Annotated in this window: 59 protein-coding genes and 1 tRNA gene (2 of these 60 only partly in view); 27 read left to right on the top strand and 33 right to left on the bottom strand. The window is 67.8% G+C overall.

Annotated elements, in window-relative coordinates; translation table 11 throughout:
• A protein-coding gene (locus E0H73_RS31640) for a TetR/AcrR family transcriptional regulator (RefSeq protein ID WP_131362472.1) crosses the window boundary here: on the bottom strand, positions 1-317 show its 5' portion. The gene continues 256 nt to the left of window position 1, outside the view; the window shows 317 of its 573 coding nt (coding positions 1-317); the start codon lies at positions 315-317; its stop codon lies off the left edge, out of view.
• Positions 318-392: 75 nt separating this feature from the next.
• Between E0H73_RS31640 and E0H73_RS31645 the strand changes: the two genes are divergently transcribed.
• Positions 393-809 carry a VOC family protein gene (locus tag E0H73_RS31645; protein ID WP_131362474.1) on the top strand — a complete coding sequence of 139 codons (417 nt, stop codon included), beginning with the start codon at positions 393-395 and terminating at the stop codon, positions 807-809.
• 492 nt (positions 810-1,301) lie between these two features.
• Here E0H73_RS31645 and E0H73_RS31650 read toward each other — a convergent pair whose 3' ends face one another.
• From E0H73_RS31650 to E0H73_RS31665, 4 genes are all read right to left on the bottom strand, one after another.
• The gene (locus tag E0H73_RS31650) at positions 1,302-2,279 is read right to left on the bottom strand and encodes an NAD(P)H-quinone oxidoreductase (RefSeq protein WP_131362476.1); all 978 of its coding nucleotides are present in this window, start codon (positions 2,277-2,279) and stop codon (positions 1,302-1,304) included.
• Between the two features lie 94 nt (positions 2,280-2,373).
• Positions 2,374-3,264, bottom strand: a complete 891-nt coding sequence (locus tag E0H73_RS31655; protein ID WP_238164399.1) for a phosphotransferase family protein — start codon at positions 3,262-3,264, stop codon at positions 2,374-2,376.
• 32 nt (positions 3,265-3,296) lie between these two features.
• Positions 3,297-3,836 carry a molybdenum cofactor guanylyltransferase gene (gene mobA, locus E0H73_RS31660; protein ID WP_131362478.1) on the bottom strand — a complete coding sequence of 180 codons (540 nt, stop codon included), beginning with the start codon at positions 3,834-3,836 and terminating at the stop codon, positions 3,297-3,299.
• Between the two features lie 18 nt (positions 3,837-3,854).
• Positions 3,855-4,442, bottom strand: coding sequence for a MerR family transcriptional regulator (locus E0H73_RS31665; protein ID WP_131362480.1), 588 nt, complete (start codon positions 4,440-4,442; stop codon positions 3,855-3,857).
• A 67-nt stretch (positions 4,443-4,509) separates the two neighbouring features.
• On the opposite strand from E0H73_RS31665, the gene E0H73_RS31670 reads away from it, so the two are divergent.
• The 5 genes from E0H73_RS31670 (at position 4,510) to E0H73_RS31690 (ending at position 9,262) form a co-directional block, all read left to right on the top strand.
• Positions 4,510-5,301: a carbon-nitrogen hydrolase family protein gene (locus E0H73_RS31670; protein WP_131362482.1), complete on the top strand. Its 792-nt coding sequence runs from the start codon at positions 4,510-4,512 to the stop codon at positions 5,299-5,301.
• Positions 5,302-5,357: 56 nt separating this feature from the next.
• Positions 5,358-6,377, top strand: coding sequence for an Rv2231c family histidinol phosphate aminotransferase CobC (cobC, locus tag E0H73_RS31675; RefSeq protein WP_131362484.1), 1,020 nt, complete (start codon positions 5,358-5,360; stop codon positions 6,375-6,377).
• Between the two features lie 394 nt (positions 6,378-6,771).
• The gene (locus tag E0H73_RS46095) at positions 6,772-6,939 is read left to right on the top strand and encodes a hypothetical protein (protein WP_165555896.1); all 168 of its coding nucleotides are present in this window, start codon (positions 6,772-6,774) and stop codon (positions 6,937-6,939) included.
• A 118-nt stretch (positions 6,940-7,057) separates the two neighbouring features.
• Positions 7,058-8,302 (top strand): cupin domain-containing protein, encoded by a 1,245-nt coding sequence (locus E0H73_RS31685; RefSeq protein ID WP_131362488.1) that lies wholly within the window; start codon positions 7,058-7,060, stop codon positions 8,300-8,302.
• 54 nt (positions 8,303-8,356) lie between these two features.
• Entirely contained in the window at positions 8,357-9,262 is a 906-nt protein-coding gene (locus E0H73_RS31690) for a sucrase ferredoxin (RefSeq protein WP_165555897.1), read from the top strand.
• Here E0H73_RS31690 and E0H73_RS31695 read toward each other — a convergent pair.
• On the bottom strand, positions 9,249-10,160 hold the full coding sequence (locus E0H73_RS31695; RefSeq protein ID WP_131362492.1) for a LysR family transcriptional regulator: 912 nt from the start codon (positions 10,158-10,160) through the stop codon (positions 9,249-9,251). The two genes, E0H73_RS31690 and E0H73_RS31695, sit on opposite strands and share 14 nt — an antisense overlap.
• A gap of 85 nt (positions 10,161-10,245) precedes the next feature.
• On the opposite strand from E0H73_RS31695, the gene E0H73_RS31700 reads away from it, so the two are divergent.
• Positions 10,246-11,238, top strand: coding sequence for an EamA family transporter (locus tag E0H73_RS31700; protein WP_202867648.1), 993 nt, complete (start codon positions 10,246-10,248; stop codon positions 11,236-11,238).
• Here the strand turns inward: E0H73_RS31700 and E0H73_RS31705 are convergent.
• The gene (locus tag E0H73_RS31705) at positions 11,225-11,827 is read right to left on the bottom strand and encodes a gamma carbonic anhydrase family protein (RefSeq protein WP_131362494.1); all 603 of its coding nucleotides are present in this window, start codon (positions 11,825-11,827) and stop codon (positions 11,225-11,227) included. The genes E0H73_RS31700 and E0H73_RS31705 overlap by 14 nt on opposite strands.
• Before the next feature lie 361 nt (positions 11,828-12,188).
• Between E0H73_RS31705 and E0H73_RS31710 the strand changes: the two genes are divergently transcribed.
• From E0H73_RS31710 to E0H73_RS31720, 3 genes are all read left to right on the top strand, one after another.
• Positions 12,189-12,857, top strand: coding sequence for a Type 1 glutamine amidotransferase-like domain-containing protein (locus E0H73_RS31710; RefSeq protein ID WP_131362496.1), 669 nt, complete (start codon positions 12,189-12,191; stop codon positions 12,855-12,857).
• Positions 12,858-13,208: 351 nt separating this feature from the next.
• Entirely contained in the window at positions 13,209-13,763 is a 555-nt protein-coding gene (locus E0H73_RS31715) for a dihydrofolate reductase family protein (RefSeq protein ID WP_131362498.1), read from the top strand.
• Positions 13,764-13,860: 97 nt separating this feature from the next.
• Entirely contained in the window at positions 13,861-14,469 is a 609-nt protein-coding gene (locus E0H73_RS31720) for an aspartate racemase/maleate isomerase family protein (protein ID WP_131362500.1), read from the top strand.
• On the opposite strand, the gene E0H73_RS31725 is transcribed toward E0H73_RS31720, so the two are convergent.
• From E0H73_RS31725 to E0H73_RS31735, 3 genes are all read right to left on the bottom strand, one after another.
• Complete coding sequence (locus E0H73_RS31725; RefSeq protein ID WP_131362502.1) at positions 14,436-14,984, bottom strand: pyridoxamine 5'-phosphate oxidase family protein; 549 nt, start codon at positions 14,982-14,984, stop codon at positions 14,436-14,438. The two genes, E0H73_RS31720 and E0H73_RS31725, sit on opposite strands and share 34 nt — an antisense overlap.
• 66 nt (positions 14,985-15,050) lie before the next feature.
• Entirely contained in the window at positions 15,051-16,268 is a 1,218-nt protein-coding gene (locus E0H73_RS31730) for an MFS transporter (RefSeq protein WP_131362504.1), read from the bottom strand.
• A 152-nt stretch (positions 16,269-16,420) separates the two neighbouring features.
• Complete coding sequence (locus E0H73_RS31735; RefSeq protein ID WP_131362506.1) at positions 16,421-17,656, bottom strand: MFS transporter; 1,236 nt, start codon at positions 17,654-17,656, stop codon at positions 16,421-16,423.
• Positions 17,657-17,906: 250 nt separating this feature from the next.
• On the opposite strand from E0H73_RS31735, the gene E0H73_RS31740 reads away from it, so the two are divergent.
• Positions 17,907-17,998 (top strand) — tRNA-Ser (locus E0H73_RS31740).
• Between the two features lie 94 nt (positions 17,999-18,092).
• Here E0H73_RS31740 and E0H73_RS31745 read toward each other — a convergent pair.
• Together E0H73_RS31745 and E0H73_RS31750 are read right to left on the bottom strand one after the other, a co-directional pair.
• Entirely contained in the window at positions 18,093-19,076 is a 984-nt protein-coding gene (locus E0H73_RS31745) for an aldo/keto reductase (RefSeq protein ID WP_131362508.1), read from the bottom strand.
• A gap of 73 nt (positions 19,077-19,149) precedes the next feature.
• Positions 19,150-19,593 carry an SRPBCC domain-containing protein gene (locus tag E0H73_RS31750; protein WP_131362510.1) on the bottom strand — a complete coding sequence of 148 codons (444 nt, stop codon included), beginning with the start codon at positions 19,591-19,593 and terminating at the stop codon, positions 19,150-19,152.
• A 141-nt stretch (positions 19,594-19,734) separates the two neighbouring features.
• Here E0H73_RS31750 and E0H73_RS31755 point away from each other — a divergent pair, with 141 nt between their 5' ends.
• The 3 genes from E0H73_RS31755 to E0H73_RS31765 all read left to right on the top strand — a co-directional run bounded on the left by E0H73_RS31755 (position 19,735) and on the right by E0H73_RS31765 (position 23,853).
• Positions 19,735-20,523, top strand: coding sequence for a phosphotransferase (locus tag E0H73_RS31755; protein ID WP_165555898.1), 789 nt, complete (start codon positions 19,735-19,737; stop codon positions 20,521-20,523).
• A 723-nt stretch (positions 20,524-21,246) separates the two neighbouring features.
• Positions 21,247-23,463 carry an RNA polymerase recycling motor ATPase HelR gene (gene helR / locus E0H73_RS31760; RefSeq protein WP_238164400.1) on the top strand — a complete coding sequence of 739 codons (2,217 nt, stop codon included), beginning with the start codon at positions 21,247-21,249 and terminating at the stop codon, positions 23,461-23,463.
• Positions 23,464-23,505: 42 nt separating this feature from the next.
• Positions 23,506-23,853, top strand: coding sequence for a VOC family protein (locus E0H73_RS31765; RefSeq protein ID WP_238164409.1), 348 nt, complete (start codon positions 23,506-23,508; stop codon positions 23,851-23,853).
• Between the two features lie 4 nt (positions 23,854-23,857).
• On the opposite strand, the gene E0H73_RS31770 is transcribed toward E0H73_RS31765, so the two are convergent.
• Positions 23,858-24,436, bottom strand: coding sequence for an NADPH-dependent FMN reductase (locus E0H73_RS31770; RefSeq protein WP_238164401.1), 579 nt, complete (start codon positions 24,434-24,436; stop codon positions 23,858-23,860).
• A 100-nt stretch (positions 24,437-24,536) separates the two neighbouring features.
• On the opposite strand from E0H73_RS31770, the gene E0H73_RS31775 reads away from it, so the two are divergent.
• Positions 24,537-25,460, top strand: coding sequence for an AraC family transcriptional regulator (locus tag E0H73_RS31775; protein WP_131362517.1), 924 nt, complete (start codon positions 24,537-24,539; stop codon positions 25,458-25,460).
• A gap of 71 nt (positions 25,461-25,531) precedes the next feature.
• On the top strand, positions 25,532-26,569 hold the full coding sequence (locus E0H73_RS31780; protein ID WP_131362519.1) for an acyltransferase domain-containing protein: 1,038 nt from the start codon (positions 25,532-25,534) through the stop codon (positions 26,567-26,569).
• Positions 26,570-26,572: 3 nt separating this feature from the next.
• On the opposite strand, the gene E0H73_RS31785 is transcribed toward E0H73_RS31780, so the two are convergent.
• Positions 26,573-26,785, bottom strand: a complete 213-nt coding sequence (locus E0H73_RS31785) for a hypothetical protein (RefSeq protein WP_131362521.1) — start codon at positions 26,783-26,785, stop codon at positions 26,573-26,575.
• A 511-nt stretch (positions 26,786-27,296) separates the two neighbouring features.
• Here E0H73_RS31785 and E0H73_RS31790 point away from each other — a divergent pair.
• The 3 genes from E0H73_RS31790 (at position 27,297) to E0H73_RS31800 (ending at position 30,278) form a co-directional block, all read left to right on the top strand.
• The gene (locus E0H73_RS31790; protein ID WP_202867649.1) at positions 27,297-28,346 is read left to right on the top strand and encodes a hypothetical protein; all 1,050 of its coding nucleotides are present in this window, start codon (positions 27,297-27,299) and stop codon (positions 28,344-28,346) included.
• Positions 28,347-28,700: 354 nt separating this feature from the next.
• A complete protein-coding gene (locus E0H73_RS31795) occupies positions 28,701-29,501 on the top strand; it encodes a DUF3626 domain-containing protein (protein WP_131362528.1) in 801 nt (266 codons plus the stop codon).
• 12 nt (positions 29,502-29,513) lie between these two features.
• Positions 29,514-30,278: an alpha/beta fold hydrolase gene (locus tag E0H73_RS31800; protein ID WP_131362530.1), complete on the top strand. Its 765-nt coding sequence runs from the start codon at positions 29,514-29,516 to the stop codon at positions 30,276-30,278.
• Here the strand turns inward: E0H73_RS31800 and E0H73_RS31805 are convergent.
• The 5 genes from E0H73_RS31805 to E0H73_RS31825 form a co-directional block, all read right to left on the bottom strand.
• A complete protein-coding gene (locus E0H73_RS31805) occupies positions 30,259-30,786 on the bottom strand; it encodes a GNAT family N-acetyltransferase (protein WP_131362532.1) in 528 nt (175 codons plus the stop codon). The two genes, E0H73_RS31800 and E0H73_RS31805, sit on opposite strands and share 20 nt — an antisense overlap.
• A gap of 9 nt (positions 30,787-30,795) precedes the next feature.
• Positions 30,796-31,569 (bottom strand): YybH family protein, encoded by a 774-nt coding sequence (locus E0H73_RS31810; RefSeq protein ID WP_131362534.1) that lies wholly within the window; start codon positions 31,567-31,569, stop codon positions 30,796-30,798.
• Positions 31,570-31,628: 59 nt separating this feature from the next.
• A complete protein-coding gene (locus E0H73_RS31815; protein ID WP_131362536.1) occupies positions 31,629-32,555 on the bottom strand; it encodes a sigma-70 family RNA polymerase sigma factor in 927 nt (308 codons plus the stop codon).
• Entirely contained in the window at positions 32,555-33,592 is a 1,038-nt protein-coding gene (trpD, locus tag E0H73_RS31820; RefSeq protein ID WP_131362538.1) for an anthranilate phosphoribosyltransferase, read from the bottom strand. The genes E0H73_RS31815 and trpD overlap by 1 nt, the downstream gene beginning before the upstream one ends.
• Positions 33,593-33,738: 146 nt before the next feature.
• Positions 33,739-34,614, bottom strand: a complete 876-nt coding sequence (locus E0H73_RS31825; protein ID WP_238164402.1) for an SDR family NAD(P)-dependent oxidoreductase — start codon at positions 34,612-34,614, stop codon at positions 33,739-33,741.
• 101 nt (positions 34,615-34,715) lie between these two features.
• Here E0H73_RS31825 and E0H73_RS31830 point away from each other — a divergent pair, with 101 nt between their 5' ends.
• On the top strand, positions 34,716-35,522 hold the full coding sequence (locus tag E0H73_RS31830) for a helix-turn-helix domain-containing protein (RefSeq protein ID WP_131362542.1): 807 nt from the start codon (positions 34,716-34,718) through the stop codon (positions 35,520-35,522).
• Here the strand turns inward: E0H73_RS31830 and E0H73_RS31835 are convergent.
• Positions 35,519-36,313 (bottom strand): glycoside hydrolase family 16 protein, encoded by a 795-nt coding sequence (locus E0H73_RS31835; RefSeq protein ID WP_131362544.1) that lies wholly within the window; start codon positions 36,311-36,313, stop codon positions 35,519-35,521. The genes E0H73_RS31830 and E0H73_RS31835 overlap by 4 nt on opposite strands.
• 86 nt (positions 36,314-36,399) lie before the next feature.
• Here E0H73_RS31835 and E0H73_RS31840 point away from each other — a divergent pair, with 86 nt between their 5' ends.
• On the top strand, positions 36,400-37,290 hold the full coding sequence (locus E0H73_RS31840; RefSeq protein WP_131362545.1) for a sigma-70 family RNA polymerase sigma factor: 891 nt from the start codon (positions 36,400-36,402) through the stop codon (positions 37,288-37,290).
• On the opposite strand, the gene E0H73_RS31845 is transcribed toward E0H73_RS31840, so the two are convergent.
• The gene (locus E0H73_RS31845; RefSeq protein WP_165555899.1) at positions 37,274-38,032 is read right to left on the bottom strand and encodes a phosphotransferase family protein; all 759 of its coding nucleotides are present in this window, start codon (positions 38,030-38,032) and stop codon (positions 37,274-37,276) included. The two genes, E0H73_RS31840 and E0H73_RS31845, sit on opposite strands and share 17 nt — an antisense overlap.
• Positions 38,033-38,117: 85 nt before the next feature.
• Here E0H73_RS31845 and E0H73_RS31850 point away from each other — a divergent pair, with 85 nt between their 5' ends.
• Positions 38,118-39,392 (top strand): FAD-binding oxidoreductase, encoded by a 1,275-nt coding sequence (locus E0H73_RS31850; RefSeq protein ID WP_131362549.1) that lies wholly within the window; start codon positions 38,118-38,120, stop codon positions 39,390-39,392.
• Between the two features lie 56 nt (positions 39,393-39,448).
• Here the strand turns inward: E0H73_RS31850 and E0H73_RS31855 are convergent, their stop codons facing one another.
• Positions 39,449-40,399, bottom strand: coding sequence for a VldE C-terminal domain-containing protein (locus E0H73_RS31855; protein WP_238164403.1), 951 nt, complete (start codon positions 40,397-40,399; stop codon positions 39,449-39,451).
• A 162-nt stretch (positions 40,400-40,561) separates the two neighbouring features.
• Positions 40,562-41,209: a TetR/AcrR family transcriptional regulator gene (locus E0H73_RS31860; protein ID WP_131362551.1), complete on the bottom strand. Its 648-nt coding sequence runs from the start codon at positions 41,207-41,209 to the stop codon at positions 40,562-40,564.
• Positions 41,210-41,265: 56 nt separating this feature from the next.
• On the opposite strand from E0H73_RS31860, the gene E0H73_RS31865 reads away from it, so the two are divergent.
• Positions 41,266-41,787 carry an ester cyclase gene (locus E0H73_RS31865; RefSeq protein ID WP_131362554.1) on the top strand — a complete coding sequence of 174 codons (522 nt, stop codon included), beginning with the start codon at positions 41,266-41,268 and terminating at the stop codon, positions 41,785-41,787.
• 190 nt (positions 41,788-41,977) lie between these two features.
• Here the strand turns inward: E0H73_RS31865 and E0H73_RS31870 are convergent, their stop codons facing one another.
• The 3 genes from E0H73_RS31870 to E0H73_RS31875 form a co-directional block, all read right to left on the bottom strand.
• Positions 41,978-42,319 (bottom strand): YciI family protein, encoded by a 342-nt coding sequence (locus E0H73_RS31870; protein ID WP_131362556.1) that lies wholly within the window; start codon positions 42,317-42,319, stop codon positions 41,978-41,980.
• Positions 42,320-42,398: 79 nt separating this feature from the next.
• Entirely contained in the window at positions 42,399-42,554 is a 156-nt protein-coding gene (locus E0H73_RS46100) for a DUF6131 family protein (protein ID WP_165555900.1), read from the bottom strand.
• Positions 42,555-42,649: 95 nt separating this feature from the next.
• Positions 42,650-44,050, bottom strand: coding sequence for an MFS transporter (locus E0H73_RS31875; protein WP_131362558.1), 1,401 nt, complete (start codon positions 44,048-44,050; stop codon positions 42,650-42,652).
• 179 nt (positions 44,051-44,229) lie between these two features.
• Here E0H73_RS31875 and E0H73_RS31880 point away from each other — a divergent pair, with 179 nt between their 5' ends.
• The 3 genes from E0H73_RS31880 to E0H73_RS31890 are packed head-to-tail and all read left to right on the top strand — an operon-like array spanning position 44,230 to position 46,521.
• Positions 44,230-44,583 carry a YciI family protein gene (locus E0H73_RS31880; RefSeq protein ID WP_238162925.1) on the top strand — a complete coding sequence of 118 codons (354 nt, stop codon included), beginning with the start codon at positions 44,230-44,232 and terminating at the stop codon, positions 44,581-44,583.
• On the top strand, positions 44,580-45,812 hold the full coding sequence (locus E0H73_RS31885) for an RNA polymerase sigma factor (protein ID WP_131362562.1): 1,233 nt from the start codon (positions 44,580-44,582) through the stop codon (positions 45,810-45,812). The genes E0H73_RS31880 and E0H73_RS31885 overlap by 4 nt, the downstream gene beginning before the upstream one ends.
• A gap of 37 nt (positions 45,813-45,849) precedes the next feature.
• Complete coding sequence (locus E0H73_RS31890; protein WP_131362564.1) at positions 45,850-46,521, top strand: hypothetical protein; 672 nt, start codon at positions 45,850-45,852, stop codon at positions 46,519-46,521.
• On the opposite strand, the gene E0H73_RS31895 is transcribed toward E0H73_RS31890, so the two are convergent.
• The 4 genes from E0H73_RS31895 to E0H73_RS31910 form a co-directional block, all read right to left on the bottom strand.
• Entirely contained in the window at positions 46,518-47,069 is a 552-nt protein-coding gene (locus E0H73_RS31895; protein WP_131362566.1) for a DUF4240 domain-containing protein, read from the bottom strand. The two genes, E0H73_RS31890 and E0H73_RS31895, sit on opposite strands and share 4 nt — an antisense overlap.
• 58 nt (positions 47,070-47,127) lie before the next feature.
• Positions 47,128-48,603, bottom strand: a complete 1,476-nt coding sequence (locus tag E0H73_RS31900) for a hypothetical protein (protein ID WP_202867651.1) — start codon at positions 48,601-48,603, stop codon at positions 47,128-47,130.
• A gap of 125 nt (positions 48,604-48,728) precedes the next feature.
• Positions 48,729-49,460 (bottom strand): aldo/keto reductase, encoded by a 732-nt coding sequence (locus E0H73_RS31905; RefSeq protein WP_131362568.1) that lies wholly within the window; start codon positions 49,458-49,460, stop codon positions 48,729-48,731.
• A gap of 43 nt (positions 49,461-49,503) precedes the next feature.
• Positions 49,504-51,264, bottom strand: coding sequence for a glycoside hydrolase family 36 protein (locus E0H73_RS31910; RefSeq protein WP_165555901.1), 1,761 nt, complete (start codon positions 51,262-51,264; stop codon positions 49,504-49,506).
• Between the two features lie 28 nt (positions 51,265-51,292).
• Between E0H73_RS31910 and E0H73_RS31915 the strand changes: the two genes are divergently transcribed.
• On the top strand, positions 51,293-52,051 hold the full coding sequence (locus tag E0H73_RS31915; protein ID WP_165555902.1) for an SDR family NAD(P)-dependent oxidoreductase: 759 nt from the start codon (positions 51,293-51,295) through the stop codon (positions 52,049-52,051).
• Positions 52,052-52,056: 5 nt separating this feature from the next.
• Here the strand turns inward: E0H73_RS31915 and E0H73_RS31920 are convergent, their stop codons facing one another.
• The 3 genes in view from E0H73_RS31920 to E0H73_RS31930 are tightly spaced (at most 8 nt apart) and all read right to left on the bottom strand, a layout consistent with a single transcriptional unit that may run on beyond the window.
• The gene (locus tag E0H73_RS31920; protein WP_165555903.1) at positions 52,057-53,835 is read right to left on the bottom strand and encodes a glycoside hydrolase family 36 protein; all 1,779 of its coding nucleotides are present in this window, start codon (positions 53,833-53,835) and stop codon (positions 52,057-52,059) included.
• Between the two features lie 2 nt (positions 53,836-53,837).
• The gene (locus E0H73_RS31925) at positions 53,838-54,872 is read right to left on the bottom strand and encodes a zinc-dependent alcohol dehydrogenase (protein WP_131362576.1); all 1,035 of its coding nucleotides are present in this window, start codon (positions 54,870-54,872) and stop codon (positions 53,838-53,840) included.
• Between the two features lie 8 nt (positions 54,873-54,880).
• Positions 54,881-55,823, bottom strand: the 3' portion of a protein-coding gene (locus E0H73_RS31930) for an ABC transporter substrate-binding protein (protein WP_131362578.1). 392 nt of this gene lie beyond the right edge of the window; 943 of the gene's 1,335 nt are visible here — the last part of the coding sequence; its start codon lies off the right edge, out of view; its stop codon occupies positions 54,881-54,883.

Consider the following 55,823-nt stretch of genomic DNA (forward strand, 5'->3'; position numbering starts at 1 on the left):
AGGGCCAGTGTGAGTTCGGGTCGGCCGAGGAGACGCTCGACGATGTACCGGACGTAGTCGACAACCAGGTCGATCGTGGGCTCGCGCTTCGCCAGTGGTTCGAGTACGGCTTCGTCCGGCGCGAGTCGCTCGAAGATCCGCTCACCGAGGGCGCCGAGCAACGCATCACGGGTCCGGAAGTAGTTGGACGCCGTACCGGCGGGGAGTCCGGCCGCGGAGTCGACGGCTCGGTGGGTCAGGCCGCGGGCGCCGGCTTCCGCGAGGACGGCGAGACCTGCGTCGGCGAGCTGAGTACGGCGTTCCGGGTTCCGGGGCATGGTTGACAGGTTAGCAGGCATCCACTACAACTGTCGTACACAACAACAACATCTGTAGTAGTCAGGAGCGAGCGTATGCAACCCGCGGCATTCGGCGCGACCGTGGTCACCGACCACCCGGCGGAGGTCGCCGCCTTCTATCAGCAGTACTTCGACCTGCAGATCGCGATCGACCTCGGCTGGTTCATCACCGTGCGCCGAGGCGACGCGGACTGGGAGCTAGCCATCTGCCAGCGCGGCCACGCGACCGTCCCGGCGGCCGTGTCCGCGCTAACCGAGAGCACGAACGTCTTCGGCTTCGTCGTCGACGACGCCGACAAGGTAGCCGCCGCCCTCACGGAGTCAGGCGTTCCACTCGAGACCCAGCCAGTCACCGAGGTCTTCGGCCAACGCCACTTCTTCGTACGAGACCCCGCCGGCACCTGGCTAAACGTCATCCAACTGGTACCCCCCGACCCAGCCTGGCTAGCCGCAAACCTGCCCACGACCTAACGCCGGCTCCTCACCTTCCCCCCGCCGACCGGCGTCCCGGCGACGGCAACCCCGCCCCGGCACCACCGCCGTTCCGGGAACTCGGTGCCACCGGTGTTCCGCTCGAGACGCAGCCGGTCACCGAGGTCTTCGGTCAGCGTCACTTCTCCGTGCGAGACCCGCGGGGACGTGGCTGGACGTCATCCAGTTGGTCGCGCCTGACGCAGATTGGATGGCCGCCAAACATGCCCACAACGTGACGCGGACTCCTCCCTGCCACCGACGTTCCGGCGCCACCGGTATTCCGGCATCTCGGCGCTACCGGCGTACCGCTCGAGACGTAGCCGGCGACCGAGGTCGCCGGTCACCGTGCCTTCTTCGTGGGGGACTCCGCCGGGACGTGGCTGGATGTCATCCGGCTACCGCGCGACGGCTTCCCGTGACGGAAGGTCGGTGCCACCGGCGTCCTGGAGACCTGGGGACCCTGAGACCCGGTGCCACCGCTCATTTGCGTTAGATGGTTAGCAGGACTTTGCCTAGTTGGGTGGAGGATTCGAGGGTTTGGTGGGCGCTGGCGACCTCGGCTAGGGGGAAGGTGGTGTGGATGATCGGGCGGACCTTCTTCTCGGCGATCAGGGGCCAGACGTGGCCTACGACGTCCGCGATGATGCGGCCCTTGTCGGCGACCGAGCGGGGGCGGAGGCCGGCGGCCATGATCTGGCCTCGGCGGCTCATCAGGCGGCCCAGGTCGAGCTCGCCCTTCGCGCCGCCCTGCATGCCGATCACCACCAGGCGGCCGTCGTACGCGAGGGACTTCACGTTGTCGGTCAGGTACTTCGCGCCGATGATGTCGAGGATGACGTCCGCGCCGGCGCCCGCCGTCGCTTCCTTCACCACGGACGCCCACTCGGCTTCCTTGTAGTTGATCGCGACGTCCGCGCCGAGCCGGGTGCAGAACTCCATCTTGTCCGCGCTACCAACCGTGGTCAGGACCCGCGCGCCATGCGCGACCCCGAGTTGGATCGCCATCGTGCCGATGCCGGACGCACCGCCGTGGACGAGCAGCGTCTCGCCGTCCTTCAGATGCGCGCTCATGAACACGTTGGACCACACCGTCGCGACCACCTCGGGCAGTGCGGCCGCGCTGACCAGATCGAGTCCGTCGGGAATGGGCATCACCTGCGGCGCCGGTACGACGACCTTCTCGGCGTACCCGCCACCCGCGAGCAACGCACAGCACTCGTCGCCGACGGACCAGCCTTCGACCTCGGATCCGACCTCGGCGATCGTCCCGGATACCTCGAGCCCGATCGTCCCCGGTGCACCCGGCGGCGGTGGATAGAACCCCTGCCGCTGCAGCAGATCGGCCCGGTTCACACCCGCGGCGACGACGTCGATGACGACCTCGTCGACAGCCGGAGTCGGATCCGGAATCTCGCCAACCGTCAGAACCTCGATCCCACCGGCACCTTCACACACGACAGCTCGCATGCCCCACACCGTACCCGCGCAGCCATCCCAACCCCCGCCCCCGTCCGCCGCCAGCCACCGACCACGCCCGCCGTCCGGTGCCGACTAGGTCGCGCTAGCTACCGACCAACTCCGCGAGTTCGGTGGCGATGCTGTTCAGGTGAGTGGTTTCGCCTATTGAGGCGAACCAGTCCCATAGTTCGAGGGAGTGGTAGACGCGGTACAGCAGGACGCGTTGCTGCCAGTCGGCAGGTAGCGGGCCGTAGCCGTCGACCAGGCCGGCGAGCTTGTCTGCGTTGTCGTGGATCGAATACGAGACGGTCTTCGCGAGATCGATCAACGGGTCAGCAGCGATCGCGTTCTCCACGTCGATGAAGCCCGTCACGCGCCAAGTCACCGGATCCACGAGGACGTTGCCCTCGTGGAAATCGTTGTGGCACAAGGTTGCCGCCTGATTCGCAGCGAACAGCCCGGACCGCTCGTCGACGTACCCGCGGATCTTCTCCCGCAACACCGCATCCCCGCCAAGCTGCTCGAACTCTCCGAGCTTCTTGGCGAACTGGCGTCGCATGTATTGATCGTTGTCCGGCAGCGGATCAAGGATCTGGTCGGTCAAATACCCGTACGCCGGCTGCGGAATGCGATGCACCCGCGCGACCAACTGCCCGAGCTGCTCGTACGTCGCCCGCCAGTCCGGTGGCTTCAGCTCCGACAGCGGTACGCCGTCCAGCTTGGTCAGCACCGTGAACGCGTCCAAGTCCCCAGCCGGCTTGGCGTCCACGACACGCGGGATCGACCCGTCGAGCTCCGCGGCGAGCAGGCCGTACACATGCACTTCCTTGGCCTGCTTCCACGCCCACTCGGGTGCGTAGACCTTGACGATCACCGGATCGTCGTCGGTCCGGCGTACCTCGAAGACCGTGCTCAGTTGCCCACCAGTTCGCTGGACAACCTCGTCGATCTGACTGCCCGGGCAAGCTCTCGCGACCATCGCAGCAACATCCACAGCCTCACGATAGAAGCGCTGTCGAACGCTTTTCAGTCGTCGAAGTCAGCCCAGGTGTCGACGTCATCCCCGGCCCGAGTCGGGTCGGACCACACCAGGTCCAGGTCGGCCACCAGCCGCCGTACCGACTTGTCCCGCGGATCGCCGATCCGCCGGATCGCTTCGGCCAACGCGGTACGCCGGTACGCCGTCGCGAGCTGCTGCCCACGCCCGTCGGTGTCCCGGAGACCGTGACCGTCATGGTCCCCGAGACCGTCGACGAGACGCGCAACGTCGGGCTTCGTCAGCCACGGCAGGTCACAGCTCAGCACCACGACAACCGCAGCGGACCCGTGGGCGAGCCCGGCCGCGATCCCTGCCACCGGGCCGCCGGACGGCGGATCCTCGACCGTCCAGCCAACCTCTCGGCAGGTCGTGCGGACCGGGCCGACCACCACGGTCGACACGGCGGCATCAGTTGCCGTCAGCACCCGATCCAGCAGCGTCGCGCCGTCGAGCACCAGCATCGCCTTGTCCACTCCACCGAATCGGGTCGAACCACCCCCAGCGAGCACCAGCGCGTCGAAGTCCACGGAAGCAGTCTCGCCGGGTCAGTCCTTCGGCATCAACTCCTCCCGGTTTCTCCGCAGCACCTCGCGCTCCTCGGGCGTCAGCGCGGCCATCGCCGTCTTCCGCTCCTCGGCCAGTGCTTCCAACTCGGCCGCGGTCAGGTCGGCAACGGCTCGGAGCCGGCTCTGCGCCAGCTCCTGGAATTCCTCGCGTGTCAGTGCACGGGACATCGCAGTCATCACCTCGATCAGCTCCAGAAGTGCCTGGGCCGACGGCTCGTCGGCCCGGTCCAATCCACCGAGGACACCGAGCAGCTTGCGTTTCACGTCGGCCGCGGCGGCGAGCTGCTCCTCGACGACCTCGAGCTGTTTGCGGATCAGCTCCCGGGGATCCGTCAGCTCCCCGTCGAGGATCTGCCCCACCTCGGAGAGCGTCAGGCCGAACCCGCGCAGCGCAACCACCCGGTGCAGGCGGCGGACGTCGTCGGCGTCGTACCGACGGTGTCCGGACGCGCTCCGATCGCTCGGGCACAGCAGACCGATCTCGTCGTAGTGATGCAGAGTGCGGACGCTGAGGCCGGTGGCTTCCGCCAGTTCGCCGACCCGCCAGGTCCTCTCGTCGGTGTCCATGTCGTCGACCGTAGGTCCTCACGTGGCGTGAGGTTCAAGCCCGGATTTTCTGCGGCACCATGGAGGGGTGAAGATCGCCGTGGTGCAGACCGCCAGCAGCTACGACAAGGCCGCCAACCGCGACCTGGTGACGCGTGTTGTCGCCGACGCGGCGCGGGACCAACCGGACCTGGTCGTGCTTCCGGAGGCGATCATGGCCGACTTCGCCGTCGAGGGCGGATCGGTCGCGGAGGCCGCCGAGGCGCTCGACGGCGAGTTCGTGGACACGCTGCGCAAGTGCGCGCTGGAGCATGGCGTGGCGGTCGTGGCAGGAATGTTCGAGCGCAGCTGCGACCAGCACCGGCCCTACAACACGCTCCTGGCGGTAGGAGCCGACGGCTCACTGCTGGGCGCCTACCGGAAGATCCACCTGTACGACGCCTTCGGCTACAAGGAGTCGGACCAGCTGACCCCTGGCGATGTCGCACCGGTCGTGGTGAAGGTCGGTGGGCGTTCGCTGGGCCTGATGACCTGCTACGACCTGCGCTTCCCCGAGCTGTCCCGCGCACTGGTCGACGCCGGCGCCGAGGTCCTCGTCGTACCGGCCGCGTGGGTTCGCGGACCGCTCAAGGAACACCACTGGACCACTCTGCTCACGGCCAGGGCTGTGGAGAACACCTGCTACGTGGCAGCCGCAGCGCAGAACGGCAAGAAGTACTGCGGCCTCAGCCAGGTCATCGACCCGCAGGGCATCGCACTCACCGCAGTGGGCGAGGCGGACGGGTACGCGGTGGCTGAGGTGTCCGCCGACCGCTTGACCGACGTACGGCGGCGTAACCCGTCGCTGCTGAACCGCCGCTACACTGTCAGCCCCCGCTGACGCTCGGTGCGCGGACTGCCCGGCGGGAATCGCTGCAAGCGGGTTAGCCTCCTGGGGTGGCGGATGGGTTCGATCTGGATCATCACGGGGACCTCGAGGTCGGGGACGGGCTGGTGGACCTCGCAGTCAACGTGCGGGCAGGCACTCCGCCCGGTTGGCTGATCGAGGAGATCACGGCCAGCCTCACCGACTTGGCGGCGTACCCGAGGCAGGACGCTGCGGTGGCAGCAGTTGCTGCACGGCACTGTGTCTCGCCTGACCGGGTGCTGTTGACCGGAGGGGCGGCAGAGGCGTTCGTGCTGATCGCTCGGGCGTTCCGGCCGCGGCATGCGGTCGTCGTTCATCCGCAGTTCACCGAGCCAGAGGCCGCGCTGCGGTCGGCCGGGCACGTGGTCGATCGCGTCATCCTGCGGCCCGAGGACGGGTTCGTCCTGGATCCGCGAGCGGTCCCTGCCGACGCCGACCTCGTCGTCATCGGCAATCCCACCAACCCGACGTCCGTACTGCACCGCGCCGACGACCTGCGCGAGCTGGCTCGGCCGGACCGGATCCTGGTGGTTGACGAGGCGTTCATGGACGCCGTACCGGGCGAACCGGAGTCGCTGGCCGGTGCCTCGATCCCGGGTCTGGTCGTGATCCGCAGCCTGACCAAGACGTGGGGACTCGCGGGCCTGCGGGTCGGGTACGTGCTGGCCGGAGCCGGGTTGATCGAACAACTGGCCGCCGTGCAGCCGCACTGGCCGGTGTCCACTCCTGCTCTCGCCGCGGCTATTGCCTGCAGCAACGAGCGTGCCGTCGCCGAGGCGGCTCAGGCCGCGCTGGACATCGACCGGCAGCGTGTTCATCTGCTTGACAGCCTCGGCCCGGTGCCGACGTACGGCGTGCCGCGTGGACCGTTCGTCCTGGTGCAGAAAGAGGGCGGCGCCGTACTGCGGGAATCCTTGCGAGAGCGTGGATTCGCGGTCCGTCGGGGCGACACGTTCCCGGGCCTCGGACCGGACTGGCTGCGGATCGCGGTCCGGCCGGAGGACGTGACCGACGCCTTCGCGAAGGTGTGGCGCGACCTGACGACCTGACCCCGTTCGGGGCCGTGCGGCGTTCGCTGTCGAACCGATTGGTCGCTGTAACCCGCGAGGGGTTTAGTCCACCTGCACTTTGCGCACAGGATGGTCGCAGAGTGCCCTGCTCGCCCCTCCGGCACTCATCTGGCCATTCGCGAAGGGAGCAGCACAATGGGTCTGAACGACGACGACATGACGACCTCGTCCGAAGGTGGCGAAGGTCTGGCGGACGGTGGCGCGACCGTAGGTGGGACGGATGGTGGCGCCGACGGCGGTGCGGATGGTGGTGCCGGAGGCGCTGAAGGGCCGGCGGACGGCGGTGCGACGGCTGGCATGAGTGACGGCGGTGCAGATGGTGGTGCGGGCGGTGCTGAAGGGCCGGCGGACGGTGGAGCATCGTCTGGCGTGAGTGACGGTGGCGCCGACGGCGGTGCGGATGGTGGCGCCGGTGGTGGCGAGGGACCGGCTGATGGCGGTGCGACGCCAGGTGGCACTGACGGTGGCGCCGACGGTGGTGCGGATGGCGGTGCGGGAGGCGGCGAAGGACCCGCGGACGGCGGAGCCTCTCCGGGCATGAGTGATGGTGGAGCGGATGGTGGCGCCGGAGGCGGCGAGGGGCCGGCTGACGGCGGTGCCGATGCGAACGCGACCGACGGTGGCGCCGACGGCGGGGCCAGTGGAGGTTCTGGGAGTTGGTGACGACGGTGCCGGGAGCCGGTTCGCAGCCTGACGAGCGTCCGGCTCTCCGGCGCTGTGTCGCAGGTGATCTGGACGAGTTCGCGAACTCCTACTGGGGTTCGCGGGCTCTGCTGTCCCACGGCCCGGACCTGCCCGCGCCGTACGACGACCTGTTCAGCCTGGAGGCTGCGGACGAGCTGCTGTCGCGCCGCGGCCTCCGTACGCCGTTCCTGCGGATCGCAAAGAACGGTGCGGTCGTCGGCGACGGGCAGTTCACCGGGTCGGGCGGTGTCGGAGCGGAGATCGCCGATCAGGTCCGCGACGACAAGGTCGCTGCGCTGTTCGCGAGCGGCCACACCGTCGTACTGCAGGCCCTGCACCGCACCTGGCCGGCTCTGGTCGACTTCTCGACCCAGCTGTCGGTCGACGCGGGTCACCCGGTGCAGATCAACGCGTACATCACCCCTGCCGAGTCACAGGGGTTCTCCGCGCACTACGACGTTCACGACGTGTTCGTGCTGCAGGTCGCGGGCGAGAAGCACTGGACTGTCCATGAGCCGGTGCATGTTGATCCACTCCGCAACCAGCCGTGGACGGACCACTCGCAGGCGGTCTCGGCCGCGGCCCGTGACAAGGCGCCGGTGATCGATGAGGTGCTGAGGCCCGGTGACGCGCTGTACGTGCCGCGTGGGTTCCTGCACTCGGCCAAGGCTCTGGGCGGGGTCAGTGCGCATCTGACCGTCGGACTGCACACCATGACTCGCTACCTCCTCGTGCAGGAGCTTGCTGCGGCCGCCGCGAACGACGCATCGCTGCGCGGTGCTCTGCCGCTTGGATTCGATCCGGGCGACCCGGACCAGCTCAGAGCAGTACTGCCCGAGGTGGCGGACCTCTTCGCCCAGCAGATCCAGTCGACAACGCCGGAGGACCTGGCTGCCCGGCTCCGGCGCCGTACCTGGTCTGCCAACCGCCCTGCGCCACTCGGACCCTTGGCACACGCCGCCTCCATCGCCTCTCTGGCGGTGGGTACGACGGTCCGCCTCCGGACTGGTCTGCGGTGCCGGGTCGTGGTCGGGGATCCGGTCGTGCTGCAACTGCCAGACCGGACAATCACGCTACCCGCAGTCACCGGCGACGCGGTTGTGCAACTGTGCTCAGGGAGCGATCACAAGGTCGGCGATCTCCCCGGTCTCGACGAGGCCGACCAGCTCGTCCTCGTCCGCCGCCTCCTCACCGAAGCCGTCCTGACAGCCGACGCGTAAACTACAGCCGGTAGTTGCGGAGGGCAACGGTGACGTGGGGTGAGCATGGCTGGCGTGGTGACTGACGGACGCTACCGGGCCGACACGGGCTGTGCCGCACTGGCGGACCGCCGTGGCGACTCGATGGTCGCGACCGCACCACCGGCCGAGCGCTGGCTGCTGATCGAATCCCGCGTCGCATGGCCGCGGGACGCTCTGGCCGCACTCCGGCCCGAGGGCTTGGGCGCCGAGGTCGCGCGGCTCTGCCGACAGTTGGGGTACCGACCCGCGCTCATCAGACGCTACGGACGGCTGGACCGGACGGCTCCATGCCGGTTCGCGCTGGCTGACTGCCGGCCTGGGCGCGAGTCGGTCCGGTGGGGCGAGCTGCCGTCGGACGAGCATCTGCTGAACGTCCTGCGCGGCGATGCTGAACCAGGCCCGGTCAATCGTGAGCCGGTGTACCTCGTCTGCACGCACGGGCGGCACGACGCGTGTTGCGCCGTACGTGGTCGGCCGGTCGCGGCGGCGCTGGCTGGTGCGTATCCGGAGCGGACGTGGGAGTGCAGCCATGTCGGCGGTGACCGGTTCGCTGCGAACGTCGTCGTACTGCCGCAGGGGCTGTTCTACGGACATGTTCCGGTTGCTCGCGCGGTCGAGCTCGCCAAGCATCACGACGAAGGGCGGGTGGTGCCGGATCTGCTGCGTGGATCGGGTGCGTTCGTCCCGCCGGTGCAGGCCGCGCAGCACTTCGCACGCGCTGCAGGTCACTCACTCCTCATCGACGAGCTTCGTCCCCAAGCTGTTCGTGGACTGGCCGACCATCATTGGCAGGTGGATCTCGCTTTGCCCGACGACGCCGGTCTGGTCACCGTCGAGGTCTCCGGACATCTGGACACGATCGATGCGCGGCTGACGTGTGCGGGCGTCGCACCGGCCACGGTGCGCCGCTTCCAGTTGCACAGCATCACGTCCAGCTGACCGCGTCCGGCGCTCGCCGCTGCTGTTCGAGCAGTCCTTGGACCAACGCGAGCGGAGCCCATCCGCCTCGGCCGCGGCGGGTGAGTGTGTACGTGCGGAACGTCGGCACCGGATCGCGCAACCGGCGTACCGAGATGCCCGGGGCCTTCAGGCTGCCGATCGGAAGCAGCGCGACGCCAAGGCCCGCGACGATCATGTCCCGGACCAGCGGGAGGCTGTCGGCGCGGTGGGTGATGCGTGGCTCGAAGCCGGCCAGCGAGGCGATGGTCCGCACGACCTGCTCGTCTCCGGAGTGGCGGGAGTTCACGATCCAGTCGCTGTCCGCGAACGCAGCGGCAACCTCGGCTGTGGTTCCCGAGGTACGCCGGGAGCGGGACGGCACGCCGAGTCCCCACGTCGCGTGCCACAGCCGGGTGATCTCGAGGCCAGGGTCGACGTTCGCCGGCGCCAGGTTGTAGTCGTAGCTCACCGCGAGATCGACCTGATCGCGCTCGAGCAGCGTCAGCGCCTCGGGCGGCTCCTGCTCCTGGATCTCCAGCCGCACGTCGGGATGCGCGGAGGCGAGCCGCTGTACGACGGGCAGCACCGTGTCCCGGATCGCGGTGTGGAATGCAGCCACGCGAACCGTTCCAGCCGGTCTGGACGAGGGGTCGAGGTCAGCACGGGCCGCCTCGACCGCGGCGACGATGTCCACTGCGTGCCCGGCCAATCGCTGGCCGGCCGGGGTCAGCCGGACTCGGCGTCCGTCGGGCTCAAGCAGCGGTGTGCCGACCTCGTGGGCGAGCGCAGCGATCTGCTGGGACACGGTCGAAGTCGTCACTCCGAGGGTCTCCGCGACGGCGCGCATGGACCCGAGTCGGGACAACGCCAGCAGGAGCTCGAGACGGCGTACATCCATGATCCCCTATTGTTCATTGATCCCGAACGGTATGTCCATGATTCTCACGTGGACGCGAACGGATTCGCGAGCTTCACTGGAGGGCATGACCACCCGTGAGAGCCGCACCGGCGTGGCGTTCGCCGTCATGTCGATGAGTTGCGTCCAGCTCGGTCTCTCCGTATCGGTCAGCCTGTTCGACCGCCTCGGCCCCGAGGGTGCGGCGTGGCTGCGGTTGTCCTTCGCGGCGGTGATCGTGCTGGTCCTGTTCCGTCCCCGGCTCCGCTCGTTCGATCGCCGTTCCCTTCTCGCCGCCGTCGGCCTGGGCATCGCCACCGGCGGCGTGACGCTTCTCTTCATGGCTGCGGCAGCCCGGATCCCGCTCGGCGTGGCCAGCGCCTTGGAGTTCCTCGGACCGTTGAGCGTCGCCGTCGTGCGCAACGCGCGGCAACCCACCGCGGTCCGGGTCCCCGGGCTACGCGGCTTCGGGGGACGGCGCGCCGGGCTGGTGTGGCCTGCGTTGGCGTTCGTCGGAGTGATGCTGCTGACCCAACCTTGGCGATTCGTCGGCGGCTCGGCGTCGGGGGCGCATGAGTCGGGGGTGCCGGTCGGTGGATCGCTGGATGGGCTCGGCGTGCTGTTCGCACTGGGCGCGGCCGTGTGCTGGGCGGCGTACATCCTGCTCACCCAGCATGTGGGCGACAACGTCTCCGGCCTTCAGGGTCTGGGCGTGTCGATCCCGGTCGCGGCCGTGGTCGCGACCATCGTTGCCGGGCCGAGCACGATCCCGCTGATGACCTGGGATCTGGTCGCCATCGGCTTCGGCCTGGCGCTCCTGCTCCCGGTCATCCCGTTCACCCTGGAGTACCTGGCCCTGCGTCGCCTGGACGCAGGCGTGTTCGGCACACTCATGAGCCTGGAACCAGCGCTGGCCCTCCTCGTCGGTTGGCTTATCCTTCATCAGCTGCCAGGCCTGCTCCCCGTCTTCGGCATCGTCTTCGTCGTCCTGGCCGGCATGGGCGCAGAGCGCACCTCCGCGCCCCACCGTCCAAGCCCACCACAGTCGACCGAACAGCCCGGCGTACTCAGTCCGGGCTAGGTAGCTCCCGGTCCGACAGGTGGCTGCCGTAGAAGGTGGATTGGCGGCTCATGATGTCGCGCATCGACGTTCCGCGGGGGACGTTGTAGACGGTGCCGGGGAAGTCCAGGTCGCGCTGGATGGGCCAGAACTCTTCGTGCCGATCGGGGGCGAAGAGTTGGGCCGGGTTGCCGACGGCAATCCATCCGATCGGGAGGACCGTGCCGGGTTCCAGGCGCGAGTTCACGTGCAGCACGCTGTTGATCCGGAGTTCCGCGCCCGCGCCGGCGACAGAACCGGGGAACAACGCGGCGCCCGTGGCGATGAAGACTTCGTCCTCGACCGTGGCGCCGTTGACGTGTGCATGGGGACCTACCAGGACCGCGTCACCGAGCAGGGTGGGATGACTCGCCCGGCCGCGCACCAGGGCGTTCTCCATCACCACGCTGTTCGCACCGACATGGATCTCACCGTTCTCCGCGGTCAGTACGGCACCGTGCAGGACTCTGCTGCCTTCGCCCAGGACGACGGCGCCACAGAGGACTGCGGATGGTGCGACATAAGCGGATTCGGGCACGACCGGTCGTCGGCCGCGGTGTTCGAGCAGCATCGCGCATTGTCCCTCCGTTGAGCATCACCTGTCTTCCGTGAGCCTGTACCCGATCGTGTGCGGATCTCCACAGCCCGGGCCCTCACTACCCGGGCGGCGGTGTCCGGAGAGCCGGTCCACGTCGGAGGTGGGAGGTTCGGCCGGCCGGACGTCCGGGGTGGAGAACCGCGAACTGGGGAAACATTAGAACAGATGTTCGATTGCCTGCAACTGCTGTGCGTGAGACTTTCGGGCAGGATGTGGGTGCACGTGTTCGACGGTGGCCGGTCGAGGGCGCCACAGGTCAAACAAGGAGTCAGGCGATGACGCATCCGCGGTGCCTATGTCGCACGAATCCGTCGCACTCAACTCAGGAGGCGTTGTGAAGCTCCTTCTCACATCCGGAGGCGTTACGAACGAGAGCATCCGCGATGCGCTGGTCGATCTGCTGGGCAAGCCGATCTCCGAGTCCGGTGCGCTCTGCATCCCCACGGCGCAGTGGGGCCACCCGATACTCGGGCCCGTCTCGGTGCGAGGCTCCGTCGCCGGCGAGCCTCCGTGGCACATGATGACCAGCCTGGGCTGGGCGTCCTTGGGCGTTCTGGAGCTCACCGCGCTGCCCAGCATCGGCGAGGAGCGGTGGATGCCGTGGGTCCGAGAGGCAGACGTGCTCCTGGTGGACGGCGGCGACGCGACGTACCTGTACCACTGGATGCGGGAGTCAGGGCTGTCGGAGGTCATCTCGTCGCTACCCGAGACGGTCTGGGTAGGGCTCAGTGCCGGCAGCATGGTGATGACACCGCGGATCGGTAACGACTTCGTCAACTGGCCTTCTGCGCCGGACGACCGCACGCTCGGGGTCGTCGACTTCTCGATCTACCCGCACCTGGACCACGAGCTCATGCCGGGGAACACCATGGCCGACGCGGAAAAGTGGGCCGCCGACATCGCAGGTCCGGCGTACGCCATCGACGACCAGACCGCCATCAAAGTGACCGACGGCACCGTCGAGGTCATCTCCGAAGGACACTGGAAGGCCTTCCCCGCATAGCCGCCAACTGCTACCTGCGTGTCCCAGCGACTCCTGGGCGTCGTGCTGGGTCACGCTGCCGACCGACGGCATAGCCAGACCGCTCTGCCGCGTTGGGCCCGCGGCCAGGTGTGGGTGTGACTTGGCGACGTGTTCGACAGTGGCCAGGAAGGCGTCGCGGGCGAGGTGTTCGTACCCCGCCGCTGAGCTTGACCGCCTCGTTCAGGACGAGGCTCCCGGACAAGAGTTCTCGCGGCTCGATGTCGGCCAGCGTGAATTCACGTTGCATGGTGCGTGCCCCAAGCCGGTGTTGATACCTGCTGACCCGGCTGCGAACGTCAGGACAGGAGTAAGCACCAACGAGAGGGAGTCATGCGGAACGTCATCCTTTACATGTCGATGTCGCTGGACGGGTTCGTCGGCAGCGACCGTGAGCACCCAGGGGGCGCGATCCCAGAGGGCGCTGAGCTGAAGAAGTGGAAGCTGGACCGGATCAGCAAGGCCGGTGCGCACCTCATGGGCCGTGTCACCTACCAGGAGATGTCGTCCTTCTGGCCGCAGTCCGACGACCCCTACGCGGCGCCGATGAACACGATCCCCAAGGTCGTGTTCTCGAAGACGCTCAGCGACGACGAGGCGACCTGGCCCGAAACCCGGGTCGCGCGGGGCGACCTCGCAACCGAGGTCGCCGACATCAAGGCAGAGCCCGGCTCGGACGTGATCGTCTGGGGCGGTAGCACGCTGGCGGGCGCTCTGGCGGCGGCGGACCTGATCGACGAGTATCGCCTGCTGGTCCAGCCACTGGTTCTGGGCCGCGGAAATGCGCTGTTCGACCAGTTGCCGGAGGCGCGGCACCTTGAACTGGTCGAGAGCACATCGTTCCCCAGTGGCGTCGTTGTGCAGATCTATCGACCGCAGCGCGGCTGACGAGGCGGGCACTGTGCAGGCGACCGGACGTAGGGTGCTGAGGGTCGGCGTGCTGACGCCGCATGTATCAGCAGGACCTGAGGTTGAGCTGCCCGAGATGGCGCCGGCGAGTCTCGAGGTGGTGGTCGAGCGAACCGAGCCTGCGGCCCTGCAACCGGCGGTCGCACGGCTCTGCGAGGCATCGGTCGACGTCATCGCCTACGCCTCGACGACGACCGGGTACACGCTCGGGCGCGCCGCCGAACTCGAGCTGGTCGAACGCTTGCACCAACTGTCGAAGGTCCCGGTCGTGACCAGCGGTATCGCGACCACGCTGGCGTTAGGGGCCTTCGGCGTACGCCGAGTCGCCGTCGTCCATCCACCATGGTTCGACGACGACATGGCCGACCTCGCCGCTGCGTACTTCCGCAGGCAGGGAATCGACGTCGCGGTCTCGACCGCGACGTCGATTCCCAAGAAGCCCGAGCGGGTGCGGCCCGAGCACGTGATCGACTGGGTCAGCAGCCATGAGGGTGCATCGACCGAGGCAATCTTCATTGCAGGCAACGGCTTTCGTGCTGCCCAAGCCATCGAGACGCTGGAACACCGCACCGGCCAACTGGTCGTGGAGGCGAACCAAGTGCTGCTCTACTCGATCCTGGCCGCGACCCGGACGACACTCCAGATCAACGGCTACGGGAGACTTCTCAGGTCGAGCAGGTCCTGATAGGGCTCGGGTTCACCAACCGTGGTCGCTCCCGTCCCGCGTCGTACGAACTCGCGTCCGGCCGGCCAGCGCGTCACGAACTGGTCGCCGGTGGCTTCGACGTACCGGACGAAGGTGACGTCGGAGATGTCCACCGCGAACAGGTGAAACTTCCCGGGCTCGGGTCGCCAGCCGAGGCCGGCCGCTACCTCCTCGGCGTACTGGCGCTGCACCGACTCGTCGTCCTCGCCCCGCGCTTGTCCACGCACCTTGAACTCGCCCTCGCTGCCGTCGCGACCGGTGATGATGCTGTGCACGAGGACGCGCGGGTCGCGGCCGAGGTCCTTCGCCTTGGTCGAGCCCCACATCATCGACAACCAGAGATCTCCGGCCATGACCCACGGCTCCACCGGGCTGATGCGTGGTGTGCCGTCGCGCCGAACGGTCCCGACGAGTACGACGCCCGGCCCGAGCAGCCGGTCACGTCCCAGGTCCGCCAGCCGCGGCTGATTCGACTCCAACTCTTCCCACCGCATGACTCTCCTCTCCTCGAGGAACACCTACCTGTCTGGCCTATCACCGGCCACCGACAGGAAGGCGGGTTACTGGCGCTGCGTGGTCGAGTGGGGGAAGACCCGGTCGAGAATGAGGATCGTGGCGGCCGCGATCAGCGCCAGGAGGGAAATGCCCAGCCAGGGGAGCTCGTGCTGCATCTCGAAGAGCTGCGCGAAGAACGCCGGGACCAGGATGCTGGCGAAGGTGAAGGAGTACTGCCAGTAGGAGAGGTACTTCCCGTTCCCCACCACCGGCGCCACCGCTGCTGCCAGCGCGTTGCCGGTCGCTGCATGCAGTACGTCGCCGAACGCGAACACCGCTGTAGCCAGGATCAACCCCGGCACAACCAGTGCGGTCGGGACACGCAGCAGTGAGGCCATCAGCACGCCCCACACCGCCCACGCCAGACCGGCAACGATGATCACGTTGGTACGGCGGCGCTTCTCGGTGTGCCGCACCACCAGGGTCTGCCCGGTCGCCAGTACGACGGACACCGCGGCCAGCAACACACCGATCAACCACTTGGGTGCCGGCAACGCTTCAGCGACGTACACCGGTAGTCCGACGCCCAGCAGCATCGTGCAGAGGGCCAGCAGCGTGTTGGCACCGATCAGCACGAGGAACGCCTTGTCCTTGCGTAGCAGCGGCGCCGGACCGGTGTCCTGAACGGCGCGCTTGTGGTGAGCCGCGTTCAGGCGCAGCAGCAGGAAGCCGGCCAGGTAGAACGTCACCGCGTTGACCGCCATGGCGATCAGGAACGGCGCATCGCCGCCTATGGCCAGCAGCGCACCGGCAGTCAGTGCGCCGAGGCCGAAGCCGGCGGCCTGCATCATGCCCCCGAGTCCGAACCACCTGTCTCGGTCGCCCTCGTCGGCGACATCAGCGAGCAGGCTGAAGATCGCGGACCAGAACACTCGCTGGCCGCTGGTCGTCAGCAGTGCGCACAGGAACACCAGCCAGACCGACCGGCCGAAGAAGAATCCGGTGAACGCGAGGCCCTGGGCGAACTGTGCGATGACCACCAGGTTGCGCGGCCCGACCTTGTCGATCACCACAGCCACTGCGGCCGGTGCCGCGATGGAGAACAGCGTCGCAACGGTCAGTAGCACTCCCGCTGTCCCGAGTGGGATGTCGACGACCCGGACGAAGAACAGCAGTAGCAGTGGTCCGGCGCAGCCGCCGCCGAACGAGTCGATCGCCAGCCCGGCGAGCAGCGGTACGCGGCCGCGGACGTTCGGGAGGCCGAGGGACGTAGCTGTAGGCATGACAGAGTGCTCCGATCGCATCGACTCGGCCCACTCGCAGCGCTGGCTACGAGACCACTCCACCAGGGGCGTTCCCTGACTACAGTTGGGGCTCTCGGCCGAAAACAGTAGCAAACGGTTGCCGGGTGCCTCCAGACGTTTTCGCTGGGCTTTCAGTCCGCTGCGACCACCCGTCGTACGGACACATGCCGTAGCGGACGCCACGCGACAGCCGTCATCAGCACCATCGCCACGAAGGCAGTGGCGAACGGCGCGGCCAGTCCGAACCGCTGCGCGAGTACGCCGCCCAGCGCGGAGCCGATCGCAGCACCACCGACCGACGCCAGCAGGTACACGCTGTTGACCCGGCCCATCAGCGGCTCCGGCGTCGCCAACTGGCGCGCAGTCGTCGAGACGATGCCCCACACCACCGCGTGCACGCCGAACACCGCCATAGTCCCGCCTACCACCCACGGGCTCCGGGTGAGCGCCAGGATGAGGTGGACCGTTGTCTCGATGACCAGTCCGGCCCGCAGCAGGGTCAGTGAGCCGACCCGCGGTTCGAGCACGTGGTACACCGGCATACCGAGTACGCCGCCGATCGCGCCGACCGACACCAGCAGGCCGAACTGCGTCTCGGTGAGTCCCAGCCGCTCCCGCGCGTACAGCACCCAGGTCGCGAACGCGGCGCAGAAGGTGATGTTCATGACCAGGATCGAGCATGCCAGCGTCCGCACGCCCGCGTGCTGCCACAGCCAGCGGACTCCGACGCGCACTTCGGCCCAGAGCGCCGTACCTGCGGACTCGGCCGGCAGCGGACGTACGGCGACTCGCGCGATCAGGGCGGCCGCGGCGCCGAAGGTGACGGCGTTGAACACGAGCGGTACTCCGGCCCCGACCGCGAACAGCAACGCGCCAAGCGGCGGACCGCCGAGCTGCTGCAGCACTGTGCCACTGGCGAACAGACGCGCATTCGCCTTGCCCAGATGGTCCTTCGGTACGGCGTCCACGAGCAGCGCACCGGATGCGTTGTCGGCGAGCGTCTCCGCCGTACCGAGGAGGAAGAGGGCGACGTAGATCGCCCACAGGGGTGCATGGCCGAGCAGTACGGCGGCACCGAGAGCGCCGATGACGATCGCGCGAAAGGTGTCAGCGGCAACGATCATCAGCCGGCGGTCGAGCCGGTCGACGAGGGCGCCGCTGAACAGTGCGAACAGCAGCCAGGGCAACTGCTGGATGAACGCGGCCGCACCGACCGCGGCCGGCTCGGTGGTGATCGAGGCGACCAGCAGCGGGCCGGCGGCGAGCATGGCGCCGTCGCCGAGGTTCGAGATGATCGCGGCCGGCCAGATCTTGCGGAAGTCGGATCCGAGCTCGGACGGCAGCAGGAACGTACGGAGGGAAGGCATACGAGAGCTCCAGAGGGCATGACGGAACAACCGGAACGACCGACGTCACTCCGACGCCGGCAACCGGCCCGGTCAGCGGCAGATCAGCGCGCCGACCGGACGGTGCGTGCCATGTCCTCGATCGACCGAGACATTGCCCTCACCTCCGTCCGTACCCCAGGCGGCCCGTCCGCCTCTGCCGAGACCCTACCGGCCCACCCCCGCCTCCGCACGCGCATTGCTATCCTCACGATCGGCGACCACGTCGCCTGGAGGGTTCGCATAGTGGCCGAGTGCGCTGGTCTTGAAAACCGGTATGGCGGGTGACCGTCATCGTGGGTTCGAATCCCACACCCTCCGCCAACAGACCGATGGAATCGCCGTACGGCCATTCGGGCCCTGTACGGGCCTGCAACCTCTGTCTTCTGCTGTCAGACGAACGAGCAGTCAGCATCGGTCAGCTTGCGGGCCTCAGCAGGGTTTCGATTTCGGTCATCTGATCGGGCGTGAGCGGGCCGTGCGCCAGGGCGCCGGCGTTGTCCTCGACCTGTGCCACGGTCTTGAAGCCCGGAATGGGAATGGTGCAGTCGCTGCGCGCCCAGATCCAGGCGAGCGAGCCCTGCGCGAGCGATCGGCCGTCACTGCGCAGGATCTCGCGTACGGCATCGAGTTTCGCGAGCGAGTCGGGGTTCGGCCTGCCGTCGACGAAGTGCCGCATCCAGTCGAAGTTCCGTGAGCGCAGGTCGTCGTCGGGCAAGCGCGAGTCGGCCGTGAACTTCCCCGTTAGCAGACCTCGCGCCAGCGGGCCACGGTTGACACTTGCCAGGTCGTGCGTCTCGCAGCTTGCCACCATGTCAGGGGCATCCTGCAGCAGGTTCATGTCGTGCTGGATCGCCGCGCAATTGTCCCCGCCCGAGAAGAGCTCGGCCTGCACGACGTCGTCCGTGCTCCATCCGTACGCCCGGATCTTGCCTGCCTCGACCAGCTCCTCGAGCATGCCACGGATCGCCAGGGTCTCCGTGTCGGAGTCGGTGCCGCAATGCAGCTGGTACAGGTCGATGTAGTCGGTGTCCAGCCTCCGCAGGGACGCCTCGCACGCCCGGCGGATGTAATCAGGTGAGGTGTCGGTGCCGGCCAGCGTACGCTGCGTCTCGTTGTAAAGGTGGCCGAACTTCGTCGCGATGACCACCCGATCCCGCCGGCCGGCGACGGCGCGCCCGAGAACACGTTCACTGTGCCCGGCACCGTATGCATCCGCGGTGTCGAAGAACGTCACGCCCAACTCGAGGGCGCGATGTATGGCGCTGATCGACTCGTCGTCGTCAACCTCGCCCCACGAGACCGGTTTCCCGTCTCGTGTGATCGGCCCGCCGATGGACCAGGCTCCCAGGCCGACGGCGCTGACCTGAATTCCAGAGCGTCCAAGAGGTCTCCGCTTCATACCGGCGAACCTTAGGACTTGGAGCGCACTCTAGGTCAAGCTCCGAAGACCTTCTGACCTGGGTCACCACCGCCTAGGCCGACGCCAGGTAGCGGGCAAGGGAGCGAACAACGTTCTGCAGATGGCGCTCGAAGAGGCTGTGATCCCCGTCGTGCAGGAATGCGGCCTGCTCTGTCCACACGATCGTCGTTCCCGGTGGGGTTGGCATGAACTGGATGGTGGCTAGCGCTGCGACCGCTCGGGTGTCGTTGACTCGGACGTCGTACGCGTAGACGATGCGCTCGTCGGCTACAACGTCCAGGTACCGAGCCTCGATTGTGTGGACCTCGCCGTCGGGTGGGCCGCCACAGAAGATCTCGTGTCCGCCCACGCGAAGATCCAGCTCATAGCGCGGACTCCAGTCAGCCGGGCCCAACGACCACGCTGCCTTCGCCTTCGGATCCGCGAACGCCCTGAACACCTGAGCCGGACGTACCTCGAGTACGTGTCGAACGGTGAATGTCTGATGAGCAGTCATACGTGTAGAGACGGAAGAGGGTCCGAGAACTCATCGGGGCGGACAGGGCGGCGGAGTCGGAGCGTTTGACAGGTTCAGTGAAGATAGCCGTCGCACTTCACCTCGTGGCGGCTGCACCAACCTGTCTGTCAAGGTGGCGGTGTGGCGGAGCAGCAGCTCGATGGCGGGATTGCGAACGCGGGTCGGGTCGTCCGTGTCGGTCCGCATGTGCTTCGTCCGTCGAGTCCGCACTCGGGTTCGATTCACGCCTTCCTGCGGGCGGTGAGAAGCGCGGGATTTGAGGGTGCCCCGATACCTGTCGGCATCGACGAGGACGGACGCGAGCGTCTCGTGTTCATCGATGGCGAGGTCCCCGTGGCGCCCTATCCGGAGTGGAGCCAGTCCGACACCGCGCTGGCGTCCATCGCCAGGCTGCTACGCGGGCTGCACGACGCCGCCCGCCGGTTCGACCCTGAGGGTTTCACCTGGAACGACAGTCTGGCTGACCCTGCGGGCGGGACGCTCGTGTGCCACAACGACGTGGAGCCCTCGAACGTCGTCTTCCGTGACGGCATCGCCGTTGCGCTGATCGACTTCGAGTTTGCCGCCCCGGGCCGCGCTATCTACGACGTCGCCCAGCTCGCCCGCCTCTGCGTACCGATCGAGGACGACTTCGACCAGGACCGGATCGGCTGGCGGCCCGCCGACCGGCCGGCGCGGTTACGACTCGTCGCCGACGCCTACGGACTGGACCGGGGCGGCCGGGCAGAGCTGCTCACCGCCATGAACGATGCCCTCGCCCGCATCGAAGCAGCTGCGCGGCGCAGCATCGACGAGGGCGGCCCGAACACCGTCGCGACGCTGCACCGGACGGGAGGCATCGAGAAGTACGACCGCCGGCGCCGCTGGTGGACCGCCCACTACGACCAGTTCGCCACAGCCCTCCTCTAACGCGCACCCGCTTGACCCGCTGGCACAGCCCGCGACCCGACGAAGCCGGCCGACCAAGCACGCAAGACCAGGTGACAGGCTCATCGCCGCGATCGTCGACCGTACAGGCCCCGACCACCGCCGGAACGGCGCTCACCCGCTTCCACGTCCTCGGATGCTGGCGACACCGCCTACGCCGTTCCACCGGAGCACCATCCCGACACCCCACGATGCTGTTCAGCCGCCTGCACACGCGCGATGCCAGCAGCTGTCTCCCCGGCTATTCGACGTCCTGGCAAACGGCAACGGGCCGGCGCCACGAGCATCAGGTCCCAGTGCCGGATCGCCGACCACTCGGAGGACGACGAGGCGATGCTCGCCAAGGCGTTGCCCGCACCAAGCTGTGGTTCGAGACGGACGACGACACTTACGCGCGGCAGGGGTCACGATCGTCGAGCTCGGGCACCGGCGTGGGCGGCTAGGTCTGATCGTGAAGTTGGCAACCATGCGTACGTGCGGGCAACGACCTGCCCGTTGTTGACGCGTGGAATGCTGAGGAGACCGCGCACATGCGGGCGGTCAACGCCCTACTCGGCTTCGAGTCGATGGGCGGCTGGGTGGTCTTGCAACTGCCGGTTGAGGGCAGAAAAAAGGAAGGTGAGCAGGTGCTCCCTTCCATTTACAACTTATAACGGAGACCGGGGCTTGCCGCAAGCCCCGGGTGATGCTTCACAATCGTCGGCCGTGGCCATCAATCCTTCGGACCTTCGAGGTGAAGAAACCCTGTCCACCAGTGCGTTCGACCTTCCCGAGAACCTCACTGCCAAAGCCGAACCGGCGCTGATCGCCGGTGACGACAAGCATTTCGCGGCCATTGCCGAGTCGCTCCAGCGGTCGATCGCCGAGCTGTCCGCCCGTCTCGACGAGACCCGGAAGGAGGCCGGCGGCATCGGTCAGGGCGCGATGGACCGCGACCTCGAGGTACACCGGCTGACCAGCCGGCTGCGAACCCTGCGTCGGTTCGGGCTGGACCTGTGCCTCGGTCACATCGTCAGCGCGGACGACCCCGAGCAGCCGGTGTACATCGGCCGGCTCGGCCTGACCGACAGCGACGGCCGCCGGCTGCTGATCGACTGGCGGTCCCCGGCCGCCGAGCCGTTCTTCGGAGCGACACACGGCAACCCGATGGGCCTGCTCAGCCGCCGCCGGTACCGCTGGACCCGCGGCCGGATCACCGACTACTGGGACGAGGTGTTCACGGCCGACGAGTTCGCCCGTCATGCCGCCGCGCTCGACGACCAGTCCGCATTCGTCGCCAGCCTGGGCAGCAGCCGGTCGCCCCGGATGCGCGACGTCCTCGGCACGATCCAGGCAGATCAGGACGCGATCATCCGGGCCGGCTCCCGGGGTGCGCTGATTGTCGGCGGCGGTCCGGGCACCGGGAAGACGGTCGTCGCACTGCACCGTTCGGCGTACCTGCTCTACTCGGATCCGCGGCTGGACCAGCGGCGCGGCGGCGTACTGTTCGTCGGTCCGCATCAGCCGTACCTGGCGTACGTCGGCGATGTGCTGCCGAGTCTGGGCGAGGACGGGGTGCAGACGTGCACGCTGCGGGACCTGGTTCCCGAGGGTGCTTCGGTTCCTGCTGAGGCCGATCCCGAGGTGGCCAGGCTGAAATCGTCCGCCGGCATGGTGAAGGCGATCGAGCCGGCCGTCGCCCTGTACGAGGAGGCGCCGACCAAGCCGATGACGGTCGTGACGCACTGGTCCGAGATCTATCTGAGTACGGCGAACTGGGCCGAGGCGTTCGGAGCCGCGGACCCCGGTACGCCGCACAACCTGGCGCGCGACGAGGTCTGGGACGAACTGCTCACGATCCTGATCGACAAGCACGAGGAGGAGTACGAGGACGACGACGTTTCCGAGGAGCTACTGCGCCGATCGCTGGAGCAGAACGAGGAGTTGCGGACGGCGTTCGACAAGGCCTGGCCGTTGATCGATCCGTACGACCTGGTCGGGGATCTGTGGTCGGTGCCGGCGTACCTGCGCAGGTGTGCGCCGTGGCTCTCGCCCGAGGAGGTCAGGCTGCTGCAGCGGTCCGACGTACAGGCGTGGACGGTGTCCGACCTGCCGCTGCTGGATGCCGCGCGGCAGCGGCTCGGTGATCCGGAGGCGTCCCGGCGGCGGCGTCGGCGGCAGGCCGCGGCGGCTGCTGAGCGGGAGCGGATGGATGGGGTTGTCGACAATCTGATCGAGGCCGGCGGCGACGAGTTCGGCGAGGGGCTGGTGTCGATGCTGCGCGGTGAGGACTTTCACGAAGCGCTCGTCGACGAGGCCGGGCTGTCGGCGGCCGATCCGGATCTGCTGGCCGGTCCGTTCGCGCATGTCGTGGTGGACGAGGCGCAGGAGCTGACCGATGCGGAGTGGCAGATGTTGTTGCTGCGCTGCCCGTCGCGCAGCTTCACGATCGTCGGGGACCGAGCGCAGGCCCGGCACGGCTTCACCGAGTCCTGGCAGGAGCGGCTCGAGCGGGTCGGACTCGATCAGATCAAGCTGGCGACGTTGACGGTCAACTATCGGACTCCGGATCAGGTCATGGCCGAAGCCGAGCCGGTGATCCGGGCCGCCCTGCCGGACGCGAATGTGCCGACGTCCATCCGCCACGGCGATCACCCGGTTGTCCACGGTCCGATCGCCGACCTCGGTGGGATCCTCGAGAGTTGGCTCGCCGGCCAGCACGATGGTGTCGCGTGCGTGATCACCGCGGACGGTACGACGCCTGCCGGGGTGCCGGTCGATGCACGGATCCGTTCACTGACACCGGTCCTCGCGAAGGGCCTGGAGTTCGACCTGGTCATCCTGATCGACCCGGAAACCTTCGGCGAGGGAATCGAAGGAGCCGTCGACCGGTACGTCGCAATGACCCGAGCAACCCAACAACTCATCATCCTGACCAGCTGAATCTCTGAATTGAGGAAGCAATTGCACAGCGCGATCTTGAACGTGACCTTTGACTGCGGTGACTCTGCTGCTCAGGCCGAGTTCTGGAGCGGCGTCACTCGCTGGCCGGCGACGTACGTCGACATGCCGGGCAACCCGTTCTGGGTGGTTGCCTCGGACAACGAAGCCGTCATGCGCCTTGTCTTTGTGCAGGTCCCCGAGCCAAAGACCGTCAAGAACCGAGTCCATCTCGACCTGCTGCCCCAGGGAGGGCCGCAGGACGAGGAACTCGCCAGACTGCAGTCCTTGGGCGCCACCATTGTCGACGATCGGCGTACCGCAACACCTGGCGGATGGGTCATGATGGCGGACCCTGAAGGCAACGAGTTCTGCCTGGAACAAGGCGACTGAGTGGTTAGGCTGCGGCGCGGACTTCCCGGAGGGCGTCGGCCCAGGTGATGACCTCGTCGAGGACGGCCTTCAGGTTTGCGTCCTGGTGGGCCTGCGGCTTGAACTCGCTGTAGGCGATGAAGTCCGTGGCCAGGCTCAGTGTCACCTGAGGGCCGACGTCCGCGATCCGCAGCTGGGCCATCACCTGGCGAAGCTGTTCGACCGCCCTCGCGCCTCCATCGGCTCCGTAGCTCACGAAGCCGGCAGCCTTGTGGTTCCACTCGGCGTACAGGAAATCCAGGGCGTTCTTGAGAGCGGCCGGGATGCCGTGGTTGTACTCCGCGGTGACGAAGACGAAACCGTCGAAGCGTTCGACGATCTCGGCCCAGCGGACGGTGTGTCGTTGCTGTCCGCGCCCCATCATGGGTACGCCGGCCTCGTCGAGCAGCGGAAGCTCGAGCATCTTCAGGTCGACCAACTCGAACTCGGCCCCGCCATGCTGCCGCGCCTGTTCGTACACCCACGCGGCGACGCCTTCGCCGAGACGGCCCGGGCGCGTGCTGCCGAGGATGATCGCGATCTTCGTCACTTGTCTGCCTTTCACGGGATTGACTCTGCAGTGGACACTAGTCGCCGGACCGAACACTCTCCATGTGAGAGAAGCTTCGAAAAATACGTGAGCGTCTTCACTTATGCTGGAAAACATGGACGTGTTGAGCCAGCTCGTCGCCGCGACGCGGATGGGCCGACCGAGATCGTTCGTCGTCGAGTGCCATCCGCCATGGGCCCGGCGGTACTCAGCTGTCCCCGGCGCCGGCCTCCACCTGATCCTCGAAGGCTCCGTGTACCTCGTCAGTCCGGGAGGTGCGATCACCTCGCTCGCGGTGGGCGACGTACTCCTGCTGCCGACCGGCTCCGACCACGTCCTCGCCGACGATCCGGCGCGGGAGGTCAGAGACCTGGTCGACGATTCATCAGGGCAGTACGACGACGGCGTGGTGGTCATCGGGCCGGATGGGCCGCGGTCGCCAGGCCCGCGTTCGGTCATGCTCTGCGGCGTCTACTTCTTCGACCAGGGGCGACGCCATCCCTTGCTCGGCAGGCTTCCCGACGTACTGCATCTGCCGGCACGTCTCGGACGCCAGGATGATCTCGGTGCCACCGTTTCCCTCCTCGCCGGTGAGTTGGCGGCTCGTCGACCAGGGAGTGACGCGGCTGTCTCTTCGCTGCTCGACCTCCTGTTCATCCAGATCCTGCGCACCTGGCACGCGGAACACCCGGATGTTGCCTGGAGCGCCGCTCTCGCGGACGTCTTCGTGGGCAAGGCCCTCAGCACGATGCACGACCAACCCGACAAGTCGTGGACGGTCGCGGATCTCGCGGATCTGGTCGGGCTGTCTCGTGCGGCGTTCGCCAAACGCTTCAAGCAGTTGGTCGGACAGTCGCCCGTCACCTACCTCACGTGGTGGCGTTTGACCGTCGCCGGCCAGTTGCTCCGCAGTACCGACCTCTTGCTTGCCCAGATCGCAGCTCGGGTCGGGTACGCGACTGAGTACGCCTTCGCCGCCGCCTTCAAACGCGAGTACGGCGTGACGCCCGGCGCCTACCGGAGGAAGTCCGCCTTGTGAGGTGGCTCACACGAGTCGTGCTTTTCGACCGCGGCCCGTGTTGGGGTCGAGGTGAGTGAAGGGATGCGGACGTGGATGTGGATGGTGTGGCACAGCGGCTCGGGTTCGGGGCGGCGGATCGTGCGTGGCTGCGGGGACTGCCGGTCGGCGAGGAGGTGCAGCTACCGGATGAGGCCGAGTCGCTGATGGAGTACTGCGGGGTGGCCGAGGCTGATCGTCGGGAGATGCTTGCGGCGCGGCCGGACCCGGCGCGCGATCCGGACTGGTGGGCAGTCGTGTCAGCCATGGCTGGTCAGCTCGACCAGGAGATGGGGCAGCCAGTCCCGTCGACCGGCTTCAAAGCGTGGCCGACGGTGCCCGCGTCTGCATCGCCGGTGGGGTTGTTCGCCGCTGCGTGGGCGTTGCTGGCCCATCTGCCGCGGCTGCTCGAGCTGCATGCGCTGCGGGGTGTTCCGGAGACGGTGAGCATCGCCACGGTCTCTGCGCTGGGAGGCGTGATGGCGACTCATCGTCAGATCACCGGTCGGGCCGGCGTGGGACTGATGTATCTGTGGGGACCGCCGCTGAGGTTCCGCGGTGCGGACTACGAGATCGGCCGCCACGATTTCACTCGGGTCCAGCTGGGCCTCGGAGACGGAGTCTCCGGTCATGTGCTGATGATGCACATCCCACCGATCGGTCCGCTCGACTCGCATGCTTCCGAGCGATCGGTCGCCACAGCCGCAGAGTCGTTCGCCCGCTGGTATCCGGAGGAGCCGTTGACGGCGTTCGTCTGTACGTCGTGGCTCCTCGACCCACAACTGGCCGAGTACCTCCGACCAGACTCCAACATCATCCGCTTCCAACAGCGCTTCAACCTCCTCCCGTTGGTGCCGCCCGACGATCCCACCGAAGGCGACCGCGAACTAATGCGCCTAGGTCTCCACCTACCGGTCCCCGACGGCCCCTTGAACGACGAAGCCCTGGCCCAAGTACCGCAAACCACGACCCTCCAACGCGCCTACGTAACCCACCTACGCTCCGGCCGCCACTGGCACAACCGCACCGGCATCCTCCGCTCGGGGCTGCAGTGGGGCTCGAATCCCCTTCTGTCCGAGCTGCAAGCCTGAGAGCTACTTCCAGCCCAGCAGCAGGTACAGAAGGCCTGCACTCAAGGCGGCGATCGTGCCGGTGACGGTCACGGCTATGGATTGGGTGACGAGGTACAGCGTGCCGGTCGCGCCGAGGACGCTCACCATGAGGTTCCGCATCGCCCGTTGACTGCGCTTGTTCTTCTTGTGCTTGGGCGACTTGCCTTCGTGGGGGACCTTGATGGCTTTGCTCATCGTTGGCTCCGTCCATTTGTCCTGATGCTGTGCAGGCATCAAATGAATGGATCGGCGGTGCGCTGTCGGGCGGTGGCAGACTGACCGTCGTCACATGCGATCAAGCCGCCGATCAGGCGAGCCGTGTCGCGGATCTCGATGTATGACGACCCCTCGGTTGGGACGAGTGGCGCGGCCACGGATAAACGTGTCCATAGCCATCGTAATCCACTAACTCATTACATGGATTGATCGTACATATTCTTCGGTGTTCTTTCGGTGGTCACCGATGGTCATCCTCTTGTCTCGGGTGGTCACCTGTGGTCGGCTATGACCAGGGGAAAGATGTTCGGGGTGCTGGGGTGGGGGATTGAGGCGAACAGAGGATCCGTCGACATCGCTCGAGGACGCGCTGCGATGGCTTGCGACTCATAGCGAAGATCGGCCGCTTCATCTGCTGAGGTATGCGATCGAGAGCAGGCACAGCGAACCGGGGCACGCTCTACATTTGTTGGTGCTGCCAACGGAGGCCATGAAGGACGCGACCAGCCTGACGCGCGCGGAGGTGGTCTGGGGTCTGATCGTCAGCGAGGCCCGGCAGGTTGGATCGAGTGCGAACGCGAAGGAAAGGAACGCGCTCCTTGCGGCGTTCAGGTTGCCTCGCCGTGCCGAGATCCGCGAGCCGTGGGCGGCAACGCTGGGCGCCCGCTTCGGTCAACTCAAAGCGCTGAAGGAGGTCTTCACCCATCAGGACTCTTTGACACCGATGACCAGGGCATGGACGCGTGGTCTGAGGATTCTCGTCCCTCGGGTCGCCAACGGTTTGGCCGCTCTGTCCGACGGGAGTGCGGATTGGGGTGGGTACGTCGAGCTGGCGCGAACGGTCGAGGACGAGGTGCTCAGGCGTGAGTACCCGAATCTCGATCCGGAGGACTCGGCGATCGGATTCAAGGCTCCGACCGAAGGAGCTCAACCGGTCTTTCTCGAGCTGTTCGTCACCACCGTCTTCATGAAGCAGCGAGCCGCCTACCGTCGCATCACTGAGCGATTGATCACCGCTCAGGCCGACAATCTGGACGGCTACACCGCGGCCGCGCTGGTCGGGTGGACCGGCGACCAGGCGGCGATCCCGGTCAACGCTCTGTGGGGATGCCGGGCCGAGCGGATTGCGTCGCCACCCGGAGAGCCTGCTCTCACGAAGCTCGCGTTCCCACGCCCGCTGATGCGAGACGAGCGGCATTTCTTCTCATCCGAGGCGTTCGAGGCGGATCTGCACGAAGAGCGACGCTGGATCAACGTCGAAATCGATCACCATGGCATCGCTCCCGGCCGGCTGCTGCACGGCGAGATTCCGGTCAGCGGTCTGACCATACGAGTGCGGTTCGACCCGGGGTGCCTCCCGGTGGCTTGCTGGTGGTACGCCGAGCAAACCGAGCGGCAGCGACGTGTCCGTCCCGCCGAAGGTGATCCTCGGTTGCTGCCGATCATCGATGGAAGCGTCCAGCACACCTTCAGGCAACGCTGCCACCCCCGGGAGAACTACGGAGTATCCATCGCCTGGTTCGACGACCTCGCGCACTAGACGGCGCTGACCTCACCGCGTTGCGGTCAGCTTCGTGTCGTGGGGCCGAGGGGCATTCCCTATCAGCAGTGAAGGCATCGTCGCCTTCTCCGCGAGAAGCCACGGCGTGTTGGTCACGCGCTGTGCTCAATGGACGGGTCTAGTGTGGCCTTCATCACATTAGATAGGAGATTCGGATGTCCGGTGGAGATGGAGACGGCAGTGGCTCTGGTGGCGGAAACAGCGGCAACTAGAAGCATCTGAGTCTCAGCAAAACCGCACTGTTGACCAGTGCGGTTTTTGCATTTGCGGCGGTGATCTCGGCTTGAGGCGCAGCGGTGCGCCGACGAGCCAATGGCATGTCAATGTGGCTGCATGGCGGCGGCTGAGCGGGCGTTGGAGTACGTCGGGGGATTGTCGGTGGGCGGCGCGGTCGACCCGGGGTTGCGGGTGACTTTGAACTTTCAGTCTGGGGTTCGGGTGGTGGAAGGGCTCGTGAGGGATGGGGTTTATGGGTCGCAGTTTGTGACGGGGACTAGTAATGGTGGGTTGACTGCGCATCGGGGTGGGGATCGGTGGCGGTGGGAGAGTCGGATGTTTGGTGGGGTGTATGACGAGGCCGCGGCGTGTGAGCGGCCGGTGTATGGGGCGTTGAACTTTCGGCGGAAGGCGGTCGGGGGTGCGCCGCGGTTCGGGTCGGCGCATTTGCGGTTGCGGGCGGAGGCTGTGGCTCGGTCGACGTTCTGCTATCCCGACAGTTGCTTCGAGCCGGAGCACTTCGGGGTGGCGGAGCGGATGGGACTGATCGCACTGGCCGAGGCGGCCGACTGCGACGTATTGGACGACCACATCGAGGCGCAGGTGCATGGACCGGTGCGGCTGGACCGGGATGTTGAAGCGCTCGTGTTGGATCCGAGCTACCGCGGGACTGCGGTCGAGTCGGCGGCCAATCGGCTCGCATGTCCGGTGGAGTGGCACTCCGGCTTTCGGTTGAGCGTGGACGAGCTCAGACAACATCCGGAGTACCGCGGACCGCGGTACGTCGAGCTGGGCGCGCGGATCGCGGTGGACGGCGTGCTGACACCACGGGTGATCGGTGACGCAGCCGGTGAGTACGACGCGCAGGATCTGAAGCGGGTGTGGCACTGCGTGGCGCGGTTCGGACTGGATGGCTGACATGGTGGGGGCATGGAGCTGAGGATTCCCGTTGTGGGTGGCGAGGTTTGGGCGGAGCATTTGGCGGGGGACGGGGTGGCGGTGGTGTTGCTGCATCCTGGGATCGGGGACTCGCGGGTGTGGGATCCGGTGATGGCGGAGGTGACTGCGCGGCATCGGGTGGTGCGGTACGACGTGCGTGGGTACGGGCGATCGGACGCACCGACCAGTGGGTACTCGCGGCTCGAGGATCTGGTGGCGGTGCTGGATCAGTTGCAGCTCGAGCGGGTGGTGCTGGTCGGGTGCTCGATGGGTGGCGGTACGGCGCTGAGCCTCGCGCTGGCGGATCCCGGGCGGGTGCAGGGGCTGGTGCTGCTCTGTCCGGGGGTGCCAGGGTTCCCGATGCCTGACGAGCCCGAGGTGGACGCGGAGTACGAGGCGCTCGTCGCGGCCGACGACATCGAAGGCCTCGTGCGGTTCGGACTGAGGATCGGGGCCGCGGCCGGCCATGACGACGCGGCGGTTGCTCAGCTGCGGGCAGCCGTCCCGGGCTGGCTGTCGCAAGACAAGTACCTTCGACCGGATCCGCCGGTCTATGAGAGGTTGCACGAGGTGCGACAGCCGACCGTCGTGATGGTGGGCGACAAGGACCAACCGATCCTGGCCGCGGTTGCGGGTGCGACGGCGGCCCGGATCCAGGACGCAGAGTTCATCTGGATGCCCGGCGTCGACCACCTCCCGAGCCTCCGGGACCCTGCCCTCGTGGCCGAGACGATCCTCAGAGTGGCCGGCCGTTAGCGAGTTCCCACGACGTCCTCGTGATGGCGAACTGGCGATAGAACGACGGGGCGCCGAGGAAGGGTTCGTCGTGGCCGCGACCGGTCTCGGTCATGCCGAGGGCGGTGAGGATACGGATCGAGGGCCGGTTCGCATCCACGGCCTCGGCCCAGATCTCCTGGAGGTCCAGTGCGTTGAAGCCGTGCACGAGGCCGAGGCGGGCGACGGTGGTGCCAAGTCCCTGGCCCCAGCGGGCGGACGGGCCGACGACGTACCCCAGTTCACGCCGCTGCGGCTCCTCGCCATGGAGGTCGACGTAGCCGACCAACTCGTCGCCGGCGACTGCCGCGAGACGCAGGAGGTCGGACGGCGGTCGGGTGACCAGCTTGTGCCAGTGGGCCTCGTGGTCGGGCAGCGGGAGGTCGACGGTCCAGCCGGCGTGCTCGCAGAACCGCCGGTCCTGTCCCCAGAGTGCGTACGTCGACACATCGGACTGGACCAGCGGACGCAGAGACACGGCAGGCTCCATGCCACGAGCCTAGGCACGCGCTGGATACGACAGGTGCTGGTGGATCACCCGCCAGCCCTCGGCGGTCTTCCGGAAGACGCGGGTCGCCCGGGACGTCGTCTCGACGTGGTCGGCCGTGACGTGATCGATCGACCAGGCGACAGCCAGGTTGCCGCCCACTGCCAAGCCGAAGTCAGGCACCACAAAGCTGATCGGGTTCGGGCTGGAGTCGAGACCCGCCGAGCACACTGAGCGGACGGCAGCCTTGCCGCTGTAGTTGCCGTCGATCTCATACGACACGACGTCCTCGGCGACCGGCTCCATCAACGCGTCCAAGTCACCAGCGGCCGTGCCAACAGACCAGCCGTCCAGCACACCGCGGATCTCGTCCGAGGCGACAGCCGGCGGTACGTCGTCGTGCGGGAACGAGTGGTGCTCGTGCGTCACGACCCACCGGCCGTCCTGCTTCCGCAGACCGATCGTCAGTCGGAGCCGCAATTCGGGCTGAGCCTCCAACTCGGCCGCAGTACCGCACCGCAGCAAGGCGAAGGCGAACGCGACATCCGCCCCCGCCGTCACCTCCAGCGACTCCAGCGCGAACGACGCCCCCGCCCGTTGCCACTCGAAGAACCCGGGCCAGGTCTCGCGATACGCGTCCATCCCGCGCACCCCGTCGTACGGCGGCGGTACGTCGTACATCACGATGTCGGCAGCGTGGTCGGCCAGGACCGTGTCCAGGTCGCCGGCGTGCACCCCGGTGGCCCAGTTCTCGATCAGCGTGCGGATCTCCTGCTCGTCGGTCATCTCTCGTCCGTCCTTCCGAAGGAACTTTCACCGCCTACAACCCGGCGAACGACGGAAACTCATCGCGACAGCGACGACGGCAGCCCGAACGACGGGAAATCCGCCTCCAGGAACGAGACGACCTCGACGATCTCCGGCCCACGCAGCACGAGTACGTCGAGCCCTCCCGGCACGAAGCGCGACCCGTCCCACCGGTACGTCCCGAATGCGAGCTGCCCGTTCGCCCGCGCCGGAAGGAAGCGCCACTCCTTCCGCAGCGGCCCGTCGACCAGGAAGGAGCGGATCGCAACCCGGCCCGAGAACCACTCCGGCAGCGGCGGCATCGAGTACTTCGCGTCCTCCGCCAGCATCGCCACGATCGTGTCGACGTCGCCCGCCTCCCACGCGGCCATGTACCGGCGTACCAAGTCACGCTCCGCCTCAGCCAACGCCGACTGTTGACGAGGTACTGAGCTCACGACGGCCCGAGCCCGTTGCAGCGCACTGTTGACCGCGGCAACCGACGTCTCCAGCAGCTCGGCCACTTCACGAGCAGCAAACGCCAGTACGTCGCGCAACAGCAGTACTGCCCGTTGCAGCGCAGACAGGTGCTGCAGAGACGCCACGAACGCCAGTTCCACGGATTCCAGTGCCAGCACGCGCGCCTCCGGACTCAGCGAGGCGGTCCACGCCAGCCGGCTCTCCGGATAAGGCTCCAGCCATGGCACGTCCCCGACTGGAAGTTCCTGGCGCCCACGCCGCTCGATCAGCGTCAGACAGCGGTTCGTGGCGATCTTGTAGAGCCACGGCCGGATCGATCCGCGGTCGTCGTACCCGCTCAGACCGGTCCACGCCCGCAGCAGCGTCTCCTGGACGGCGTCCTCCGCGTCGGCGTCGGACCCGAGCATCCGGTAGCAGTGCGCATGCAGCTCCCCACGCCACGGCCCCACCAGCTGTCCGAAGGCGTCCTGATCACCGGCACGTGCCGCGTCCAAGAGCTCATGCATCACCTGCACGCTAGCGTCCAGCGCTCCAACGTGTCAGCGGTCTTCCCACTGTCCACGGCCTCGCGACACCGCTGCAGACAATCGGCCAACTGCTCCAGCAGCAGACCGGTCCCCAGCTCCAGGGTGACCAGCGCCGCAGCAGCATTCAGCAGTACGACGTCCCGCACCGGACCGGACTCACCGTCGACGAGCCCCCGCAGTACCCGGGCGTTGAACGCAGCGTCACCACCACGCAGCTCAGCCAACGACGACGGTCTCAACCCGAGCGACCGCGGATCGAACACCACCTCCGACGCCGTCCCACCGGACACCACCCACACGCGGGAGTACCCGGTAGTTGTCAGCTTGTCGAGTCCGTCATCGCCGCGAGCGACCAGCGCCGTTTTTCCTTGCTGTGCAAGGGCTTGAGCGATCACCGGCAGCATCTGCGGGTTCGCCACTCCGACCAGTGCGTGCTGCGGGTCCGCCGGGTTCAGCAGCGGTGCCAGGACGTTGAACGCCGTGGGCACTGCGAGCTCACGTCGTACCACCGCCACATGCCGCAAGGCCGGATTGAACCGAGGCGCGAAGAGATAGGTCAGTCCGGCCTCTGCCGCTATCCGAGCGGCGTCCACCGCGGACAGGTCGAGCGTGACGCCCAGATGTTCGACCAGATCGGCCGAGCCGCCCGCCGACGAGGACGCCGCCCGGCCACCGTGCTTGACCACGGTCACACCGGTCGACGCCGCGACCACAGCGGCCATTGTGGAGATGTTGACCACCCCGGTCCGGTCGCCACCGGTACCTACGATGTCCACGAAGGGTCCGCCGATCCGCACCGGCGTGGCGTGCGAGCGCAGTACCGTGGCCAGCCCCGTGATCTCGGCGGCGGTCTCGCCCTTGGCCCGCAGTGCGATCAGGAAGCCGGAGATCTGCGCCGGCGACGCGTCGCCCAGCACCAACTGGTCAATCGCCCAGCCGGTGTCCGCCGCGGTCAGGTCGGAGCCGGCCAGGAGGGCGGAGATGAGTCCGGACCAGGTCCGGAGCGTTGTTGTCATCGGCAATCCTCAGGGGTGCTGGGCCGCCCACGAGGACATGACAACGGCCGCCTCGCAGGAGACGGCCGGTGGGTTACGCGCGGAAGCAGCCGTCTAGTCGACGGCCCACCACATACCCGCGCGCAGGAACATGCCAGTGACGATAGTCAAGCAGTCATCCGGAGCGCAATCTCCCAGAGCCGCGCAGCGTTGTCCGGGTCCAGCGCGTACGGCGCGACACCACCGCCGAACCGCGGCGGAGCCTCCGAGACGACGACCGCCTCCTGACAGTCCTCGAAGTACCGCCCACCGACGCCCTGCAGCGTTGCGGCCAGCACAGAGGTCGCGGCACCCTGCTCCACGGTCTTCCGGCGTTCAGCAGGCGTCTGTAGGCCGCCGGTGTGCTGCTGCAGACCGGTGGCGATCGCGCCCGGATGGACCGCGTTGGCAGAGATACCTTCACCGGACCAGCGCCGCGTCGCCTCCACTGCGAGCAGGGCAGTCGCCGTCTTGGACTCGCCGTACGCGCCGATCGGTTGGTACGGCCGGAAGCGGTAGTCGAGGTCGTCGAACACCAGCGGTGCGAACAGATGCGCGTTCGAGCTCAGCGACACGATCCGCGCGCCGTCCGCGGCGGCCAGGGCACCGTGCAGTCCGACGGTGAGCGCGAAATGGCCGAGGAAATTGACCGCGAACTGCAGTTCGCGGCCTTCCGGCGTACGGGTCAGCGTGGGGACGGCCATGATGCCCGCGTTGTTGACGAGTATGTGCAACGGCCCTTCCCAGCCGGCCGCGAAGGCGCGGACCGAGTCGAGGTCGGCCAGGTCCAGTTGCGCGACCGAGCCGCCGATCGCCGCGGCGATCTCCTTGCCCTTGCTGACGTCCCGGACGCCGAGGACGACGTCGGCACCTGCAGCGCCGAGTGCCCGGGCGGTCTCGATGCCGAGACCGGAGGTGGCACCGGTGACGAGGGCGCGCCGGCCGGAGAGATCGACCCCGGCCAGTACGTCGGCCGCGGTGGAGTGAAATCCAAAAGCTGTCATGCCACCGACCATCACGCCTGCGCTGCAACGGATGAAGACCCCACCGACACTGGTAGTGGCAGGGACAGGATGAGCCCGCGAGCCACACGTACGCTGGCCAGGTGAGCAATCTCGGCGAGTTCCTCAAGGTACGCCGGGAAGGGCTGCGACCCGATGAGGTCGGACTGCCCGCCGGAAGCCGGCGCCGCGTGCCAGGTCTGCGGCGCGAGGAGGTCGCGTTGCTCGGCGGCATCAGCGTGGAGTACTACCTCCGCCTGGAGCAGGGCCGCGATCGGCATCCGTCGGACCAGGTGCTGGACAGCCTCGCGCGGGCGCTGCGACTCGACGAGGACGCGGAGCGCTACCTGAAGGAGCTCGCGCGTCCGGCCAAGCCGCGGAGACGGCGGGCAGCGCGACCTGAGCCGGTCAGTGCGGGCGTGCAGAGCCTGATCGACAGCTGGCCGACGACGCCCGCGCTGGTCCACGGCCGCTACCTGACCACGCTCGCGTCCAACCCCATTGCCGTTGCCCTGAGCCCCTTTTTCGCACCGGGTGTGAACACGCTGAGGGCCGCGTTCCTGGAGCCCGAGATGCGGGAGTTCTACCTCGACTGGGACGAGATGACCGCGAAGGCGGTCGCCTATCTGCGGTCGGTGATCGCGCCGGACCTGGACGATCCAGGGCTGCTGGAACTGGTCGGGGAGCTGTCCGTCCGCAGCGACCGGTTCCGCACGCTCTGGGCCAAGCAGGACGTGAAGCAGAAGACGAGCGGTCTGACCCGTCTCGCCCATCCACAGGTCGGTGAGCTCGAACTGCACTACGAGAAGCTCGCGCTGCCCGGTACGCCGGGGCACATGCTCGTCACGTACCACGCCGAGCCCGGCAGCCCGTCGTACGAGAAGCTCACGCTGTTGTCGGCGCTGGGTTAGGCGACGAGCTCCTGGGCGACGTTCCAGCCGCGGATGTGGTCGATGGTGAAGGTGGGAACCAAGGTGTCGTCGTCACCGATGCTGCGGTCGGGGAAGTCGAAGACGGCGAGCATGAGTTGCATCGGGTACGACGGAGCGCCCGCGCAGGTGCGGATCGGGGCGTCATCCACGTAGAAGTCGGCCTGGCCGGCGGTCCACTCGACGGCGTACGTGTGGAAGTCGCGCAGGTCGATCGGGAGCGGGACCGCCTCAAAGTCCTGCGGTACCGACGGGTCGCGGATGGTCTTCAGGCCCATGCCGACCGCGGTGGTTTCGCCGGGGACGACCGCATCGCCGAACACCTCCATCACGCAGATCTCCCCGCAGCGCTCCGGACTGTCCTCCAGCCCGACCATCCACAGCGACACCATCGAGCGCGCACTGATGTCGGCCCGTGCCCGGAGTTCGACGTACCCGCCGTTGGGTGTCCAGCCCCAGAACGGCGGTTGCTCCTCCTGGACGACCAGACCCTCGCGGTACGGCTGCTGCCCGACGGTGCTCCCCACCGGACCGGAGTAGTTGCCGGACTGGATCCCCGACACCCGCAGATCCGGCTTGTGGTCCCCCGGACACCAGAGTCCCTGGTCCGACGGGATGCTGAGGGTCAGACCGGAGTCACCCACGGTGTACGCCGCTGCCGACGCCGCGCGGGAGCTCCAGTGCGGCAGGTAGTACGGCGACCACACCGACTCATCCAGTGCGGCAGCGTCGAAGCGGTCCTCGAAGACCAGATCACCACGGGTCGTGGGCATGCCCCCATGATGGGTCCTCGGACCGTCTTGTCACATCATGGTGGCCCGATCCGTCAGATGAGGTGGACCGGGATGAGGGAGGCCCTGTGAACGACACCGACCAGCTGGCGCGGCAGTTCGAGCAGCACCGGGGACAGCTGCGAGCTGTCGCGTACCGGATGCTCGGTTCGCTCACGGAGGCCGAGGACGCCGTGCAGGAAGCGTGGCTGCGGCTGAACCGGTCGGACGTGAGTGAAGTGGGCAATCTGGCCGGGTGGCTGACCACAGTGGTGTCGCGGGTCTGCCTGGACATGCTGCGCAGCCGCAAGTCGCGGCGGGAGGACTCGCTGGACACGTTCGTGCCGGACCCGATCTCGATCCGTCAGGACAACGGTCCGAGCCCGGAGGACCAGGCCGTCCAGGCTGACGCGGTCGGTCTGGCGATGCTCGTGGTCCTGGAGACGCTGGCGCCGGCGGAGCGGCTGGCCTTCGTCCTGCACGACATGTTCGGGGTGAGCTTCGACGAGATCGCGCAGATCGTGGACAAGTCGCCGGCCGCGACGCGGCAGTTGGCCAGCCGGGCACGGCGCCGGGTCCAAGGCGCGCCGGCCGGCGACGGCGATCCGGGGCGTCAGCGGGAGATCGTCGACGCGTTCCTGGCCGCGTCGCGCGGTGGCGACTTCGAGGCCCTGCTCGAGCTGCTCGACCCGGACGTCGTACTGCGGGCCGACGCGGGCGCAGCGTCGGCGGAGTACGCCGGACCGGCGGTCTCGAAGCTGGTCCGCGGTGCACGCGCGGTGGTCGAGCAGGCGCTGCTGTTCACCCGAATGGCGCCTCACACCGAGCACGCCCTGATCAACGGGATGCCGGGGACCGTCACGGTCCTCAACGGCCGGGTGATGGGCGTCATGGACATCGTTGTCGCGAACGGCAAGATCACCGAGATCAACATCCTCGCCGACCTCGACCGGACGCAGCAGCTCAAGCTGTCGGCCTGACCAGGGACAACACGCGCTCCGCCTGGGCCTCCGCCGTACCGGGAGAGTTCCGGGCGGCGCTCGGCCCGCCGGGTCCGATGAGCGTCAGCCAGAACGCGGCCCACAGCGAGCGGGCGGCACGGAAGCGCTCCGGATCGACGGGAAAGCCTGACACCAACGCACTCCAGTCCGTGTCACGGCCCGACAGATGCTCGACGAGGTTGGCGAGCTCGAGCGTGAGGTCGCCGCGCCCGGCGTCCTCGAAGTCTACGATCCGGATCCGGGTTCCGTCCCAGAGGTAGTTCGCCAGGTTCGGATCGCCGTGGCCGACCACCGGATCGTGAACTGCGGTCAGTACCTCGATCGCGGTCTCGAGCCAGTCGGCGGCCGCCGTGGCCGCGTCCGCGATCACGCCGTCGCCTGCGCGCAGTACGGCGAGCGAGTGCGAGGTCCGGTCGATCACGGCCGGGACGCCGACGGACGGGAGGCCGCCAGGATCGATCGACCACAGCGCCCCGAGCGCCTCGCCAAGTGCCTCGAGCTGCTCAGGCGTGAGCGAGCCGCCGAGCGGCCGACCTGGGACGACCGACATCGAAACCCACGGCTGTGAGTCGGTCCCGCGCGCCAGCGGAGCCGGCACGAGGTCCGGGGCCTGGCGCGACAGCAAGGTGAGAGCGGCCCACTCACGACCGGGTTCGTCGCGGGACCAGGACGTGTAGTGCTTGGTGAGGACCGAGTCGTCGGCCTCGACTGTGTGTGTCATCGAAACAAGTTTGCTGGGGGTGTCGAATCCGGGACCGGTCCTTCGACGTGTCTGTAGAAGCTGATACGGCGAGGGAGTGGTTCGGATGTCGACGCAGGCGCTGGTGCCGGTTGCGAGTGATGTGGTGGCAGGGCTGCTGGGGGCCGGGTTCAACGGCGCCATCCGGCTGCCAGGCGAGGCGGAGTACGACGTACAGCGGAAGTCTGTCGTCCCGACCGTGGACTCGCGGCCGCTGGTGGTCGCCGAGGCCTACAGCCGAACCGACGTACAGGCGGCCGTGTGGACGGCGCGCGAGTACGGCGTACCCATCGCCGTGCAGGCCACCGGTCACGGGACGCGCGTACCCGCCGACGGCGGGATCCTCCTGAAGACGACGCAGATGACGACGGTCCTGGTCGACCCGGAGCGCCGGGTCGCCAAGGTTGCGCCGGGTGCGCGCTGGGGTGCGGTGCTGGACGCCGCCGGTCAGTTCGGGCTCGCACCGCTGTCCGGATCGCACCGCGACGTCGGCGTCACCGGCTACACGCTGGGCGGCGGGGTCGGTTGGCTGGCGCGCAAGTACGGCTTCGCGGCCGACAGCGTGATCCGCGCCGAGATCGTCACCGCGGACGGACGGTTCGTCACCGCCAGCGCCGAGCACCACCCCGACCTGTTCTGGGCGATCCGCGGCGGCACCGGCAACTTCGGCATCGTCACCTCGCTGGAGTTCCGGCTGTACCCGGTCCGCCAGGTCCACGCCGGCATCGTGTACTACGGCATCGACCGCGCGGCCGCCATCCTGCGCCGGTACCGCGACTGGACCGCCACCATCCCCAACGAACTGAGCACCGCCGTCGTCCTGACCCGCGTACCCGGCACCGAGCAGCGCGCCGTCGCGATCAAGGTGATGTACGCCGGTGACGCCGAACTGGCCGACCACCTGCTGAAGCCGCTGTTCGAGGTCGCCGGACCGCGACTGGCCGGCGAGCTACGCACCCTGGAGTACGGCGAGGCCGCGATGGGCGGTACGCCGGCCAAGCACCTGGACTTCCTGGACACGTTGACCGACGACGTGATCGAGGCGGTCACCGGCTTCGAGGACGAGGAAGCGCCGACCGTCGAGATCCGGCACTGGGGTGGCGCGATGGCTCACCCGGGTCCCGGCGCCGGACCGGTCGGTCACCGCGGAGCGTCGTACTCGCTGATCATCGATCGGGAGGTCCTGATCCCGACATCAGGCCGTACCTTCGTGAACTTCCTGGGCGACCCGGCCCGCGCGGACACGGCGTACGCGCCGGACGACCTGCGCCGGCTGCGCGAGGTCAAGCGGGCCTACGACCCGGCGAACTTCTTCCACCTGAACGCGAACATCCGGCCCTGAAACAGCGAACCGGTCCCCGGGAGGGCTGGGGACCGGTTCGCTCGAGACCGCTCGGGTCAGACTGTGCCCGAGTTGCCGTACACGCTCACGTGCACGTGGTCGTAGTGGTTCGCGGTGGTGCTGCCGCGATCCTCCATCGCGCGCCAGCCTTCGCTGCTGCGCTGGACCGTCCAGATGTGCTGCGACCAGATCAGCTGGCTGATGCCGAGCTTCTTGTAGTTCGCGTGCAGCCAGTCGGCGACCTCCTGGCCCTCCGACCCGCTGACCATGATGTCGAGCGCACGGCCACTGGAGTGCTCCGAACCGCTGTCGCCGGACCGCAGACCGCCGTACGACGAGATGTCCGGGAACTTGGCGCAGATCGCCCGGTGGACGCGGATCGCGTCCTGGGTCAGCCCGTCCTCGACCGACGAACCCGACTTGCAGGCGGCCTGGGAGATGGCACCCGCCGTGCTCGCCACCGGCTTCGTGGCGGACAGGTACTGCGCCTTGACCCAGCGGGACTTGCCGTCGCTGACGACCTCGGCCCAGATGCCGTCGACCTTGCCGGACACCGAGACCTTCGTGCCCTTCGGCAGCACGTCCAGCAGGACGCCGGTCAGCGGGAGCGACCAGAGGTTCACGTCGGTGGTGGTGTACTTCGAGCCGGTCACCTTCGGCGGCTCGGCGGTGCGGGTCTTCGTCGGCGACGGCTTGGGGATCGGCGCCTGCTTCTTCAGGTGCTTCGCCGTCGGGGCCGCCTTCGGCTTCGGAGCCGGAGTCGACGGGGTGACGTTCAGCGGGGGACGGAGAGCGTCCCGGCTGATGTCCGCGTCGCGCGCCAGCTGCAGGGACGAGCTGGCGATCGAGGTGTTCAGGTGGACTTGCTGACCAGGGAGCGCGGCCGCCGAACCGGTAGCCACCAGGGCCACTGCTGCGCCGGGAATCGCCACCTTCACGATGCCGGGCCGGATCACCTTCGGGCGCGGTTGGCGGTGCCGCGCCTGTCTATGCCGTCCTGCAGACACTTCTGGAACCCAATCTGCCGAGACCAAAACGTTATCGACCGGAGGAGTCAAGCACAGATCCCTGCAGGGTTCGCAATCGACCCACAGTTTTAACGCATTACGAACATCCGCCACGGGCGCTGAGCGTGATCTGCCCGCTATCCGGATGTGATCGTGCTGAGATCAAACGCTTGGTCCACACAAAGCGTCGGTCACGGCGCTTTTGAGTAACCCGCCATACCGCTCCGGTGACCATCCGCGGACCAGGACCAGCAGTTCGTACAACTCGACCGAGATGTACGTCCACAACACATCGGCGACCTCCTCGAGGGTGATCCCGTCGCGCAGCTCGCCGGTCTCGAGCAGATGGCGGCCGAGCATCGTCATCCCGGTCAGCCGCTCGTCCATCAGCGTCTGCCAGGTCTCGCGCAGGGTCTCGTCGCTGAGCCGGCCGTCCCGGATCACGATCTGCACCCGTGCCGACCGCTGCTGCCGGACGACGAGACCGTCGACGTACAGCGAGATCTTCCGGCGTACGTCGGGCTCGGCCTGGATGGCATGGGATTCGGGACGCTCGGCCATCGGCACCGGCTCGTCGTCGCCGGCGATGACGAAGTCGAAGACGGCCTTGGCCAGCACGGCTTTGGTGCCGAAGCCCTTGTAGATGCTCTCGGCCGAGACGCCGGCCCGCTTCGCCACCGCACTGATCGTGGTCGCCTGGAAACCGTCGGTCTCGAAGAGATCGCGCGCCGCGATCACGATGTCACGCCGGCGGCGCCGGGCACGCTCGCGCCGTCCGGTGGCGTCGTACTGCCTCTTGACTTCGGTCATTCCCGATCCCATGCTTTTGGGTACAGTTCCACTGTATCGAATTATTGGGGGAAGCGATGAGTACCACAGCAGGCGTGTCGGCGAGTGAGGTCGCCGTCCGCTCCATCCGCATCATGGCCGACGGCGACCGGGCCGACTTCGACGCGCTGATCCATCCGGACGCGGTCAACCGGGAGGACGACATCGAGCCGCCGGAGTGCCGGGTCGGGGGACCCACCGGGTACTACGCGACCGCGCTCTGGTTGCGGACCGCCTTCGAAGGGCTGGCCTACGAGATCCACCATGTGGTTGCCAATGGCAACTTGGTGGCGATCAACTCGACGATGAGCGGGCGGCATGTCGCGCCGTTCGCGGTGTACACGCCGGCGGGTGGGGTGGACACCGTGTTCCCGCCGACCGGGAAGACCTTCGCGATCACGCAGTCGCACTGGTTCCGGCTGGAGGACGGCATGGTCGTCGAGCACTGGGCCAACCGCGACGACCTCGGTCAGGCGAAGCAACTCGGCTGGGTCCCGCCGACTCCGGCCTACCTGTTCCGGATGGCGCGCGCCAAGTCCCGGGTCAAGCGCGCCATGTGATCCAGCGCGCGGCGGGGCGGCCGGGTTGCTGGTTGACTGCCGGGGGTGGATCAGCTCGGGTTCCAGGTCGAGGGCGGGGCGGTGGCCGAGCTGCGGGGCGACGACGAAGTACCTGCTGTTCAGTGGTGAGATGCTCGGCGCCATCGCGGCCTTCACCGAGAAGCGCTCGGCCGACTTCCCGTGGTACCGGTCAGGCTGAGATCAGGGTGCCGCGCAGCTCGACCCGGTCGCCGACCGCGGCCGAGACCCGGGCCGCGATGGCCTCGGCCTGCGCGTCGTCGGCGACGTCGACCATGAAGAAGCCGGCGAGCTGCTCCTTGGTCTCGCCGAACGGGCCGTCGGTGACCACCTGGACACCGTCGCGGATCTGCACGATCCGGCCCTCCTCCGGCGGCTGCAGACCCTCTGAACTGACCAGCTCGCCGCTGGCCGCGAGCTCGCTCTCGAGCTTGATCAGCCTGCCGAGACCACGCTGATCCTCGTCGGTCCAGGTGCGGTCGGTGCTCCGGAAGATCATCACGACGTATTTCATGGGATCACGGTAACGACGTGGACGGACAGAACCCCGCGAACCGGGGCCGATTCGCGGGGTTCTGCCGGCTTGCGCCGGATCAGTACCAATGACGTCGTCCGCCGACGGCGCGGCCGGTGGATCCGAGCAGGAACAGCACGGCCCCGACGATGAGCAGGACGATGCCGATCGTCCACAGGATCGGGATACTCAGCAGGAACCCGAGAATCAACAGGATCAAACCGAGGATGAGCATGAAGCCTCCTTCTCAGGACCGCCGGGCGGAGTTGGCGGCCACCAACATCCGGTGCCCACTCCGGCGCCGCCAAACCCTCCAACGAATGTTTGATCTCACGACGTCACCGGCTCCAGTTGCCCTTGCGTCGACTGCTTGCGGCTGACGAGCAGACCGCAGCCGGCCAGGCCCACGACGATGAAGCTCCAGACGGCCACGAAGGCGATCCGGTAGCCATGGGTCAGAGCAATCGGTGTGGTCCCGGTCGTGGCCGCAGTGGCGACGGCGGACAGTACGGCGACGCCAACCGCACCGCCGATCTGGAAGCTGGCGTTCTGCAGACCTGATGCGACCCCGGAGTCCTCACCGGCCACGTCGCTGAGGGACGCGATGGCGCCGGCAACAGTTCCGGCACCCAGACCGGCGCCGAAGATCGTCAGACCCCAGAAGGCCAGCTCGAAGTAGCCGGAGTCCACGGTCAGCATGCACATCAGCGTCGTACCGACACCTGCGATCAGCAGCGAGACGAACCCGACCCGACGCGGGCCGACGCGAGTGACCAGGTGCTGTCCGACCATCGACGCGACCACAGCGGCCGCCGCGAGTACGGCGGACATGAGGCCGTAGCGGATCGCGGAGACACCCAAGGCCAGCTGGGCGTACTGCGTGTAGATGTAGTTCAGCCCGAACGCCGCCAGGCCCCAGGCGACCGTGATCAGGTTGCCACCGACCAGACTGCGCGAGCGGAAGATCCGCAGCGGTACGAGCGGTGCGGCCGACCGCTTCTCCACCAGCACGAACAGACCGAACAGCAGCGCGGACAACACGATCAGCGCGATGGTCCGGCCGACAGGCGACTCCGGCGCCTCGATGACGGCGTACACGAGAACGATGAGTGCGGCGGTCACGCTGGCCGCGCCGGCCACGTCGAACCCGCGCCGGCCCGGTCCGCGGCTGTCCATCAGCAGGACGGGCGCCAGCACGAGGACCAGTACGCACACCGGCACGTTGATGAAGAAGATCCACTGCCAGCCGAGCCCATCGGTCACGGGCCCTCCGATCAGGGACCCCGCCGTACCGCCGACGCCGCTGGTGGCGCCCCAGATGCCCAGCGCCTTGTTGCGGTCCGCGCCGGACGGGAACGTCGTCATCACGATCGACAACGCACTCGGCGCCAGTACGGCGGCCGCCGCGCCCTGCAGGCCGCGCGCGAGGACCAGCGCGTCACCGCTCCAGGCGAACCCGCACAGCAGCGAGCACGCACCGAACAGCACCAGTCCGGTCATGAACACCCGCCGCCTGCCCAGCAGGTCGGAGATGCGCCCACCGAGCAGCAGCAGTCCGCCGAACATCAGCGCGTAGCCGCTCGGCACCCACTGCACGCCACCGCTCGAGAAGGTCAGTTCACGCTCGATGGACGGTACGGCGACCAGCACGATCGACGCGTCCAGGATGATCATGAACCCGGTCAGACACAGCAGCGCCAGCGCGAACCAGCGCTTCTTCTCGGTCACCATGTGAACATCTCCAGTACGGCGGGACGCTCCGGCTGAGCGTCACTCGGTGGAGACGTCGGGCCTGGCCGGACCACTTCGACATCCCGGATCTGTCGAAGTGGGGACTGCTGTTACGACGTACCGGGTAACAGGGGGTCACAGCGGCCTCCGCGAGCGACAGGATGGTGCCCGTGAAGTACATGCTGCTGATCTACAGCAACCCGGAGAGCTGGGCGAGCCTGTCCGCCGAGCAGCGCGAGGGCCTGAGCCGAGCGCACGAGTCCCTGACCCGTGAGCTGAGCGAGCAGGGTCTGCTGGTCAGCGCTGCCGGGCTGGCCGACCCCATCACGAGCCGGACCGTGTCCGTGCGCGACGACACCACGACCACCACCGACGGACCGTACGCTGAGGCCAAGGAGCACCTGGCCGGGTTCTACCTGGTCGAGTGCGACAACATCGACCAGGCGATCGGCTACGCGGCCCGGATGCCGGACGCGAAGTACGTCGCCGTGGAGGTACGGCCGGTGATGGACGCGTCCGGGCTGGAGATGTGAGCGACTTCGATCTGCTGCTGCGTGAGCAGGCGCCGCAAGTACTGAGCGCGCTGGTGCGGCACTACGGCCACTTCGACCTGGCCGAGGAGGCCGTGCAGGAAGCGCTGCTCGCGGCCACGCAGCAGTGGCCGGACGAGGGCGTGCCGGACAACCCGCGTGGCTGGCTGATCCGAGTCGGGTCACGCCGGCTGACCGACCTGTTGCGCAGCGAGTCGGCTCGGCGGCGGCGCGAGGAGAACGCGGCGCAGATGGCTGCGCCCGAGGAGTTCGTTGCCGCAGGCCCTGAGATCGACGATCCGGGTGGCCGGGACGACACTCTGACGTTGCTGTTCCTGTGCTGCCATCCGGCGCTCTCCCCGGCGTCGCAGATCGCGCTGACGCTGCGGGCGGTCGGTGGTCTCACCACTGCCCAGATCGCGGCCGCGTTCCTGGTGCCGGAGCCGACCATGGCGCAGCGGATCAGTCGGGCGAAGCGCAGCATCAAGCAGGCGGGCAGCACGTTCGAGATGCCGCCGGAGGCTGAGCGGGACGAGCGCATGGGCGCCGTACTGCATGTGCTCTACCTGATCTTCAACGAGGGCTACACCGCCTCCTCGGGTACGGCGTTGCACAGTGCCGAGCTCACCACGGAGGCGATCCGGCTGGTGCGCGGCGTACGCAAGCTGCTGCCGGACGACGGCGAGGTGGCGGGGCTGCTGGCGCTCATGCTGTTGACCGACGCGCGGCGGCCCGCTCGGACGGGTGCGGACGGCGCACTGGTCCCGCTGGCCGAGCAGGACCGGTCGCTGTGGAACAAGGACACCATCGTCGAGGGTGAGTCGCTGGTGACCGATGCGCTGTCGCGCACGCAGCTCGGGCCCTACCAGGTGCAGGCGGCGATCGCGGCGGTGCACGACACTGCCGAGCGGGCCGAGGACACGGACTGGCGGCAGATCGTTGCGCTGTACGACGTACTGGAGCAGATGTCGGACAACCCGATGGTCAAGCTCAACCACGCCGTCGCGGTCGCCATGGCGGTCGGTCCGAAGGAGGGCCTCGCCGTACTCGAGCCATTGGAGTCCGACGACCGGCTGACCGACAACCACCGGCTGGAGGCGGTCCGCGCCCACCTGCAGGAGATGTCAGGCGACTTGGCCGGCGCCCGCGAGAGCTATCTGCACGCGGCTCGCCGTACGACGAGTGTCCCGGAGCGCAACTACCTCCAGTCCAAGGCGGACCGCCTGATCTGACTCGCGGTGCCCCCGGACATGTGTCAGGTTTGGGGTTGTGGATCTCACCAGGGCCTCCCTCCTCCGGGAGATGCTGACCGGCACCGAGCTCGGCACCCGGACGACGGAGTTCGCGCACTCGCTGCGCAGGTTCACGACCCGGAACGGCGGGCTGATGCTGTTCGGGCCGGCCGACGACGAGCCGTGGCACCTGACGGCGCACCTGGACGACGAACTCCACCGCGCCGGCGTCGAGGACATCCGCCCGGCCCTGGTCCGTTGGGCGCCACCACCGGGCGCACCGCCACACCTGGCGATCGGACTGGACCGTCTGCGTGACACCGGGCGGGGTGAGTCCTTGCTGGTGGTGGCGGAGGAGGATCCCGCGGACACGTTGCTGGAGCGCATCAGCGACGTACGGCGACGTGGTACGACAATCTTCAGCATCGGCAACGGTGACAAGGAGCTGACGTCACTCAGCCACGAGACGCTCGTGCCGGAGCTGCTGGTGCCGGACGGGTTCGGCTGGACGAGCCGTCCGATCGAGCTGGACCATGACGAACCGCAGAGCGGCGTACCGCTGACCGACACCGAGCCTCAGACGACCGAGGGGTTCGAGATGGCGCAGCACCTGGTCAGTCTGGCCGCGGCCGACCAGGACGCCGGCCAGCCCGGCTGGCGCCGCCGTCTCCGTGCCGCCATCGAGCGCCTTGGCGGCGAACCTGCCTAGGCGTCCCCGTAGAGCACGGCCAGCCGGGGCAGATGGGTCTCCAGGTCGTCCTCGTCGTCGAAGTCGATCTCCTTGCCGGCGGGCAGGTCCGGCGTATCCGGTGCCTCCGACTCGACAGCCTTCCAGTACGCCGCCTCGTCGCCGGTCACGTTCTTGTAGGCGTGACTGCCGACGGACAGCATCGCCTCACCGTCGAACCCCTCGAAGCCCTCCGGCCGATCCTCGTCGACCACGTCCGCGAGCGAGTCCGGCTCTGCCAGCGCGCCCTCCCACACCTCCCGTCCCTGCGCGATCAGCCAGCCCCGGAACGAGTCGAACCCGTCCTCGGAGGCCCCCGAGTTGATCAGGTACGCCGCTGCCCACAGGTCCCACCGGTACGACTCGACCTGCAACCGCGCGAGTTCGACCCCGAACCCCGCGATCTGCTCGGCCTCGAGCCCACCGAGCACCTTGACCAGCGCGTCCGCAACCCCGTCCGGATCCGCGACGGTGTCGTCCACCGCACCCCGCGCACCCTCGACCAGTCCCCAGAAACCATCCCTGTCCACCCCCACAGCCTCTCACCGCCCCCACCCCCAACGGGAGCGCTGATCCGGTGTGATCTCGTCAATCGGACGTGGAGACCTGGCCCGGCCAACCGTTCGCGCTGCTGGTGACACTTACCGGAGTCGCTGCAGCGCTGCTGATTTCGGTTTCGACCGGAGCCGGCTCGGGCTCGGCTTCCACGGCGGGCGTCTGCGCAACCGCCTCAAGCTCAGCACCGTCCTGTGAGGACAGTGCTGTCGAGGTGAGCGATGGGCGTTCCTCAGGTTGCGCCGGTGCCTCCCGTAGTCGTGGTGGTGTCGCCGTCCATGCCCGCAGGTCCTGAACCACGTCTCCGTAGAAGGTACTGATCGCGTTCTCGATCGAATCGATGAACGAGCCGCGACCGCGTCCCCGCTTGCTGCCGAGCGGAGAGCCCAGTGCGACCCGGAACGATCGGAGTTCCTTCTTCGGATCTTCGATCAGGAGATTGGGCTGTTCCCGGACGGCTCGGAGGAGCTCCGCCGTACCGGCGCCGCGAGCGTGCATGACGAACGCTTCGAGGCGCGTCGTATCCGGCGCGTGCCGCAGCTGCCGGAGTAGCCAGTTCACCCGAGTCGTCGCTCGACCGTCGCGTGGCGCGGCGATGTCGACTTGGCAGGTCACGACACCGGCACGGAGATCCGCGGTCACGACCAGCGGTCCAACGGCGTTCGGGATGTTGATCGCGCCCTGCAGAGTGCCGCTGATGCACATCGACTGCACCAAGGACTGTGAGCGTGACGCAGGATCGGCAAGTTCCTTCCTGGTCAGGGCCGGAGTGACATCGTCGCCGAGCTTTCGTCCGAGCTGGAGACTCACGTATCGGAGCAGAGCATCGAACCGCGCCGCTACCTCGGGCGCACACTTGTCACCGGCCCGAAGGGTGCCTGAAGCAACGGCTTCCCTCGTCGTGACCCAGGACGGACCCATGTCGTCGAACTGCAGTGCTCCGGATCGCGGATGCTCCAGGTAGCGGATCAGTTCGCCGAGGATCCAGGCCTGGTCGGGATCGGCGACACCGCGGTGTTCCTTCTGGAGCACTGCCTCGGCGAGCACCATCGACCAGGACCAGTGGTGCAAGGCGACGCGCTTCAGCTTCCGCTTGTCGACCTTGGTCGGGTGCATGCCGGCGACGGCCGGGATCTCGTTCGAGATCGTCACGACGGCGTCGAAGTCCTGCTCACGCGCGATGTCGAGGTACGCCTCGAGCTGCTCGGCGTTGAGTTCGTTCACGCCGGTCTTCACCTCGACCAGCGCGGTCCACTCCTTCTGCCCTCGGCGGGCACGCAGCAGTCCATCCGGGTACAGCCGCCGTTCCCCAAGCTGGAACGGCACCTCGATGTACGTCTCCAGTGGTCCGGCCGGTGCTCCCAGCGGTTGCGTGAGCACCCGGCCGAACTCCCGTACGGACGACATCACCGCGAGCAAGGCGGACGTCGCCCGCCGCTCCTGCTCGTCGGCGCCGTTGATTCCTGAGGTCGGTATCAGGCGTGCCTGATGCCAGCTTTCTTCTGCCATGTTCTTCCCCCACGGGCATTGCCCGGCAGACCCCCCACGGGCCGTGCCACCGTGATCACCCGTTGAAACCGGCACCTTACGCCTCTCGTCACGCTACGTGAAGAGTCAGGCGTGATCTCGGTGATTTACCAAACGTCGTTCAGAGCGGTGTGGTGGGTGGGGGTGAGGTTGAGGGTGGTGCTGTCGAGGGCGGTGGTCAGGTGGGCGGGGGTGGAGATGCCGACGATGGGGGTGATGGCGGGGGTGCTGGTGGCGAGGTAGGCGAGGACTACGTGGCTGCGGGTGACGTTGAGCTCGGTGGCCAGGTCGCTGAGGACCTGGAGGCGGCGGGTGGTGCCGGGGTGGTCGAAGGCTTCGGGGATGGGGCGGTCGGGGCGGTTCTCGTACGCTCCGGCCATGAGCGGGCTGTAGGCGAAGAGTTGCTGCTCGGGGTTCTGTACGGCGTAGTCGAGGACCTCGTCGGTGATCCAGCCGAAGCGGTGGTCGTGGGTGTGGTCGCGGACGAACGGGCGCGGCTGCAGGTACGAGTACCTCAGTTGCAGAGCGGTCGGGCCCATCACGCCCAGTTGCAGTGCGAGGTCACGCATCCGCTCGACTCGCCACAGTGCGTAGTTCGACAATCCCAGTCGGCCGATCGTGCCGGCCGCGGCGTGCTTGCCGAAGGCTGTGACCGTTTCCTCGAGCGGAGTCTCCCGGTCGTCACGGTGTGCCCAGTAGAGGTCGATGTGGTCGACCCCGAGCCGGCGCAGCGAGGCCTCGAGCGCCGCGTCGATCGCCTTGGTGCTGAGGCCCTCCGAGTGCTCCGGCCAACTGCCCGGCCAGAGCGGCTCGCAGCCAACCTTGCTTGCCAGCTTCACTCGGTCACGTACGCCGAGCCTTCACGCTGGTGCGCGCTCCAGGTCAAGACTCCGGCGTGAGGCTGACCAGGAGACCGTCACCACCCGGGAGCGTCAATCCCTTGCCGTCAAGAGTGGTCGGGTGCGTCTCGCCGGTCCACTCGTCGCACAGGACGTAGTTCCCCTCGAGCCCGCCGAGTGCCACGTGGACCTCGTCGACCTCACCACGCAGACTGACTGCGAGCAGTACACATCCGTCCTCGGTCGTGGCTTGAACAGAGTCGAAGTCGACGGTAGGGCGGCGGACGGTTGCCGTGCGCAACGGACCGCGCCAGCGTTTGAACGCCGCGGCCGCCTGCGCCATCGTGTCGCGGGTCTCGTCGCTCCAGGTCTCGGGATCGTCCATCAGCACCCACGGCCCACCGATCACGTACGGCGCGATCCGCGCCCGCGGCGACAGCTTGTCGGCACCCATGTACGCGCTCTGCCAGTCCAGCGGCAGGTACCGACCCAGACCGACCTTGGCCAGGCTGTTCCAGTGCGTACGGCAGTGGTCCTCGGTGATCGTGGTGTGGTGGCTGCGCACCATGGCCAGGTCCAGCGGACGTACGCCGTTCCAGCAGTTCTCCAGCACCAGTTGGGGGAACTCGGTCTGCAAGGTGCGCAGGATGTGGTGCCATGCACGCTCGGCCGCATGTTCGCCGGCGCCCGGATCGTGAGTGTGATCGTCGCGATCGCAGCGCGCGATGGACTCGAAGTCGTGCAGGAACCAGGTCAGCCCGAACTCGTCGACCATCCGCCGCAGCTCGTCGAGGATCCAGTCCCGGGCCGGATCGTGCCCCAGGCAGAGCGCATGGTTGCCGAAGCTCAGCTTCGGCGTCATACCTCGCCAACTGGCCAGCCACTCCGGATGGTCGAGCGCGACCGGCGAGTCCGGATCGGCGTTCCCGAAGCCACACCAGACACCGAAGCCCATGCCGCGCGAGCGAGCCTCGTCCGACAGCCACCGCATACCGGAAGCGAACCGGTCGTTGGCGTGCCAGTCGCCGACCGAGCGTTCCCAGCCCTTGTCCACCACGAAGACCTCGGCACCGATCGCCGCGGTCGCGTCCATCATCGCGATGATCCGCTCGGTGGACGTGTTCTCCTGCACACCCCACGAATTCGCCACCACACAAGGGAACTCGGGGTCGCCAGGCATCCCGCCCAGGTCGGGTGCCGTCACGACCTCGTCGATCACGAGCGACCGCAACGCCGCCGCGCCCTTATCCAGACCGCCCGGCACCAGAGCAACCCATCCGACCGGTCCTTCCAGATCTTCCGAGTCGGTCGGATGGAAAGTGTCCGCCGGCAGTCGGCTCGCAAGAATCGTCCGCCCGTCCCGGACCGTCACCTCAATGGTCAGCGAACCGCTGTACTCCCACGCCAGTACGGCGCATTGCCCGGCGAACTCGACCAGCGTCCACGCAGCCGCGTCCTGATGATCGTCGTCCGGCCCCGGCGCAGCGCCCTCCAGATAGCGATGCCCTTCCTTGATGTCAGGGAAGAGCATCGGCTCGCCGTTGCGATGGGCAACGGCATCGGCCGTCCCGTACGGTCCGGCGTGCAGGCAGATGAGATCACCCTCGACCAGCCTCCTGGTCGGAGTGACTACACCTCGATCGGCGGCGTCCCAGCTGAACGGATGCAACCACTCGACGACCGCCTCGTCCGCCTCGAGCTCGATCTCAACCAGGGGTGCAGACGAGGTCAGCCTCGTCGCGAGTCGAAGGAACGGACCGACGTGGTCATCCACGGTGGCGTGCGCTATTCCGAAGTCAGTCATCGTGGACAGCTCTCGTAGGGTTGGGGCCGTGGACAACAACGCGGTGGTGGTGACCGGAGCGGCCAATGGCATCGGTGCGGCGATCGCCCGCCTGCTGGTCGAACGCGGGTGGACGGTGATCGGACTCGACCGTGACGAACCTCGGCTGCAAAGCCTCCAGGTCGAGCTGGGGACCGCGTTCACCCCAGTTGCCGGCGACGTCAGCCGTCGCGCGGACCACGAGCGAGCGCGCCAAAAAGCCATCGAGCAGAGCCGCCTGACCGGCTGGGTCAACAACGCCGGGATCGAGCGGCCGACGACGGCCCGGGCACTGGACGAGGACGACCTGCAGGCGATCGTCCAGGTCAACCTGATCGGCACCATGCTGGGTTGCGCCGTCGCCACCGAGGGGCTGCGTGGTGCAGGCGGCGCGATCGTCAACATGTCGAGCATCCACTCGCTGGCCGGATTCCCCGAGTCGTTCGTGTACGCCGCGACGAAGGGCGGCATCGATGCGATGACGCGGCAGCTCGCGGTGGAGGAGGCCGCGCAGGGCATCCGGTGCAACGCGGTCCGACCGGGCGCGGTGATGACACCGCTGACCCAGTCGTTCCTCGCTGCGTCCGACGATCCCGAGGCCCTGCTCGCGGAGTACGCCGATCTGCACCCGATCCGCCGCCTGATCGAACCGGTGGAGATCGCCCGCGTGGTCGCATTCCTGCTGTCGGACGAGGCGTCGTTCGTCAACGGCGAGTCGATCACCGTCGACGGCGGCGCCACCGCCCGCTGCTATCCGTACCCGACCTGACGACCTCATTCGGCACGGCTCAACAGCCACAGGATCGAGGTCCCGGCAGTCGCCACCAACCCTGCCTCGGCAAGGTCCTTCCCGGTACGCCGCTCCGCCCGCTGCAGTTCCCCGTCCTCGAGCACGTCCACGGCGTACGTCGCCATCGGGTCGAGCCCGACCGGCCGCACCGGCTCCCAGCCCCCGGTCGGGTGCAGCCGGAAGCCGGCCACCAGATGACGGTCGTCCGCGGTCAGCTGGTACGCGGGCTGACGCCAGCCCTTCTCCTCGCGCAACGGCTGCTCGGTCAGCGGAATCAGTACGCCGGTCTCGACCAACGGCCTGATCACCGACCGATAGCTGTCCACGTGATCCCGAAGCCGCCGCAACAGCTCCGGCCGCATCTCGGTGAGTCGCACCGACACACCGAACCGATGCAGCAACGCCGCCCGCATCTTGGTGTCGAACTGCGCCGGCGTGATCAACGTGCCGGAGTAGTCGACCTTCTGGAACCGATGCTCACCGCGCCACTCGCTCTGCGGCCAGTGCAGCAGCTGACGGGGCGGCAGCAGCTGAGCCGCACCCCACAGGCACGTCAGGTGGTGCTCGGTCCAGTCCGGGTCGGACAGGAACAACGCGTCGACGTGCGCGGCCAGCCCGGCGTCGATCCGCAGCCCGCCGGACGAGCACGCTTCCAGCACGGTCTCCGGATACGCCGCACGCAACCGATCCAGTACGTCGTACAGGCCGAGGTAATGGCGTAGTAGTCCGTCCTGCGAGCCGTGGCCGTGGTCGTCGCGGGTGCAGCCGGATCCTGGATCGAGGTTGAAGTCCCACTTGATCCAGCGGGCTCCGGTGGTCTCGATCAGCCCGGACACGCTGGCGAAGACGTGCTCCTGCCCGGCCGGGGAGCCGAGGCAGACGTACCCGAGGCTGGAACCTGCGTCGGTGGCGACCACCTCGGGCCGCTCGCCGGCGATGGACGCGCGGGCGCCGATCGCCTCGGCCTCGATCCAGATGCCGAACTCGATGCCCAGGGCACGCGTCTGATCGGCGAGCCAGGCGAGACCATGCGGGAAGCGTGCTGCGTTGACCTTGTGCCAGTCGCCGCGTTCGGCGAACCACTGGCTGTCCGCCTCCGGTCGGCCGAACCAGCCCGCGTCCAGCAGCGCGACCTCGAGACCGAGATCCGCGGCGACGGCCGCGTTCGCGAGGAACACGTCCTCGGAGATCTCGGCGTCCTCGTACGGCCACCAATGGTTCCACTCGGTCAGCAGCGGCGGTCCGGCCGGCACCTGCTCGGCCAGATGCCGCGCCAGGGCGGCGGAAGCGGAGGCACGCGTCTCGCCCCACGCGATGCTGACCCCCGGCAGGGTGAACGTCTCACCGTCGGCGAGGACGATCCGCTGCCCGTCGGGGTGCAGCGCGACATCGATCTGTACGCCGTCGTCGGTCGGTGTGCTGGCGATTCGCCAGTTCCCGCTCCAGTGCAGCGTCACGACGTACGCGCCGCCCTCGGTCTCGATCGCCAGCCACGGTACGGCGCCTTGCGTCGAACGGCCCGTGGTCACCTCGAGCCCCGCAGGTTCGTCCACCGGCAGCGCGACCGGCTGATACTCGAGTCCCCAGCCGCTGGTGAAGCCGTCGATCGACGTTGCCCGGGGCAACACAATCGAGCCGACCTGCGGATCCCGCTCGCCGGCCCCGGTGACGGTCACCGCATAGGTGGCCGCCTCGGCGGACTGCCGGACCAGTCCGACGTCGGCTCCGGGGAGTGCGGGGATGAGTTCCGGCGTCTCGATCACGATCACGTCCCTGGGTTGCTGGGTTGGAGTACGACCTTGCCGGCCGGATGGCCCTTGATCAGTTGCTCGTACCAGTGCTGTCCGTCGGCCAGACCCGCGCGCACCACCTCGCCGCGGAACACCAGCTCGCCGCGTCCGAGCAGCTCGACCGCCTGGCCGAACTCGTCCGGCCGGTACGCGAAGCTGGTGGTGCAGGCGACCTCGCGGCGGATCAAGTCCCGCAGCGGCAGCATGCCGTCGGCGGAGTGCAGCCCGACGAAGCAGACGTCCCCACCCGGCCGCGCGGCGAGGGTCGCTGAAGTCCGGGTGTCGGCGCTGCCGACCGCGTCGAACACCGCGTCCGCACCCAGTCCGCGAGTGAGCTCCTTGATCTGCCGGACGAGGGACTCCGGGTCGTCGCTGAGCCGCGTCGCGCCACTGGCTTCGGCCGCGGCGACCCGTCCCTCGACCCGCTCGGTGAAGAACAGTTGCTCGACGCCCCGAAACCGCAGTACCTCCAGCAGGAGCAGGCCGATCGGACCGGCACCGATGACCAGCGCGGATCCTCCGGCCGAGATCCGGGTACGTCCGACCGCCCGCAGCGCACACGCCGTCGGCTCGGCGAACACGCTGGAGCTTGGATCGGGCAGATGGTCGACCCGGTGCACCGCATTCGCCGGTACGACGATCAGGCCCGCGTTGCTGCCGTGCACGTGGCCGCCGAGCAGCTTGCGTTGCGGGCAGACGTTCTCGTGCCCGGCCACGCAGATCGGGCAGACCCCGCACGATCGCAGCGGATTGGCGGTGACCGACGCACCCAGTGGCAGCTGTTGCTCCACCGGTACGCCGGGCCCGTACGCGTCGACCACGCCGACGAACTCGTGCCCGAAGACCAGCCCGGGCTTGCGCAGGCCGTCGGTGCCGAGGAACCCACCGAGCTCCGATCCGCAGATCCCCGACTCCGTGACCGCGATGCGGACCTCGCCCAGCCCTGGGACCGGGTCGTCGAGGATGACCAGGTCGAAGTGGCCGACGTCGCTGAGAACCAGCGCCTCCATAACGCTCCTCAGCCGAGCAACTTGGTGGCGGCGTCCTGCATCTTCTGTGCGGCGTCCTCCGGGGTGAGCTTGTTGTTGAGCAACAGATCGAAGTTCTTGCCGTAGACCTCGTTGAAGATCTGCTGCATGTTGGCGGTGTAGATGTCACCGATCCGTGCGTTCGACAGATCCTTCATCGCCGCCTCGAAGCCTTCCGGCATCCCCTTCAGCATGTCCTGCGACTGACGGGCCGCGTTCTGCAACGGGATCCAGTCGTGGTCCTTGGCCATCTGGGGCTGGAACTTGGTTGCGCTCCAGGTCGCGAAGGCCTGCGCCGCCGACAGCGCGGCCGACTGCCGCGGGATCACCCAGCCGCCGAGCCAGTACGGCGCGACGCTGTTGCCCTGGTACTTCGGCAACGGGGCCATCGCCCACTTGTCCTTCATCTGCTGGAACGACGCGATGTTCCAGGTGCCGTCGGCGATCATCGAGTACGCGCCGGAGGCGAAGCCGCCGTTGTTCTGCGCGACTCCGGCCCGCTCGTCCGGCCGCGGCGCGATGTGCTTGGACCACATCATGTCCTGGACGAACCGCATCGACTCGACCACCTTCGGGTCGGTCATCTGGAACTTCGTCGGCTCCAGCGGCTTGTCGACGAACGACGTACCGGCCGCCCAGGACAGCGCCTGGATGCCCCACCAGATGCCGAGCGAGCCGATGTCGACGCCCCACCGGGTCACCTTGCTGCCGGTCGTCTTCTGCAGCTTCGGCGCGGTCTCGATCACCTTGTCCCAGGTCCACGTCTCGTCCGGGTAGTCGAGCCCGGCGGCGTCGAAGTGGGACTTGTTGTAGAACATCGCCATCGACTGGATGTTCTCCGGCACGCAGAACAGGTTCTTGCCGTCGAACTTCCACGGGTCGTACAGCTTGGTCGGGTAGGCGTTCGCGTCCACCATCGGGGTGGTGTCGATC

Source organism: Kribbella pittospori (assembly GCF_004331465.1).
Lineage (GTDB): Bacteria > Actinomycetota > Actinomycetes > Propionibacteriales > Kribbellaceae > Kribbella > Kribbella pittospori.

Coding starts and splice junctions, on each gene's coding strand:
- E0H73_RS31645 (WP_131362474.1), top strand. CDS start 393: ATGCAACCCGCGGCATTCGGCGCGACCGTGGTCACCGACCACCCGGCG.
- E0H73_RS31650 (WP_131362476.1), bottom strand. CDS start 2,279: ATGCGAGCTGTCGTGTGTGAAGGTGCCGGTGGGATCGAGGTTCTGACG.
- E0H73_RS31665 (WP_131362480.1), bottom strand. CDS start 4,442: ATGGACACCGACGAGAGGACCTGGCGGGTCGGCGAACTGGCGGAAGCC.
- E0H73_RS31695 (WP_131362492.1), bottom strand. CDS start 10,160: ATGGATGTACGCCGTCTCGAGCTCCTGCTGGCGTTGTCCCGACTCGGG.
- E0H73_RS31700 (WP_202867648.1), top strand. CDS start 10,246: ATGACCACCCGTGAGAGCCGCACCGGCGTGGCGTTCGCCGTCATGTCG.
- E0H73_RS31705 (WP_131362494.1), bottom strand. CDS start 11,827: ATGCTGCTCGAACACCGCGGCCGACGACCGGTCGTGCCCGAATCCGCT.
- E0H73_RS31715 (WP_131362498.1), top strand. CDS start 13,209: ATGCGGAACGTCATCCTTTACATGTCGATGTCGCTGGACGGGTTCGTC.
- E0H73_RS31720 (WP_131362500.1), top strand. CDS start 13,861: ATGGCGCCGGCGAGTCTCGAGGTGGTGGTCGAGCGAACCGAGCCTGCG.
- E0H73_RS31725 (WP_131362502.1), bottom strand. CDS start 14,984: ATGCGGTGGGAAGAGTTGGAGTCGAATCAGCCGCGGCTGGCGGACCTG.
- E0H73_RS31730 (WP_131362504.1), bottom strand. CDS start 16,268: ATGCCTACAGCTACGTCCCTCGGCCTCCCGAACGTCCGCGGCCGCGTA.
- E0H73_RS31735 (WP_131362506.1), bottom strand. CDS start 17,656: ATGCCTTCCCTCCGTACGTTCCTGCTGCCGTCCGAGCTCGGATCCGAC.
- E0H73_RS31745 (WP_131362508.1), bottom strand. CDS start 19,076: ATGAAGCGGAGACCTCTTGGACGCTCTGGAATTCAGGTCAGCGCCGTC.
- E0H73_RS31750 (WP_131362510.1), bottom strand. CDS start 19,593: ATGACTGCTCATCAGACATTCACCGTTCGACACGTACTCGAGGTACGT.
- E0H73_RS31775 (WP_131362517.1), top strand. CDS start 24,537: ATGGACGTGTTGAGCCAGCTCGTCGCCGCGACGCGGATGGGCCGACCG.
- E0H73_RS31785 (WP_131362521.1), bottom strand. CDS start 26,785: ATGAGCAAAGCCATCAAGGTCCCCCACGAAGGCAAGTCGCCCAAGCAC.
- E0H73_RS31790 (WP_202867649.1), top strand. CDS start 27,297: ATGAAGGACGCGACCAGCCTGACGCGCGCGGAGGTGGTCTGGGGTCTG.
- E0H73_RS31795 (WP_131362528.1), top strand. CDS start 28,701: ATGGCGGCGGCTGAGCGGGCGTTGGAGTACGTCGGGGGATTGTCGGTG.
- E0H73_RS31800 (WP_131362530.1), top strand. CDS start 29,514: ATGGAGCTGAGGATTCCCGTTGTGGGTGGCGAGGTTTGGGCGGAGCAT.
- E0H73_RS31805 (WP_131362532.1), bottom strand. CDS start 30,786: ATGGAGCCTGCCGTGTCTCTGCGTCCGCTGGTCCAGTCCGATGTGTCG.
- E0H73_RS31810 (WP_131362534.1), bottom strand. CDS start 31,569: ATGACCGACGAGCAGGAGATCCGCACGCTGATCGAGAACTGGGCCACC.
- E0H73_RS31815 (WP_131362536.1), bottom strand. CDS start 32,555: ATGCATGAGCTCTTGGACGCGGCACGTGCCGGTGATCAGGACGCCTTC.
- trpD (WP_131362538.1), bottom strand. CDS start 33,592: ATGACAACAACGCTCCGGACCTGGTCCGGACTCATCTCCGCCCTCCTG.
- E0H73_RS31825 (WP_238164402.1), bottom strand. CDS start 34,614: ATGACAGCTTTTGGATTTCACTCCACCGCGGCCGACGTACTGGCCGGG.
- E0H73_RS31835 (WP_131362544.1), bottom strand. CDS start 36,313: ATGCCCACGACCCGTGGTGATCTGGTCTTCGAGGACCGCTTCGACGCT.
- E0H73_RS31845 (WP_165555899.1), bottom strand. CDS start 38,032: ATGACACACACAGTCGAGGCCGACGACTCGGTCCTCACCAAGCACTAC.
- E0H73_RS31850 (WP_131362549.1), top strand. CDS start 38,118: ATGTCGACGCAGGCGCTGGTGCCGGTTGCGAGTGATGTGGTGGCAGGG.
- E0H73_RS31860 (WP_131362551.1), bottom strand. CDS start 41,209: ATGACCGAAGTCAAGAGGCAGTACGACGCCACCGGACGGCGCGAGCGT.
- E0H73_RS31865 (WP_131362554.1), top strand. CDS start 41,266: ATGAGTACCACAGCAGGCGTGTCGGCGAGTGAGGTCGCCGTCCGCTCC.
- E0H73_RS31870 (WP_131362556.1), bottom strand. CDS start 42,319: ATGAAATACGTCGTGATGATCTTCCGGAGCACCGACCGCACCTGGACC.
- E0H73_RS46100 (WP_165555900.1), bottom strand. CDS start 42,554: ATGCTCATCCTCGGTTTGATCCTGTTGATTCTCGGGTTCCTGCTGAGT.
- E0H73_RS31875 (WP_131362558.1), bottom strand. CDS start 44,050: ATGGTGACCGAGAAGAAGCGCTGGTTCGCGCTGGCGCTGCTGTGTCTG.
- E0H73_RS31880 (WP_238162925.1), top strand. CDS start 44,230: ATGCTGCTGATCTACAGCAACCCGGAGAGCTGGGCGAGCCTGTCCGCC.
- E0H73_RS31900 (WP_202867651.1), bottom strand. CDS start 48,603: ATGGCAGAAGAAAGCTGGCATCAGGCACGCCTGATACCGACCTCAGGA.
- E0H73_RS31910 (WP_165555901.1), bottom strand. CDS start 51,264: ATGACTGACTTCGGAATAGCGCACGCCACCGTGGATGACCACGTCGGT.
- E0H73_RS31925 (WP_131362576.1), bottom strand. CDS start 54,872: ATGGAGGCGCTGGTTCTCAGCGACGTCGGCCACTTCGACCTGGTCATC.